The sequence below is a fragment of the Marinobacter sp. MBR-99 genome (assembly GCF_040547575.1).
Classification (GTDB): Bacteria; Pseudomonadota; Gammaproteobacteria; order Pseudomonadales; family Oleiphilaceae; genus Marinobacter.
Genome location: NZ_JBEPPY010000025.1, coordinates 1 through 55,466, shown reverse-complemented (window position 1 = coordinate 55,466; position 55,466 = coordinate 1). Strand labels below are relative to the sequence as shown.

The window sequence follows — 55,466 nt, the reverse complement described above, 5'->3', positions numbered from 1 at the left end:
CACTCCCGGAGAACACCATGAATTTCGGATTTAATGAAGAACAGAACGCGATCCGCGACGTTGTGGCCCGCTTCAGCGCCGAGGTGCTGGCTCCGGGCTACCGCAAGCGGGATCAGGAAGGCGTCATCGAAAAGGATGTCATCCGCCAGCTCGGCGAGATGGGGCTGCTCGGTGGCGAACTGCCGGAAGAATTCGGCGGCAGTGGCATGGACTGTGTCACCAGCGGCCTGATCATCGAGGAAATCTCCAAAGGGGATTTCAACGTTGGCTACATTCCCCTGCTGACCTCCCTGAACGGCCAGATCATTGCCAGCCACGCCGCCCCGGACCTGGCCCAAGAATGGCTGCACGGCATGACCACCGGCCAGAAAGTTGCCTGCATCGCCCTGACCGAGCCCCACGGCGGTTCCGACGCGGCCAACCTGCGCCTGAAGGCGGAGAAGAAGGGCGCCGTGTACGTGCTTAACGGCGAGAAGACCTCCATCTCCATGGCCGACCAGGCCGACGTGGCGGTGGTCTTCGCTCGTACCGGCACGGTCGAGCAGCGGGCCTCCGGCATCAGCGCCTTCCTGGTGCCCATGAACACCCCGGGCATCACCACCACCCGGTTTGAAGACAACGGCCAGCGCGCCATTGGCCGTGGCTCCATCTTCTTCGACAACGTGGAAGTACCTGCCCACAACATGATGGGCGACGAAGGCAAGGGCTTCAAACAGGTGATGCAGGGCTTCGACTACAGCCGCGCCCTGATCGGCCTGCAGTGCCTGGCGGTGGCCCAGCAATCCCTGGATGAAACCTGGCAGTGGCTGACCGAGCGCAAAGCCTTCGGCCAGAACCTGTCAGCCTTCCAGGGCCTGACCCATCCGCTGGCCGAATACCAGACCTTCGTTCATGCCGCGCGCATGCAGTGTTACCATGCGCTCTGGCTCAAGGACAACAACCTGCCCCACAACGCCGAAGCCGCCATGAACAAATGGTGGGGGCCCAAGCTTTCCTTCGATGTGGTAAAACAGTGCCTGCTGGCCCACGGCCACACCGGCTGGGGTGAAGACCTGCCCTTTGCCCAGCGGTTGCGGGATGTCCTTGGCCTGCAGATAGGTGACGGTACCGCGCAGATCATGAAGAACATCATCGCCCGCGAATACCTGCCGAAGTGATGCACCCCATATCCTCTGCGATTCGGGGTGCCGAAGACAGTCTGCCTTGGCCGGAAAACCATGGCAGAACCAAAGGAGCACAAATGATCGTCAACGAATCCGGAGGCATTCCCAACCGCCTGTTCTTTCGTCTGTTCCAGACTGGAAACATTCTGCAGCGTCAGGTTCAGAATGAGATGGGCATTAGCGCTGTACAGTGGGCAGTGCTTGGAGCTCTATCGCGGGAGGGGTTTGAGGACGGAACTTCGTTCAACCAGCTCAAAGAATATCTATACGTCAGTCGCCAAAACCTGGATGGTGTTCTGAAGCGAATGGAGAGAGATGGCCACGTTGTCCGGATACCGGATCCCCAAGACCGCCGAGCTCGACTGGTGGTACTTACCGAATCTGGTCGGACTTTCTGGAATCGACTGCAGGATACTATTGCCGAGTTTTACAGACAGGCCATGCAGGGGATGAGTTTTGATGACGGCGTCAGCTTGCTTCACCTTCTGAAGAAGCTTCAGCATGGACTTATTGACGTTTCGCTGGAGTCAACCATCCCAGAACACACGGATACTGAGAATCTCGAAGCCGAATAATGCCTCACTCGGCAGCTTGACCAAATGGCCAACTAGCAGAGTTGGCCATAGAAGTGACTGGGGGCTTTACAGAAACGTACGCATTGCAGCCCTGTTTTTGCCAGAACGTTTCGCGAGGTACATGGTTTCGTCAGCTACCATCAGGGGCTTTATCGACCCGACCGGGTGTTTCATTGAAGGTGACCACGCCAAGTGAAAACGTCACCGGCCAGTCATTCTTCTTCATCTTGTTTCTCCAAGGTCTCGACCAGGCGCGGGCTAAACTTCCTGGCCGCGTCGAAATCCGTATCAGGAAGCAACACCGCAAATTCGTCGCCACCGATGCGTGCCGGGAAGTCGCCGCTACGAAGGCCAGACCTGAGGGTATCCCCCACATCTTTGAGCACTTTGCCCCCCCTCTGCGTGGCCGTAGTCATGGTTAATCGGCTTGAAATTATCCAGATCAATACTGATTAGCGTGAAATGTCGACCGTATCGAGAAAGACGCTCGATGGAGCGTTCAAGCTCTGCTCGAAAGCTCCGAATGTTAGCAATCGACGTAAGGGGATCTGTCCGGGCAAGCAGTCGCTCCTGATCCAGTTCGTTCCGTAGCCTGGTCACAAGGTATCGCTGCTCGGACACATCCTGACAAATCGCCAGATTGTAACTGCCGCAGGCCAACGTAATCTGCCTCAGAATAATAACGATGGCGAAGCGTGTCCCGTCCCCTCGCACAGCCTCCAACGCAGAATTTGCAATCCGTGACTCCTTCTCTGGAGATTCGTGGAAATTGCCACCGTCAACAAGAGAGACGGAAAGTTTGTTGAAGAAGGTTATGTAGCCGCATTGATCTCCGAAGCTGAACGAGTTATCTCCATCATTTCTGGCGACTTCGAACCAGAAACAATGATGATAAATGGTGGCGTGTTTGGCTTTAACGATAAGGCACCTGTGAGTGGCGCAACCGTTAACGTCAGTTTCATTGAATCGGGATCGACTTTTACAACATCCACCGATAACGATGGTCTTTTTTCGATTGGGGATCTGACGGAAGCTGGGGTTTAGGTTACGATTCCGTCCGAGTGTCGAGATTGAGCTTGGTCACTGCTCTTTATCACTGCACCTTTCTCCGTTCTCTCTTTCTCCATCCGGCCACATTCTTGATTCAACGATATTTCAGTTTCTTTTCAACGCTGCCGCTCTCAGCGCAAACACGGTCTTTCCTGAAGGCGAGGTAAGCTGTATTGAGTTCCAGTTACCGCCCGCCCCTCCTCCATGCTTTTCAACCGCTATTGCTGTTACTGATGTTGTTCAGGCTGATTCTCGTCAGATATTTGTTACAGCGCGCCTCTACGGAGATCTGGATTTCGAGATTGCGTACGCTGTTGGCAAATTTCAAATTCTTGAGACGCCTTACTCGCAGGATATGTTGGATTCAGACCAAGCCAGTCCAGAAGGCTTTACCTCGGCTTTCGACATCGTTCAACCGTGAAAGCCTCGAAATCTAACTGTGCTAGCAATATTTCCGTAACCAGATTGTCATTCTCTGCCCTCACACTGCCCGCTCTCTCGAAGATCAGAAGTCGATCTTGTTGTCCGGCTCCTGGACTGGGGCCGGTTTTTTTCCTTTCCCGCTAGTACTTTTCACGGTCCCGAAACAAAGGATTGTTTAAATCGTACCGTTGACAGGAAAAACCAGTTAGAACCTTATTTGGGTGATGTGCTCAGGATGAGCCCCCTAAAGCAGATTTATCTGCACGTCGTTTAAACGAGGGCATGTATGTCAGTCATGGAAAACGCGATCGAAGGGGTGGAAGCTCGTGTCCTTTGGTCCTGCAAGCAAAGGTGTGTGGAGCTCCTGGAGCTGGGCATCAGGGAAGTGAGTGGCTTCTTCAGACCCTTCCGTTACGAGGTCTACATCGAGGGCGAAAGCTCATTGTTCCGTAGCACAAGTGAACACGCCGCCAGGCATTATCTGACAATGTTGTTGGGGGAAGGGTTGGGCGAGCTTGAGCATTCCATTAGCTGAGCTACAGTAAAGAGACCGCCATCCCCTTTTATTGGTCGTCAAGGAGAAAGCCCAGCCTTTAATTTAGCCGACACATCGCGTCGGTTTTATTCGGTCGAAAATAAGCCAGCTGTTGCAAAAGTGAAATATTTCTCTGGAATTCTTAAAGTGAGAAGGGACTAAGCCCTGTTCTTGACTCCAAGCGTTGCTCATCTGTTGCCAGGCTTCACACCCCCGGCTTTTTTAGACTTTAGAAAGTTGGGTGCAGGTCAATGGCGGTAAACATCAGCTTAGCCCCCCATCGCGAGCTCTAACACGGAATAAATTGGCGCCTGAAATATACTCCGCCAACCATACTGGGTAAAAGGCCAATGACTAGTTTGGAACCTTCGGGCCCGGGGTAAGCCCTGCCTCGAATATTCGCTTTTGTTTAAGAGCCGACAGCAGAAAAAAGCAGACAGAGGGCGAGCAAGTTCATGAAAAGCCAGATAAATACTCCAAATGAAGTGTTTGATGAACCTGGCATGGATTCTGTAAACCTAACCTTCTGTTTAAGAGCGATTTTATGGATAGCGGCAAATCCATCCACCGTTGCCACATTGATATGCTTCCGGGCTGCCAGGCCTTTGAGCCAATGACTGAGTCCGTCATCTTTGCTATCAACATGACGCAGCACGGCCCGTGCTCCGTGAACGAGCAGCTTGCGCAGGTAACTGTCGCCGCGCTTGCTGATCCCCAGTAAACGATCTCGACCCCCGGTGCTGTGCTGCTTGGGTGTCAACCCCAGGGAGGCGGCAAAGTCGCGCCCTTTGCGGAAGGCCTTCCCGTCGCCCAGAGCACCTGACAAGGCACTGGCTGTGAGCGGTCCTAAGCCGCGTAATGTCATCAAACGCTTCGCCACAGGATCCTGTTTGACACTCTCGGTGATTCGATCGTCAAGCGCTTTAATGCGGTCATCCAGGTGACGGAGGTCCTCAGCCAGCCCATTCAGCAGAACCCGGAAGTTATCGGTAAGCTCGTTTTCGGCGTCTTCAAGCCACCCCGGTAAGGCGCTGCGAAGCTGCTGGATGCCAACCGGGGCAATAATGCCGTACTCGCCTATCAGTCCCCGTATCTGGTTGGCTTTGGCAGTTCGCTGCCCAACAAGCTCTTCCCGGATACGGTGAGCAGCCTGAATGTCCTGCTGGGTCACCGTCTTGGGGGCAACAAATCGCATGTTCGGACGACTCATGGCTTCGCAGATCGCTTCCGCGTCTACCCGATCGTTTTTGTTGCTCTTGACGTAAGGTTTTACGAACTGAGCGGCAATCAACCTGACGTGATAGCCTCGCCTTTGCAGCTCACGCGCCCAGTAATGAGATGAGGCACAGGCCTCCATGCCAATCTCGGCGCCAGCTGGTACTTTGCGGCTGAGTGCATCAAGCCACTTGCTGCGAGAATACTTGCCTTGCCATTGGATTTGGTCGTGGCGATCTACGCCATGCACGTGAAACACTGACTTGGCAATATCAACTCCGACGCGGATAATATTCATGTGGACTTCTCCTCATCTTTACGATGGTTGACTGTTCACTCACCATTTTGGCACGTAGATGCCGGTTAGGTGAGGAGGAGTCCATCCCATTGTTTACTTTTGAGAAGCTCTCGATCTCCGTCTTCGCCAAAGCAGGGCCGGAACCGCATCATGGTGGTTTCATCCATTGGCAACCGGTGCTGAAAGATCACTTCGCCGCAAAAGTGCTGGCAGTAGGGATTCTCCACCCAGCGATCCAGAACATCACGATCCGACAACGCGTAGGTGTGCTTGAGCAGCTGCAAGCCCACGTGTAACCGGATGGGTAGCCCCGGACGCCCGGCCTCTATCGCGTACAACCGGCCGAAGTGTTCGCAGGCTGTCCAGTCAATCCGTTTGCCCATCTGCACCAGTTCGTTCCGGAGTTCAGAATATCTTCGAAGTAGGTCTCCAGCAGATCTCGCTGTGGTGCCTGGCGTTTATCCCGTGGGATCATGGGCATTTCTTCCGGTTTTTGAGCGAAACGGGTAGATTTATGGTGGATTTTATACCCCAGATTCACGGTAAATAATTGCATTTACTCAGGTTTTTATTTTTCAGGGGCGACTACTTACCCTGGATGCAGATCACACGGTACATAACAGTGGCTACAAGGCAGTGGTCGCGACGAAACTAGGGAGATGAACAGCAATAAAAGTGACGTATTGATAGAAACGGCGATTGCCGGAGCCGGCATCGCCCTGCAGCCCACCTTCATTGCTGGGGCGGCGATCAGGGAAGGAAACCTGGAGGTCGTCCTGTCAGAGCATGAACCAGAATCCATGGTACTTTATGCGGTATATGCACACCGGCAGTTGTTCGCGAGCAAGGTTCCTAGCTTTGTCGACTTTATCGAAGGGTTTTTCGGCGAACCTCCGTACTGGGACAGGTTTGAATAGCGAGCGCACGCAAGCCTCCGGTTGCTTAAATGCCCGCCCGTCAATGAATTCCTCCCAAGGTTTCAATCACCTGAGTGCATCAATAATGTGTTGACTGTCTCAGTATAGGGAGCCTCAATCCCCAGACGCTCGCAGCGTCGCAGTACCGCCCCGGCAATGGTATCCAGTTCCAGCGGGCGACCTCTTTCCCTGTCGACAAGCATTGACGTCTTGATAGCATTGAAGCTACTGATCAGATCAAACATCTCGTCCAGGTCCTTCTTTCCGAGATTCACGTCGTCTGCCCTTGAGGCTTCGACGGTTTCAGCCATCATTCCGTACACGATTTTGCTGAATCCGGGGTGATGGGTAAGGCTTCTAGTATCCAAGCCAGTAAGGGCAGAGAGTGGGTTAACCCCGTTATTAATTAGGAGTTTACGCCAAAGCTCATAGTTAATGTTATCGGAATACCTAGTTGGAATACCGGCATCATTAAAAGCGGCAACCAGGATCTTGAGTAGCGGAGTTCGGGAGTCCTGTCTACCGCTGACTTTGGGCCATTCCCCCATCACGATTTGTGCGAGGCCCTCGGCTTCTATAACGCCCGGCCTCGCAATGTGTCCTCCTATACGGACCGCAAGTCCACCGATGACTCTTTCAGCACCAACTGCTTTCGCTAGCAGTGGTTCATTATCGACTCCGTTCTGCAAGGAAAGCACGGGTGCCCGTCCCTGCTTCAGCCAGTCGCCGAGCTCACTCACCACCGAAACTGTTGCCGTGGCTTTGAGTGTGATGATGATAAGGTCAAACTCGTCAGACTTATATCGGGTGACAAGTTCCTGATGGTCATGAGCAGCCGCCATATGGACCAGCTCGCGACCTTCATAGTGGACTGTCAAGCCGCTCCGCTTAAGCGCATGCAAATGAGCCCCGCGGGCTGTAAGTACAACCTGATGCCCTGCTTCCAGAAACCTTGCTGCGTAGTAACCACCAATGCCGCCGGCACCCACCATCAACAGTTTGAGCATTTACGGAATCCTTTGTTTTTTCCGTAGTTTATTGCATCCAACCATAACCTGCGAGGGACTGCCTGTTCTGATTCAGGGAAAACCCGAACAGGCACTGGGGCGCTTTCATTCCGCCCAGGCTGAAGGCGGTATTGAGGATACATAATGTCGGTTCTGCCACGGGGCTGGCATGGGCAGCGGACCGAGGGCTGCCCCTCAGGCTGGAATTCGACATTGCCTTCACCCATCGTTGCTCATCCTCCCACTGACGGATCAGATTCCGGATATAGCTGTCGTGGGGCTGATGATGGCTGGCGTTTTTTCCATTGGCCTCCAGTCGGTCAAGGCAGATCAGTAATACGCCCTAATCCCGTAATGCTTCAAGGCAGTGGCCGATATCCCGATAATGCTCACTGGTCATCCCGGTATTTTGAGGCGCAACTCAATCGCCTCCTCGGGCACCAGCTGCATCATGCTCTCGGCCAGCAGTTTCAGGCCGGGGTCCCGCGAACCGCTGACGGCAACCTCAAAACCTCGCGCCTTCATGTTGGATTGCAGGTGCCTGGCCGGAAAGCCTTCCTCTGAGGTGAAAAAAGCCACGCTGTCCACGACTTGATCCCGCGGTACCAGTCGGCGCAGACTCTCCTGTCCCTTGGGACCGGTCAGGGCTTCCGTTTCGCAGGACAGGTACAGCACTGGCAGTTTGCTCACCTGTCTACCGCCCCAGTTTTTTGGCCGACTGACCACCAATACCGAAGTGTTGCTTCGGCATCTCGGTGATCATTACCCGGATACGGTCCATGGGGGCATCCAGGGAGCGGGCCATGGCCTCGCTCACTTCCTGGATCAGGGTTTCTTTCTGCTCGTCCGTTCTGCCTTCAATAACGTAAAGCTGAGCAATGGGCATAACACCTCCTTGTCCGAGTCAGATGAATCGTCCGGAAACGGTTCCCAGTCCCTGATAACGCACAGTGATGTTGTCACCGGGTTCCACGGCGATGGCGGCGGTGATACCACCGGTCATGATGAAGGTGCCTGCAGGGATGTGTTCGCCCCGCTCGGCCAGCAGGTTCGCTAGCATGGCCACGCTGGAGGCCGGATGGCCCAGCACGGCAGCGCCTGCGCCCACATCGACCACTTCGCCGTTCTTCTCGACCACCACACCCAGGGTTTTCAGGTCCACGTCCGCAACGTCGGCCATTTGCCCGCCCGTGATGAAACGTGTAGAGGAGGCGTTGTCCGCTACCACGCTCACCAGATCGAACTTGAAATTCTCATAACGGGAATCGATCACTTCCACAGCAGGAATCACGAAGTCGGTCGCTGCCAGAACCTGGCCAATATGACAGCCGGGCCCTTTCAGCGGCGCTTTGGTGACAAAGGCAATTTCTGCTTCGATTTTCGGGTGAATCAGTTCTTTGGTGTCGACCACGCCGCCATCTGGCACGCTGAAATAATCGGCGAGGAAACCATAGATCGGGGTCTCGACACCCATCTGTGCCATTTTGGCCCAGGACGTTAGCCCCATTTTCATACCAACGATCTTGTTGCCCCGCTCCTCCTTGCGGCGGCGAATTTCCCACTGCACGTCGTAGGCATCCTCGAAGGTCATGTCCGGGTAGTCGTTGGTGACCTTGGTGATGTCGTGGGCCTGCAGTTCGGCGTTTTCAACGTGTTCGGCCAGCGCCAGCATCTGCTCGCGGCTTAGTGTCTTGCTCATGCATTCTGCTCCTTTTGCGCCGCCAGCAGATCCAGCGCCACATCCACGATCATGTCTTCCTGGCCACCCACCATGCGGCGTTTGCCAAGCTCTACCAGAATGTCCACGGTCTTCAGGCCGTACTTCTGTGCCGCTACTTCGGAGTGGCGCAGGAAGCTGGAGTAGACACCGGCATAGCCCAGCGCCAGGGTTTCGCGATCCACTCTTACGGGACGGTCCTGCAAGGGCCGAACGATATCGTCAGCGGCGTCCATCAGGGCGTACACGTCGGTGCCGTGCTCCCAGCCCATCTTGTCAAAGGCCGCGATGCACACTTCCAGCGGCGCGTTACCGGCGCCGGCGCCCATGCCCGCCAGGGAGGCATCGACACGGTCACAGCCTTCCTCGACCGCCACGATGGAGTTGGCCACACCCAGGGCCAGGTTGTGGTGGGCGTGGATGCCGGTTTCGGTTTCAGGTTTCAGAACGTCTTTCAGCGCCCGGAAGCGGTCGCGGATGTCGTTCATGTTCATGGCACCGCCGGAGTCGACGACATAGAGGCAGGTCGCACCGTAGTCTTCCATCAGCTTGGCCTGTTCCGCGAGACCCTGTGGGGTCTGCATGTGGCTCATCATCAGGAAGCCCACGGTGTCCATGCCCAGTTTGCGGGCGTGCTCGATGTGCTGTCTGGACACATCCGCCTCGGTGCAGTGGGTGGCCACTCTTACGATTCTCGCGCCGGCGTTGTAGGCGTTGTCCAGGTCGTGGACGGTGCCGATACCGGGCAGCAGCAGAGTAGCGATCTTGGCATGGGTCACCACTTCGGCCACGGCTTCAATCCATTCCAGATCGGTGTGGGCACCGAAGCCATAGTTGAAGCTGGAGCCCTGCAGGCCGTCGCCGTGGGCCACTTCGATGGAATCCACCTTGGCCTGGTCCAGGGCACGGGCAATGTCCTGCACGTTCTTTATGGAGTACTGGTGGCGAATGGCGTGGCTGCCGTCGCGCAGGGTCACGTCGGAGATATAGAGTTTCTTGCCAGGGTTAAAAGTCATGAGTCAGTCTCCTCACTTGACCAGCGATTCGGCGATGCGCTCGGCGGTGCCAAGGGCCGCGGAGGTCATGATGTCCAGGTTGCCGGCGTAGGCCGGGAGGTAATGGGCGGCGCCTTCCACTTCCAGGAAGATGGAGGTCTTCAGGCCGCTGAAGCGGCCCAGGCCCGGAACGTTCATGGGCTGGTCTTCCGGGATCACGTCAAACTGCACTTTCTGCTTGAGGCGATAGCCGGGCACGTAGCTGTTCACCGCCTTTACCATTTCCTCGACGGAGGCTTCTACTTCCGCCTGATCGGCGGCATCGGAGAGCACATACACCGTGTCCCGCATCAGCAGGGGTGGTTCGGCCGGATTGAGGATGATGATGGCCTTGCCTTTCTGGGCGCCGCCCACCACTTCGATGGCCTTGGCGGTGGTCTCGGTGAATTCGTCGATGTTGGCACGGGTGCCGGGGCCGGCGGACTTGCTGGAGATTGAAGCCACAATCTCGGCGTAGTGGGCCTTGGCGACACGAGAGACCGCCGCCACCATGGGAATCGTCGCCTGGCCACCGCAGGTGACCATGTTGACGTTGCCTTCCTTCAGATTCTGTTCCAGGTTCACCACCGGCACGCAGTACGGGCCGATGGCCGCCGGGGTCATGTCGATGATCTTGATGCTCTCTTTATGGCCCCGCAGGAACACTTCGTTGTGCATGTGGGCCCGGGCGGAAGTGGCATCAAACACGATGTCGATGTCGGCAAATTCCGGCATTTTCACCAGGCCGTCCACGCCTTCGTGGGTGGTGGCCACACCCATGCGCGCGGCGCGGGCCAGGCCGTCGGATTCCGGATCGATACCCACCATGGCGCCCATTTCTATGTGCTTGCCGTTGCGCAGGATCTTGATCATCAGGTCGGTGCCGATGTTGCCCGAGCCGATGATGGCTGCTTTGATTTTCTTGCTCATAACGTTGTCCTCATTAATCCCGATCAGGCGAAGCGCACCGAGGCACTGCCGATGCCACCAATATCCACGCGCATGTAGTCGCCGGCTTTTACCGGTTCCAGCGGCACCAGCGAGCCGGACAGGATGACTTCACCTGCCTTCAGGGGAATACCAAACTCGCCCAGGGTGTTGGCCAGCCAGGTCACACAGTTCACCGGGGAGCCAAGGGCGGCAGCGCCGGCACCGGCACTGATTACACTGCCGTTCTTCTCCACCACCATGCCGCAGGTGACCAGGTCCACCTTGCGCGGTGAAACCGCCTGGTTGCCCAACACGAACAGACCGCAGGAGGCGTTGTCGGCGATGGTGTCCTGAATGGCGATCTTCCAGTCCTGGATGCGGGAATCGACGATCTCGAAACAGGGCATAACGCACTCCGTGGCGGCCAGCACATCGGCGTTGGTGATGCCCGGGCCGATCAGATCCTTCTTCAGAATGAAGGCGATTTCACCCTCCGCTCTGGGTGCAATCAGGCGATCGCTGATGGGCATGACTTCGCCGCTGTTGAACACCATGTCGTCGGTCAAATAACCGAAGTCTGGCTGGTGAACGTTGAGCATGTTTTGCACGGCCTTACTGGTAACACCGATCTTCTTGCCAATGATGGATGCCCCGTCCGCCAGACGTCGTTCGAGCATGCGCAAGGAAATGTGGTAGGCATCGTCGATGCTGATGTCTTCACCGCGGCTGGTCAGCGGCTCTACCGCCTCCCGACTCAGCATGGCCTGGTAAAGCTCATCACCAAGCGCCTGGATTCGTGACTGTTCCATTATTCAGCTCCTTCCGCCGCTTGATCGGCTTCTCTCAGAAAATCGTTGACCAGCCGGGCAAAACGGTCGGCATGTTCAATCTGGGTCCAGTGGCCGCAGCGGCCAAACACGTGCAGCTGGGCACGATCGATCAGCTCAGCCAGCTTGAGTGAGGCCTCCAGGGGAATGACTTCATCTTCACGGCCATGCAGAATCAGGGTCTCGTGCGGCAGCGCCCGGATGTCATCTTCGTTACTGGCCAGATTGTCGACCCAACGCTGACGGGGGGCCGGGAACATCGCCGAGAAGGACTCCTGGAAGCCCGGTCGAATGCTGGCCTGATAACGCATTTCCGCCAGTTCGTCGGTCAACAGCCCCTTGTTAAAGGCAAACACATCCATCAACCGGCGCATGGTTTCGAGGGACGGCTGATAACCCCAGACTTCCTCCAGACCCTTGGTGATCGGGAAGCTGACCCCCACCGATCCCATGAGCACAAGCCGGCGGACCCGTTCCGGGTACTCGATCGCAAGGGCCAGGGCGAGACCACCCCCGAAGGAGTTGCCCACCAGGTCGACCTGCTCCAGCCCCAGCTCGTCCATCACACCCAGGGCGTGCTTTACCCAACGCTCCCGGTTGTAGGTCTGATCTTCGGGACGTTCGCTGTAGCCGAAGCCCAGCATGTCCGGCGCTACCACCCGGCGATGCCTGGCCAGCTCAGGAATGACCAGACGCCAGTTGGCCCAGGCGGTAACCCCGGGGCCCGAACCGTGAATCATCATCACAGGGAAGCCGCCTTCCCCGTGGTCGTGAACGTTGGTGCGGTACCCGGCGGCGACAATTTCACGCCCGATTTCAGGGCTGTCTACAGGTGCATTCATGACAACCTCACAATTTGACACAGATATTTTTCATTTCGGTGTAGAACTCAAGAGAGTGAACGCCACCCTCACGTCCGATGCCCGACTGTTTGCTACCACCAAAGGGCGTGCGAAGGTCCCGCAGGAACCAGCTGTTCACCCAGATAATCCCGGCTTCAATCTGACCCGCAACCCGGTGCGCACGGGTGATGTTTTCACTCCAGATTGCCGAAGCCAGTCCATAGGGGAGGCTGTTGGCCAGTTCGATGGCCTCTTCCTCACTATCGAACGGGCACAGGTGAACACAGGGGCCGAAGATTTCGTCCGTAACCACCGCCGAGTCATCAGCCAGTCCGGTCCAGATAGTCGGCTGCACCCAGGCACCACCGGCCAGTTCTGCCGGCATATCGGGAACGCCACCACCGGTCACGACAGTTGCCCCGTCATCCACGGCTTTCTGGTAGTAGGAAAGGACTTTTTCACGATGCTTGAGGCTGACCAGCGGTCCCATATTGGCGTCCGCATCGTCTGGCGGGCCGATCTTCAGGCCCTCCGCCGCTTCTTTCAGACGGCGGACAAACTCGTCAAAAATCGACCGCTCAACATAAACCCGCTCAGTACCCAGGCAAACCTGGCCACAGTTGGCGAACGCGGAACGCATGGTGCCTTCGATAGCCTTGTCCATATCGCAGTCCGCAAACACCAGGCCGGCATTCTTGCCACCGAGCTCCAGGGAAATATCCCGGATACCTTTGGCGGCGGCTTTCATAATGACCTCCCCGGTGCCGGTCTCGCCGGTAAAGGTGAAGCCATCGACCAGTGGATGCTCGGTGAGGTAGGCGCCGGCAGAATCTCCGCCGAAACCATGGACCACGTTATAGACACCGTCCGGAACACCGGCCTCTTTCATCACTTCGCCAAGAAGGGCGGTCGTGGTCGGAGTTTCCTCAGAGGGTTTGACCACCACCGTGTTCCCGCAGGCCAGGGCTGGTCCGACCTTCCAGGTCATCAGCAGCAGAGGCAGGTTCCAGGGGCTGATCACGCCAATCACGCCTTTGGGGCGGCGAACGGCATAATTCAGTGCACCGGTGCCATCCGGCGTGGGCATTTCAAAAGATTCGGTCGGAACATTCTTGATCATGTCCGCGAACACTTTGAAGTTGGCTGCGCCCCGGGGAATGTCGATGTGGCTTGCCAGGGATTTGGGCTTGCCGGTATCGAGGCATTCCGCCTCCAGGAACTCATCAAAACGGGCATTAATACCGTCCGCCACCTTATGGAGAATGGCGGTACGCTGTTCCAGGGTCATCTTGCCCCAAGGCCCCCGCAATGCGGCCTTTGCGGCCTGCACTGCGGCGTCAACCTCTTCCCTTCCGGCTTCGTGGACCTTGCTGATCACTTTACCGTTGGCGGGATTGACGTTCTCGAACAGCTTGCCACTGGCTGAGCCAACGTACTGCCCGTTGATGTAGTGCTTGATGTCCTTCATTGCTGCTAAGTCCTGTTGAACCAGTGTCGGGTTAGGTCAATACCGTCAGGAAGCGTTCATTCAGCACGCGATCGTGGTAGAAAATCGCTTTGCCGAGGTCTTCCGCTTTCCAGGTAACCGGCTTGTGGTCCGGGTAGAAGTAGTCACCACCACTGAATACTTCATTGCGGTTGCCGGACGGGTCGAAGAAGTAAATGGTCGTGCCATGGGTCAGGCCGTGACGGGTCGGGCCGATATCGATGGAGGTATCGGTCATGGAGATCAGGTCGGCTGCCCGCAGGACGCCTTCCCAGCTTTCCAGGTAGAAAGAGGCGTGGTGGAACTTGCCCTTTTCCTCATGGTGGATAAACGCCACGTCGTGCTCCTTCATGGACACTGTCAGGAACTGCGCCACCCGAGTGCCTTCCGGATCCAATACTTGCTCAGCCAGGTCAAAGCCGAGGATATTGACAAAAATGTCGTAAGTCGCCGCCAGCTCAGGACCGTAAAACAGGCAGTGGTCAAAGCGAACGGCTTTCATGCCGCGCAGACCACGCGGCCAGGCCTCAGGGTTAACGCTGGCAAGGCCCCACTTGCCGGTATAGAGCTTATCGGCAAACAGCTCGAAGGCGTGACCGGAAGGCACCGTGAAGCGAACACGACGACCGCAATCCTTCAACTCCTCTGCCGGTACCTGCTCAACTTCAACGCCGTAATCCACCAGGTCTTTTTCAAGCTGGACCAAGACCTCTTCGTTAAGCACCTTGAAGGCCATGAAATCACAACCCGGCTCGTCCGCTTCGCGCAGAACCACGGAAAACTTGTCCACTTCGGACCAGGCCTTCAGATACACGCGGCCCTGGTCATCACGATCGGTTTCGATCAGACCAAGAAGGTCTGTGTAGTGTTTGAGGGCCTCATCCATATCAAGTACACGGATCTGGACGTGGCCGGGACGCATTACACCTTTTTTCATGACTGTTACCTCAACGTTTTTGTTGTTTACTAGCTCGCAACGTCCGCCGCCGGTTGCGGCGGACACTCAATGATCAGATCAGTCAGTGGGTAGATCCGGCAGGCCAGAACTTCCCCTTTTTCAACGGCTTCAGGCGGGGCGTGCCGCTTGCTCATCTTGCCGCACTCGAAATGCCCTTCCAGAACCTGGATCTTACAAAATCCGCAACCACCACCCCGACAACCCACGGGGACACACTTCAGGCCCCTCTGCTCCATGGCCTTGAGCACACTCTGGCCCTCCTGGCAGGTAAAGTGACCTCCCGTTGTGCGGTTGAACACTTGGAAACCCATGCCCATGGTTCACCTCCGACTATATCTTCTTGAACAGGGCCGAACGCTGGGTGTCTTCAGCTCCGTCCGCCGCTGTCAGGAATTTCTCCATGAAGATGTCACGCTCGAACAGCCGCCCCTGCATCAATGCCGTGATAGCCGCATCGATCATTGGAGGAGGGCCGCACAGGTAAGCCTTGTTGCCGGCAAAGCGGCCATCGAAATGGGCGTTGGCCGCCTCATGAACATAGCCTCGGAAGCCCTTCCAGTCAGGGTCTTCGTCGGCTTGGCTAAGCGCCGGTACGTAGGTGAAATTGTCGTGGTCGCGATCCAGAGCCTCGAACAGCTCCCGGTTGTAAAGCTCTGCCAGGTTTCGGGCTCCCTGGAACAGAACGATCTTGCGTTCATCGTTCTGCTCAAGCAGATCAAGGATCATCGACTGGGGGCTGGACAATCCGGATCCGCCGGCAATGAAAATCAGATCCCCTGCCTGTGAGCCGCGCACGAAGAACTGGCCATAGGGGCCTGAAAGGTTCAGCGTATCACCCGTTTTCAGTTGTTCGTGGATGTAGGTGGTGGCAGCACCGCCCTCAACGAGGCGCACATGCAGCTCCACTTCGTCTGCTTTGCTGGGCGGGTTGGCCAGGGAGAAGGCCCTCGCGCCTTCAACACCCGGCAGCTCGATATTGATGTACTGGCCGGCCTGGAATGTCATCGGCCGGTCCAGTTTCAGGTGGATGCCCTTGATGGTCGGAGAGAGTTCGACGATATCGGTCACGATGGCGGCATAGTCCTCAACCGGGTAGCCCTCAAAATCCGGATCCACATCGATGTCCGCCTCAATGGTGACGTCGCTCTCAACCGTGGCGCAGCAGGCCAGAACCTTGCCCTCGTCACGTTCGATATCCATCAGCGCAAAGGGCGAGGCGTCTCCGATCTCGACATCACCTTCAAGCACCTGAACCTTACAGGTAGCACAGGTGCCGTGGCCGCAGGCAAAGGGCAGCCAGACACCCTGGCGCAGGGCGGCAGCGAGGATAGTCTGGCCATCCTCTACCTCAATCTGCTCGCCGATCGGCTCGATAGTAACGGTGTGACTCATAGTGCTACCCTCAGTAACCGGCGTTCGCCATGCCCTTCAGGCCCGGTGTGGTCACCGTCAGCATGCTCTTGTGATCAATACCCTGCTCTTTCAGGCTGGCGCCAGCCTTGGGTGTGAACGGTTCATCGTTCAGCAACCACTCGGCATTCAGGAAGTCCGCCTTGGCAGAGTCCGGGTGCGCGGCGGTAGCCGGCTTGAGAATCTCGTCCACCAGGGCACGGAAGGTCATATCAGGCCGCACCAGCAGCGCGAAAGGCGCGCAGAACAGCAGGTGGTCGGGCCAGTAGACATACAGCAGCTGCATGCCGTGGAAGTTCTCGACCTTGTCTTTCGGTTCAAACTTGTAGTCGTAAAGTGCGTTTACACTCATGATGGTCACCTTGTTGTGTTGTGGGGGGTATTACCCGGAGCTGGTGGCCACCGGGCAACTCCCGAGTCAATATCAGGCGGCGTCCTGGTCCTCGTCCGCAGGCTTCCGGCCTTTGATCGACAGCCAGTGTTTTTGGTCGGGCGATCCAACGTAGTCGAAATTGTCCTCGCCGATGTTGATGTGGTAATACTTCTGCACCACGGTCTCGAGATCCTCGCCTTCACAGTTGCCCTGGTAAATCTGGTGCACCGGCAGCCAGGCCTGTACGTACTTCTCCGGCTCGTGCTTGAAGATGTCGCAGCAGCCGTCAGAGCAGAAGTGATAGCGTTCGCCCTCGTGTTCGATCTGCCGATGGCTGAGCATGGTTGGGTCATCTTTCTCGGTGAAAATGGTCGGGATCTGACACACTTGGCACAGCTGCGGCAGGGTGTTGTTGTAGAAGCGACGGCCAGCGGCAGCCTCTTTCGCCAGGTACTCGTAACGCGGACGATAGTACTTGTCGAAAGTGTCCGGATACTTCTCAGACATCCAGTCCATCTCTTCCTTCTCCGGAATCCAGGTATGGAAGTTGGTGGCCTGGCAGTACTGGTAGAAGGTGGTCCAAAGCTGGTGGCTCAGGTGATGTTTGGCATCGTTCGCCACGTCCTGGTACTTGGGCGGGCGAATGCCGTATCGCTCTAGGTCCTTGAACAGTGCACCGCCGTTCTGCTCGTAGTACACCTCCCAGGCCTCTGCCCAGCTCATTACCTTGTTTGGCAGCATGTAGTCCATCATCATGCTGACCAGGCTGAGCAGGCGAAATCCGCGCCAGAACCACTTGTCGATCCAGCGCTGAACGATGGGCACGTTATCTTCGTGCTGCTCGAGGATGAACTTGATCACCTCAAGGCCCAGGGTCATATGACGCGCTTCGTCTGACTGGGCCGAGAAGCCGAAGGTCACAGTCGCCATGTCGCCGTTGTACGCAGCGCCAGACATGAACGGTACGAACAAGAGATTGGTGAGCACATACTCGAACGAGAATGAGATGGCCGTCAGGAACTCGAACGGTCCGGCGGAGCGGGCATCGTCAAAGAACGACTTCGGCACCGACAGGAACCACACCCGGTCGTGCATGTGCGCGCCATCGTGCAGACCGTTGAAGTGCTTGTTGTAGTGACTCATCGCGTGTTGCTGGGTCTGGGAATGACGCAGCTCGTCGATTGCCTGCATCTGGCAGGCAACGCGCGCCCCGGCGCCACTAAACTGGCGACCGACCTTGGAATAACCCTGGAACGCCGCATGTTCAAGCGGAGATATACCACTGATGAACAGTTTTAGCGCGTTCACGTAACGGGCGTCTGAAATGTTCTGGTGGCCGTTGTTCTGGGCAAAAGCATCGAAAATGGCGTACAGCTTCTTCTCTTTTTCCGCCTGGTATTTCCAGTAGGCGTCCATGGTCAGGCGGAACGGGTCTTCCCACTGGGACCAGTCGGTAATCTTGATGCCCTCAAAATCTTCCTCCGGAAAAATATCTTTCTTGTCCTGGTAAGTGGGTTCCCAGGCCATATCCCGGGTCAGGTATTGATACTTGTCTTTAAGGTTAAGCTTCTTGTTTTTACTAACCATGATGTTTCTCCCGATTACTTCCATTCAAGAATGAAGTGATCATCGTCTTCATCGACGTTGCCGGCGATGCTGATGACATTTATGAGCATTTCCTGAACATCCCAGTCTCGCCCCAGCTTTTCTTCCATGGTTTCGCGGTTGATCACCAAGCGTTTTTCCGCCTGGATCCGGATCATTGCCGGCTGGTGCTGCATTTCGGCGTCGGGGTTGTCTTCCATAACAGCTTCCGCGAGGTAGCGGGAGTCGTCGTTGTCCTGGAATACAATAAATACAAGCTGGCTCATGCTGAGACTCCCCGGCTCTGCAGTTCGAATTTCTTCAGGCGGGTAGAGAGTTCCGCCCGGGCTTCATTCAGCGCGTCGAGGCCAACGGAGGCTTCGGCCAGAGGTTTCAGGGCTTCGTAGGCCTGCGGCTCCCAGTGATCGATCCATTTTTGAAGCAATTCACGGTTAGTCTCACTTTCACCGGCCACGGCTTTCATCATGGCGTTGGTCCAGCGTAGGGATTCCTTGTACCAGTCACGCATGAACTCCGTGAGCATGGACACATCTTCAGCACCCTGGCTTTCGAACCACTGGTCCATCTTGTCGTAGACCAGCGGATACATCATTCCGTCGATAAGAATGTTCTGAACCAGAGTCAGCTCATACCAATCATCGACCACAAGCGTGTCTTCCACCAGCTTACGCATGGGTTGCCACATTTCGTCATCCATCCAGTAGGCCTTGGACTCATCCAGAGCGGCACCAGTGCTGCCATCAATCATCAATGCAATACGGGACAGGTACTGACCAATGCCCAAGTGATCCATCCCGGTGTAGATGTGCATCTGAGAGACGGTCGTGGCGGTGGCATCACCGGCGATCTTGGCGTTGTTCATGTTGGCGCCAAGCTCGACATGACGCAGGGGCACCAGCAGCCGCAACAATTGCTTCTGGGTTTCTTCGGGAAGGCGAGTCAGCAGATTACGCTTTTCGCAGAAGCCAAAGCTGGTCTCGGCCGACTCCTGCATCTTGGCCCGGTTGCCGACATAGGCGCCGTAGTAAAACTGGCGGGGATCGGAAACGACGCACCAGTCTTCCATGCGGATGGCGGTACGCGTGGGATCGTTCAGGGTGTGCTCGGAATCCCACTGGGGCCGGTAATGGAAATTGGTCTTTGCTTCAATGTCGTAGCTGGCCTCCTGGTAACGGGTAGCCGGCTTATCACCGAAGCGACGGGCGATGTGGCCATAAGTATGGCGGATGGGCTCCACCGAATTGGTCTTGATTTCAATACTCATATCAACCTTACCGTTTTGTTGTTGTGAAACTGTATGCCGATGCGTCTTGCTCAGTAGCGCTTGCCATGCTCTCCGAACCGCCACTTGACCATGTCTTCGTCAATTTTGCGGATCATCTTGGAGTCCATGTGGACGACTTTGTTGTGTTTGCAGAAAATCTCGAAGGCTTCGTGAGGCAGCACGAGCTCAACGAAGAGCTCGGGGTAAGCAATGGCGAAGTCGAATTCCACGAACTTGTCGCCCGGCTCACTGCGCACCCGGATGTATCGGGTCAGCTCGTCAAAGGATTTGGTTTCCCGTTGAGTTGTCATTTTGCCCCCTTTTATGTTTGTGATCGGCTTCTTGAAGTCTACTTAGGCAAAGCAACAGCTGTGCCACTTCGAAAACGACGACCAGAAGAAGGGATATAGAACTCTGTTTTAAAGGTATTTTTTCGTGGAAAATTGACTGCAATAGGAACGAAATACAGCTTAAAAATAACGCCAAACCTCGAAGTGTTTTTTACCACATGATCAAAATAAAAACCGATCTAACCAAATGCTCAAACCACATTTTTATCCACTGGCAACGGCCAATTTTACTATTTGGTTAATTTTTTGCTTTGATTATAGGCACTGCTTTTTCACGAGTGTTGTTGCCAGGGGAAACCGGGGAGGGGTAGGCAAAGAGAAGTAATCGCCGCAACCAACGAAAGCCTAAAACAGGCGGTGGAACAGGGACGTTTCCACTTTGCTTTATGAAATAAGTACATCTCTGATGAATTTTATTATTTCGTGAGATCACGTCTTCTGAAATGGGTTAATCGCCCCAGGCTCCTGTTAATGATCAACTACCTTTTACCTATAAATTAGATAGTTAAAAATATAAAAGTATGCCGGCACAGTTCCTGCTTGGGTTACCCAAGTCGCTTATTCAAACAACAAACACGGTCACCCGACATGAAGATTTCTCTTGCCTGCGCCTCGCGCACCGCTGAAACGCCGGACTGGATAGACAACACGCCACCGAAGAACAGGCAGCCCCCGAATCATTGACCCGCGCATCGTCACGGATCTCTTTGGGCCCGCTTTTCGGGCCCCTTTTTCTTATTCCAGGCAGGTTAGTGTTATGCCAAAATATAAGCCCTTTCCAGATACCACACAGACCAGCGACCAACTCCTGATACTGACCGGTCGCGAAGGGAACATTACTTACGCGAGTTCCGGTTTTTGTCAGCTTTGCGGTTTCACCGAAGCGCAGTTGAAGGATCAGTCCTTCAACAAACTGAAACATCCGAATATGCCCAAGGCGCCATTGAATGATTTATGGAAAACCCTAGGGCGAAACGAATCCTGGATGGGGATGATCCGCAATCAAACCGCCAACGGTCAGGATTTGTGGCTGGATGCGTTTGTCACTCCCATTACCGACAATACCGGGCAAGTGGTGGAATACCAGGCACTCTATAGAATTCCCGATACCCTCACCATTAAACGCACCAATGAGGTGTATCAAGCGAGGAGCCGGAACAAGCAGCCCAGTCGGCTTCGCGTTCCGCAATTGCCTCCGGCCACAATACAAGCTCTGGCAGCCATGGTCGCGTTTCTACCGATGCTTTTAGCCGGGATTTTCCTGTCACCAGCGGCTGTCATAGTGTCGTTTATTACCGGCAGCGCTATTCTTTTTGCAGCGCTTTTCTTTATTAACCGGCCTTTGGTGAAGCTTGCGGCCTACAGCCGAAAACTGGTTCACCACCCGATCAAACAGCTTGTTTATACCGGCAACCCGGGCCTGACGGGGCAGATCGAGCTGGCACTGCGTCTGGCCCAGATTCGTCTCGAGGTAATGATCGCCAGAGTCTCGGATAGTGGCCAGCAAACCGAACACTCCGTCATGCAAGCCAATACCTTGCTACAAAGGGGTACTCAGGCCTCCGAAGAACAACAGATCGCGTTATCCGCGGTTGCCGCATCCGTGGAAGAATTCAGCGCCACCATCAAGGAAGTCTCAGAAAACACCCAACAAGCTGCCACGCTCAGCAATCAGAACCGTGAGGCCGGTGATGAAGCAACCCGTTACGCCAATGCCGCACAACAAAGCATCGAAAAACTGGCACAGGAGCTGGAGCATTCCACCGAGGTCGTTCAGAGCCTGGATCAAAGCAGCCAGTCTATTGGCCGGATTCTCGATGTCATCATTGGCATTGCCGAACAGACCAACCTGCTGGCTCTTAACGCCGCCATAGAAGCGGCCAGAGCCGGGGAAAGCGGCCGGGGATTCGCCGTGGTGGCTGATGAAGTGCGTTCTCTGGCCAGGCGGACACAGAAATCCACAGACGAAATTCGGGAAATGATCACCACGCTTCAGGACGGTTCTCGTGCCGTGGTGCAGTCCATAGAAACCGGAAAGACACAATCGAATGAAAGCGTTGAACAGGTCTTGTCGAGTGTCGAGGCCTTACGCTCCGTGGTGGCCGGTTTGAACGATAACGATGGACTGAACCAGCAGATTGCCGCAGCCACAGAACAACAAAGCCAGACCGTGCAGCAAATCAGTGAAGAAATCAGCGATATTCACCGGCTTGCTACCGACACCTCGCAAACGCTCAGCGCCACGATGAGTGCCGGCGAGTCAGTCGGCTATCACGCCACCCGCCAGAAATACCTGATCAAACATTTGGCTCCGGGCAATCGGATCTGACATTAACCAGCTGTAACTGATTCCTACGCTATCGCTTTCCTTACTCTTGACACCAGCAGTCGAATGGTTTGAAGGCAAGCGACTGTTGTCGGCCCTGCTGATCATTTCAGGCCTCGCACTTTATTCGCACTGTTCCGGCTCCGGGGCTGCGATGCTTTCAACTTTAGTCTGGACTACACAGTTTAAATCACGGATCCGAACATTTAATCATCTGGTGCAACTTAAAACCAAGTTAACCAATTCATAACATTCAGATCGTTACCAACCTTGGGGTTGAAAGCCTGTAAAAAGGTAACTTGATAATTAAAACGTATTTTTTTGGTATTGGAACACGCATTGCTTCAGATATCATAACAACAACAAACAGAGGTAAACCATGAAATATCCAATTGTGACTGGATTGCTTGTTCTGCTTATGTTTTCCAACGGGGCTGGAGCAACTAACGTCTTCAACCTCGAAGGCTTTGGACCTGTGTCACGGGCGCTAGGTGGGGCCGGTGCAGCTCATGACATTGGCGCGGCTGGCATGATGTACAACCCAGCAACGCTTGGCTTAATGGAAGAGGGGCCTGGGCTTTATATCGGGTTGGATCTTATCGGAACCGATATCGATACGGTCAACCAGGCGACAGGAGAGAAGGCCAAGTCCAACAAAAATAGTGAAAGCAACAACCGAGGCCCAATTTATTACGCTCCGCAATTGGCGTACACCAACAATGTTGGCAACCTGACACTCGGAGTAGGCGCCTTCGCCCAAGGTGGCTTGGGTACGGAATTCGGTAAGACCAGCTTTCTGTCCAGGACCTCCACAAACAATGTGGATACAGGCCTTGACAACTCATCTCGTTTATTGAACCTGCGCATTCCCTTTGCAGCCGCCTACGAGGTGAATGATCGCCTGATCGTCGGAGGGTCTGTCGATGCTGTTTGGACTCAACTGAATCTGGAACTCTTACTGGACGTCAACCAGGTTGGTGCACTTGCCGGGGATGGTCGAGTGTCCGGCAGTTTAGTGCCGACCCTGCTGGCAATACCCAATCTGAGTGGCGCCCACTTCAGTCTTACCAAAAACGACATCGTTGGTGGGGGGACCGAGGGCTGGGGTTTGGGTGGCAAATTAGGGTTCACCTATCAAATCACCGATACGACTCGGATTGGGATGGCCTACAATCTGGAAACACATGTTGAAGATCTTTCCGGCAGGGCCGTACTAACAGCCGTGGATAATAACAATAACCAGATTCCTTTAAGTGGAAAAATCAAGATTCGGGATTTCCAGAACCCTGCTCAACTCTCGCTTGGCATGAGTCATAAAATAAATGAACAGTTGACAGTTGTGGCTGACTACAACCGTATTTTCTGGAAAGATGTGATGAAGGATATCGATATTGGTTTTATTCAGGATGGTACGGGCGATAATATCGACATCCTTTTGCCGCAGAATTATAGAGATATTAATCTGTATAGTATTGGTGCGGAATACCAATATACCCAAGACTGGACTTTTCGGGCGGGCTTTAGTCATTCCGATCAGGCGTTACGCAGTAATTTCCTCTTTGCAGTTATTCCGATTCAATTACAGAATCATCTAACCGGCGGATTTAGTTATTTTTGGAGCGAGAACAACACGTTTGATTTCGCACTATCTTATGCCTTTGAGAAATCCGTTAGCAATGAATCATTACCCAATACGGACTCTGCCGTACCGATCAAGTCATCCCATCGGCAGATCAATGCAGTATTCGGTTACAGCTATCGTTTCTAAAGGAGATAATAAATGAGAGCTTCTATTTACTACGGACCTGAAGATATTCGGGCAACAAATATCCAAGATCCCAGATTAAACGATGATCATGCAATGCTGGTTGAGGTCTCAGCCACATCTATCTGTGGATCTGATTTACACGTGTATCGGGGAGCTCTCGATGCAATGATGGAAAAAGGGCGCTCTCAGACTGGCCATGAACTAATCGGGCGAGTCAAAGAAATTGGTAAGGATGTAGGACGCTTCAAGCCGGGCGACCGAGTCTCCATGGCTTATTCGTGCTCCTGTGGTGATTGTTACATGTGTAATGTCGGCCAAACCGCACACTGCGAGACGACGAACAAGGCAGTATACGGCTTTGGTGTCCCTTTTGGTGATCTAAACGGTACGCATGCCGAGGCCTTGATTCTTCCCCATGCCGACGCGCACACCATCAAGGTGCCCGACGCAATTTCAGATCCGGCCGCTTTAATGCTGTCCTGCAACCTACCGTCAGCGATCATTGCCAACAAACTGGCCGATATCGCGCCTGGAGAGAATGTTGCGCTGATTGGTTGTGGACCGACCGGATTAATGTGCCTCGATATTGCGTTACAAAAGTCGGCGGGCACGATTGTGGCAATGGATAAGGTGGCACACCGCTTAAGTGTGGCTGAAAAAAAGGGAGCTGTACCGATCAACCCTTCCGATAGCGACTGGATGGAAAAAGCACTCGCGGAAACGGGCGCGCGGGGTTTTGACAAAGTCATTGAAGTGGTTGGGTATCCCGAAACGCTACAGATGGCATTAGATATCGTTCGGCCCGGTGGTACGATTGCTGCTATTGGAGTTTTCTGCGACCAGGAGTTTAATTTGGTGTTAGCGGATGTATTCCTGCGCGATATTACACTGCATATGAATGGCTTCGCGAACGTACAGCCGTTTATGTGGGAAGGGCTACGTCTGATGGAGCGCGGGGTGCTTTCACCCGAAGAGTATTTCTCTCATGACTTTAAACTTGATGAGATCCACAAAGCCTATTCGACTTTTCACACCAAGGATGATAATGCAATGAAAATGCTAATAAGACCCTGAACATTTAGTTTTAGAAATGGCAATGTGGAAAGCAAAATCCCGCATTGTCAGGATGTTGGATCAATAGATCCTTAAAATAACAGGTGCTGTAGCACCAATTAGGAAAAGCCTAACAGGAGGCCATTATGTCACTGCTAAAACGTGAAGATTGGTACGATCTTACGCGTACTACCAACTGGACGCCTAAATATGTCACTGAAGACGAACTGTTTCCGGATGAAATGAGCGGAGCACGTGGCATTCCTATGGAAGCGTGGGAAAAATACGATGAACCGTACAAGATAACCTATCCGGAATACGTCAGTATTCAGCGAGAAAAAGACTCCGGCGCATATTCAATCAAAGCGGCACTGGAACGTGATGGTTTCGTTGATCGGGCCGATCCAGGCTGGGTTAGTACCATGCAACTTCACTTTGGAGCGATCGCACTTGAAGAATACGCCGCAAGTACTGCTGAAGCCCGCATGGCGCGATTCGCCAAGGCACCGGGAAACCGGAATATGGCGACTTTCGGAATGATGGATGAGAACCGCCATGGGCAAATCCAACTCTACTTTCCGTATGCCAATGTCAAGCGGAGCAGGAAATGGGATTGGGCACACAAAGCCATTCATACGAACGAATGGGCGGCAATCGCTGCGCGGTCTTTCTTTGACGACATGATGATGACCCGCGATTCCGTGGCCGTCTCTATCATGCTGACCTTCGCATTCGAAACAGGCTTCACCAATATGCAGTTTCTCGGTTTGGCCGCTGACGCTGCTGAGGCCGGTGACCATACCTTTGCCAGCCTGATTTCAAGCATACAGACGGACGAATCACGTCACGCACAGCAAGGTGGACCGTCGCTCAAGATCCTGGTGGAGAATGGTAAAAAAGACGAAGCACAACAAATGGTCGATGTCGCAATCTGGCGATCTTGGAAGCTTTTCTCGGTACTCACCGGCCCCATCATGGATTATTACACGCCACTGGAATCGCGTAATCAGTCCTTTAAGGAGTTTATGCTTGAGTGGATTGTGGCTCAATTTGAACGTCAGTTGCTTGATCTAGGGCTCGACAAACCTTGGTATTGGGATCAGTTCATGCAAGACCTCGATGAAACACACCATGGCATGCACCTGGGCGTGTGGTATTGGCGCCCCACAGTCTGGTGGGATCCGGCAGCTGGTGTGTCTCCTGAAGAGCGGGAATGGCTGGAAGAGAAATATCCCGGTTGGAATGATACCTGGGGCCAGTGTTGGGATGTCATTACCGATAACCTAGTGAATGGTAAACCAGAGTTGACTGTTCCGGAAACCCTACCCACGATCTGTAACATGTGCAATCTCCCGATTGCCCATACTCCAGGTAATAAATGGAATGTAAAGGACTACCAGCTCGAATATGAGGGACGCCTTTACCACTTTGGCTCTGAGGCCGACCGCTGGTGTTTCCAGATCGACCCGGAACGTTACAAAAACCATACGAACCTTGTCGACCGATTCCTGAAAGGTGAAATTCAGCCTGCGGATTTAGCGGGTGCCCTAATGTACATGAGTCTTGAGCCGGGCGTTATGGGTGACGACGCTCATGATTATGAGTGGGTCAAGGCCTACCAGAAAAAAACCAATGCGGCTTGATTTGATTTAACAAACAATTTAACAGGAGGTGGGACATGGCGACGTTCCCGATTATGTCTAATTTTGAGCGTGATTTTGTTATCCAGTTGGTGCCCGTTGACACGGAGGATACGATGGATCAGGTAGCAGAAAAATGTGCCTACCACTCCATTAATCGCAGGGTACATCCGCAACCGGAAAAGATTTTACGTGTTCGCCGGCACGAGGATGGGACGCTGTTTCCTCGAGGCATGATCGTATCGGATGCGGGGCTTCGGCCTACCGAAACACTCGATATTATTTTTATGGATAACTGAGGGTCTCTCGCTTTATGGCATTCGAAAAAATTTGCACATTGGATGATGTTTGGGAGTGTGAAATGGAGACCTTCACTACATCGACCGGCGTTGACATATTACTCGTAGGCGTTGAAGGCGGCGATATGAAGGCTTTTCAGGCCATGTGCCCACATCAGGAAATCGAATTGGTTGAAGGTGAATTCGATGGCAAGGTGCTGACTTGCAAGGCACACCTTTGGCAGTTTGATTGCCATAATGGTGAAGGGATTAACCCTTCCGACTGCCGGATCGCTGAATACCCGGTCAAGATCGAGGGTGAAGACGTGTTCGTGGATGTGGAAGGGGTTGAACCGTTCAAGTCCCACAGCTGACATGGACGTCATAAAGCTAGGCTCTCCGAAAAAGGGGGGAACCCTGAATGGAGAGCCTAAGCTTTGGTTCTTATGATGAGTCGTGGGAAGGAGAAACATTTACATAACGGTAATAAGTGACCATATGTTTTCGGTACAAGCAACGCAACAAAGGTTATTCAATCAAACAATATAGAGAAACCAAAATGACAACCAACACAGCTCAAACATTATCCGCATCGGATACTGCGCTTAACAATAACATGGTAGGGCCAGTCCTCAGGTCGGGGGATGTGGCGATTGCGGTAGGGGAGGCCGCGGAAATCGACAATCCTGGCAAAGAAATCAAGGTCGATGACAAACTTGCCTATGTACGTATTGGCGCCGAAGATGAATTAATTCTCAGAAAAGAAACCATTGAAGAATGCCTGGGCCGACCATTTCGCATGCAGGAGTTAGAGATCAATCTAAGCTCTTTCGCTGGAATTATAGACATGGACTCCGATCGGGTCCGTTTCTACTTCAATAAGCACCTTTGAAGCGGCCACACTATAAAGGAGAACTGAACAATGTCAGAACAACAACCTGAAGCATTAAAACCACTGAAAACCTGGTCGCACCTTGCTGGCAATCGGCGACGTCCGAGTGAATATGAGGTTGTATCGACCAATCTTCACTACTTCACGGATAACCCGGAAAGGCCATGGGAGTTAGACTCAAACCTCCCAATGCAAACATGGTATAAAAAATATTGCTTTGGTAGCCCACTCAAACACGATGACTGGAATGCTTTTCGCGATCCGGACCAGCTCGTCTACAGAACTTATAACCTACTTCAAGACGGGCAAGAGTCGTACGTTCAGGGATTATTTGATCAACTCAATGACCGCGGCCACGACCAGATGCTGACTCGTGAATGGGTAGAAACATTAGCCCGTGTTTATACACCAGCAAGGTATCTTTTTCACGCCTTACAAATGGGCTCAGTATATATCCATCAAATTGCACCGGCCAGTACCATCACAAACTGTGCAACTTACGAGACAGCAGACCATTTGCGCTGGTTAACTCACACCGCATACCGTACCAGGGAGCTCGCAAATTGTTATCCTGATGTGGGTTTCGGGGAAACAGAACGAGATGTTTGGGAAAATGATCCTGCTTGGCAGGGCTTCCGGGAATTGATAGAGAAAGCCCTCACCGCCTGGGATTGGGGTGAAGCTTTTACGGTCATTAACCTCGTTACCAAACCGGCTGTAGAAGAAGCTCTATTGCAACAACTGGGTAGTCTTGCCCAATCCGAAGGCGATACTCTGCTCGGTCTCTTGACTCAGGCACAAAAACGCGACGCTGAGCGGCATCGGAGATGGTCTTCTGCATTAGTTAAAATGGCTCTGGAGAAAGAAGGCAACCGTGAAGTGTTGCAAAAATGGGTTGCCAAATGGGAACCATTAGCCGACAAAGCCATAGAGGCATATTGCAGCGCATTACCTGACGGTGAAAACGCCGTCGTCGAAGCGAAAAGCGCGTCGCGCTATGTTCGCCAAATGATGGGGCTGTAATCTTTGTAAGCACTAAAGGAACCGGTGATGGTCGTCGCGCTATGACCGGTTCCTTCATGAGTAGACACAGGCATAAACAATATGAGCAATAAGATAAAAATTGCGGATACAGATGTCGAATTTACCATCGCCGACAGGGATACGATTCTGAGGGCGGCTTTACGTGATGGAATACCAATCTCCTACGAATGCAACTCCGGCGGGTGTGGGTCTTGTAAAATAGACGTTGTTGAAGGACAGGTTGAAACCCTATGGGGGGAAGCGCCCGGTCTAAGCCCAAGGGACAAAAGAAAAAGCAGAAAACTTGCCTGCCAGTGTCTCGCCAGTGGACCTGTCACCATCAAGGCTCAATTGACAGATAATAAACTACCCGAAATACGCCCCTCACGTCGTCAGGTTCAGTATGTAGGCCGACGTGATCTAACGTCCGACATGGCCGAATTTTCTTTTCAGGCCGAGGAGCCCGCGCTTTTTCTTCCGGGACAATATGCCATGCTGACTGTCCCGGGTATTGAAGGAGATAGGGCTTATTCCATGTCCAATGTTTCTAACGATTCCGGACGCTGGCAGTTTATTATAAAGCGAATGCCAGGAGGTAAGGCATCCAACTGGCTTTTCGACGAACTGAAACCGGGGGGCATGATCGAGATTGACGGACCTTTCGGTCTCGCCTACCTTCATCCGGAAATTCAACGTGATGTGGTTTGCATTGCTGGCGGGTCAGGGCTCTCTCCGGTAATGTCCATTGTGCGAGCGATTACAGGGGATCCACGCTTCTCCGAACGCAAGGTCCACCTTTTTTATGGGGGCCGCACTCCACAAGACCTTTGCACGTCGGAATTGCTGTCAGAGATCGAACCTTTAAACACGAAAGCGAAAGTAATATGTAAGACGGCGGTTTCAGATCATCAGTCTGCAGAGAAGGAAAAATGGGAGGGCCCTTGTTGCTACATACATGAACTGGCCGAGCAGACACTGGGCGATCATATGATGGAATTTGAGTACTATTTCTGCGGCCCGCCGCCGCTGACGGAAGCGGTTCAACGCATGCTGATGATCGATCACAAAGTGCCGTTTGATCGGATTCATTTCGATCGTTTTTTCTGAAGAAGAGGTACATTGGCCGCGGTAAGTTACATAGTCAGCCTTGCAAAATAAAAATCTGAACATCAACAGAAAACTTTAATTATCGGGTATTAACAAGTTTTATTTTGTTCTCCGGGGATGGTGGAACGGGGAAATTCGAAGAAAAAACTAACACAGCACAGAGCAATTTTACTATTTGATTAATCTCAGAAGAGTATCTCAGCAAATACTCAGGTGTCCCCCGAACCATCAGTCCATGGATCAATTTTTTACCATTTGATTGATTTTTGACTTCCAGTCAGGTGTTATATAAATCGGCAACATTTGTTGTCGGCACCCTGAGATTTCGCTCCGGGCGGCGCCCCACCCCACACAACAACAAACGGGGTTCTTGACATGGCAATCAGCTATAAGCCACAGCTGCAATACGTGGATTTTCAGGATCTTACGGAGCAGATCCAGTTCCAAAGCACGGAAGGCAAAATCTGGTTAGGCGAGAAACGCATGCTACTGATGCAGCTCTCCGCCCTGGCGGCATTTCGCCGGGAAATGGTCAACACCATCGGTATCGAGCGGGCAAAAGGTTTCTTTCTTCGCCTCGGTTATCAGTCCGGCCTTCGGGACGCTGAACTCGCCCGCAAGCTGCGCCCGCACTGCAGTGAGCTCGATATATTCCTGGCCGGACCACAACTCCACTCCCTGACGGGTATGGTGAAAGTGGTTCCTATCGAGATCGATATCGATCAGGAAACAGGGGGCTTTTACGGTGAGCTGGACTGGATTGATTCGTTCGAGGTGGAGATCTGCCAAACCGAGCTCGGCCAGATGGACGAACCCGTCTGCTGGTCCCTGCTCGGGTATGCCTGCGCCTATACCTCCTCATTCATGGGCCGTCAGATCATCTTCAGAGAAGTCAGCTGTCGCGGCTGCGGCGATGAAAAGTGCCATATCGTCGGCAAACCAGCAGAAGAGTGGGACGACGCCGAAGAATTCACCCAGTACTTCAAAGCAGACCCGATGATCGAAGAGCTCTACGACCTGCAGTCACAGGTGAGTTCGCTGCGCAGCAGTCTTGAGAAACAGCAGGGCCAGTATTACGGGATTGGCCAGTCCGCATCGTATAACAAGGTCTGCAGAATGATCGACAAGGCCGCTCTGGGCAAGGTCTCGGTGCTTCTTCTGGGTGAGACCGGTGTGGGCAAAGAGGTTATTGCCAGAAGCGTTCATTTACGCAGTGAGCGGGCGGAACAACCTTTTATTGCCGTGAATTGCGCGGCTATACCGCCCGATCTCATTGAAGCGGAATTGTTTGGCGTCGAGAAGGGAGCCTACACTGGCGCAAACCAGTCCCGGCCGGGGCGGTTTGAACGCGCCCATGGCGGCACCATATTCCTGGACGAGGTAGTAGAGCTTACGCCCCGAGCCCAGGCAACCTTGCTGAGGGTCCTGCAGGAAGGCGAACTGGAACGGGTGGGTGACAATCGCACGCGCTCAGTCAACGTCCGTGTAATCGCCGCCACCAATGAGAGCCTTGCCGAGGCGGTTGAGAGCGGCAAGTTCCGGGCAGATCTTTACTACCGTCTGAATGTTTTCCCGGTAAAGATTCCACCCCTGCGGGAGCGCCTGGAAGACCTGCCATTATTGGCGGAACATTTCCTCAAGAAGTTTCACGCGGGATACAACAAGCGGACTCTCGGTCTTTCAGACAAGGCGCTCGCTCTGTGCATGAACTACCAGTGGCCGGGCAATATCCGCGAGCTTGAAAACGTGATTGAACGGGGCGTGATCCTGACTGACAACAACGAATCCATTAGTCAGGACTCCCTCTTTGCTGTCTTTCCGACCAATTGCTCCCAAAAGGCCCATGAGTCCGTGGATGTTGAGGGACATCTGGTGCAGGAGTATGCCTCCTCCAGCGCCAGCGGCTGGGCGGATCAAATTCTTGAAAGTGCGATCAGCCTTGATGAAGTAGAAGAGACGCTCATGCGCAGAGCCATGGAGCAGGCCAATCAGAACGTATCCAGAGCAGCCCGCATTCTTGGACTGACACGCCCGGCTCTGGCCTACAGACTGAAGAAAAAAACGGGCATTTTTTTCTGAAGCCTGAAAACCAAAACGGCATTACAGCAACAGGGATGTTTCGCCTTCACCCTCCTGCCTCACGAAATAAGCAAACAGAGTCCAAGTTTGATCATTTGATTAAAACTTAACTGTTGGCCTCATACATCCAGACTCTGACTGCACGAAAAACCTTTTAATCACCTAATTTCAGTAACTTGGATGAAGACACAACCTAGAGACGCCAGCCGGTGAATACCACCGCAAGCTTTCATGGCTCTGGATATCTGCCCCGACAACTCCTTCATTGCACTGACCTTCAACAACCAGATCTGGCACGGCGATGCCCAAGCGAGCCACTGGACACCACATGCGTTGCCCAGCCAGGAACAAATGATGACCGCGGCCTGCCACCAATCGTTTTCATACGAATGCAAACCCTTAATGGGAATAGCCGTATCAGAGCACCGATACGGCTATTTGAAGCCAGTATCATCCTCAAGATGGAGGATCAATCAGCTGACCAATTGTGCCCATAGGTAAGTAGAGAGACTGTAGCTCTCCGAATTGCCTTCCCATTGGCAGGAAACCGTAACGCTTAAAAAAGCGGTCACTTTCCTGGGTAAGCGGATCCGTTACTACCGCTATTCCCATGCCACTGTACTGAACAATCCGGTATGCCTCTTCCAGAGCTTCAAGAAGAATCGTTTCACCGAGTCGGCGCTCTGAGCTGTGTAGCCTGCTATCAACACCTAACCACGCCAGCTTGATCACTGGAATGGGATAGGCAGGATACCGACTACGGGTCTCCTGATCTGGTAGCTCGTCACGCACCACGGTGGCGCTGGTCAGGGTGAAATAACCCACAATCGGAGCCGGCAACACATTGGCGGGCTCATCGTCCACCAACACCCAGGTACGATTAATTTTCTTGTCCATCTGATTGCGTGCTTCGCGCCAAAGGAACTCATTTACCCGTTCCAGTCCACAATCAAACGATTTCCTGTCATGGGACTTCTTATCTAATGGTTCCAACCTCAAGGTCACCGTTTTCTATCCTTTTGTTACGGCGACGTTTCGCGCTCAGCAAAGCCTCGTTCGGCGCTGGAGCTGCCTCGCAGGCTGCTACAAAAGCATCAAACGACTGACTATTCAGCCGATACACTTCGGCTTCCTCGATCACGCGAGCCGACTTCTCTCGGATGGCTTGAATGACAAACTCCGACAGACTGTGACTCCCGGTCAGAGCTGAAGCGCGCGCCGCCAATTCTTTGATCGCTGGATCAATTCTTAAATCCAGCCGCGCGCTTGTCTTTGACATGCGGTATCCCTCTTTCAACGGGCTGGCCAATCGACCAAACCCTCTGTTTTAGTGTTTTCCGTTTTTACTGTTTTACTGGCTGGCAACTTAAAATGTCATACCGTACGGAAAATCACCGTACCTACACTATCGGCTAATCAAAACCGGATGTCAATTGGAAGCTCGACCAAGCTTCACTCAAACCTTATTGCTCAATGACGTTGCAAAAACAGTTGTTTTCGCAACACTCTGAAAAAGCCGGTGAAGTTGCCGGAAATTCACTATCAGATGTTGCGAAACCCTATTGCACAACATATGAAGCAAAAACCATGTGGCTAAAGGTGGAGCAGCCCCAGAGGCTATGCCCGAGTCAGTACAACTGACCAAAATCCAGAACTTCAGGTTGAGGGTCTTGGGTATAGAGCGTTAACAAAAACGGCTTCGCCACTGGGTTACTCCAGAACTTGTTTTGCCCATTTGAGCTTTCCGCTGAACGTCGCCAGTAATTTCGCTTGCCCCTTGGGCGTCAGTTCACTGAAAGCTCTCACAAACGCTTGCTTTTCACGAGCCGCATGGCTCGCTCCCGCGTGCTCAAGCGCAACTCATAATTTTGCGGCGAGCGTTTTTTCATCAATGGACCGCCCCGTACAACTTGGCCGGGTCCTGAATCTTGTTTTGAGCCTTGGTGAAGATCTGCCCAAGCATTCCGGTCTGCCTGCCCAATTCACGCAATAGCTCAACATACAACACTTCGAGCTCAGCCCCCTTCTTACGGGTGAGCGACTGCCAGCTGTACTACTCCGGGACCGCCACATCGCGACTGTAGGGCGGCTTGCTGTACTTATCCGCCATTTTCAGGAAAATCAGGTAGGTAAGTGGCTCCAGGTAGTCCCCCTAGCCCACGCCATCGTCTCGGAGAGTTGTACAGAAGCTCCCTAAAGCTGCCGGTCAAACCAAAACGAAAGTAGCCATCAGGGCTGTAGGTACTCAGGCCAGACCGGGCACTTTCGCTCGGGGAAATGCCAAACATGTCTTCGGTCCAGTCTTCACTGCTGTATGTCAGGCTTGGTCCGAAGGAAGCGGACCATTTCTCACTGAGTTGATCGCGCCATTGCGCCTTGAACGCCAATTGATAACCATTTACGTCGCCGGTAAAGGGTGTCTGTGCGGTGGCGCTGTAGGACCAGGCATTATCAGCGCAGGCAATGCGTAGACCGGCAATGGCGCCGCCATCAACCTTTTCCAGTAATTGAAGATCATTATCATTGTCACGCCCTGCTGTATAGCCAATGAAGGGTGAGACCCGCCAATTGCTTTGGCGAATAGCATTCCAGCCCAGCCCATCGCGAACGTTAAATTAAAATAGAAACGATCGCCATAGCTCAGCCTCAGTATCGGCAAGGCCCGGGTTTCGTAGTCATCACTGCCCAGGTAATCAGGAGCATAGAGCGCACCGGCCCCGAGACTGGTTTCCCATTCTTCGCCTGCCACGCTTGGCGCTGCAACAGCCAGCAAATACAATGCAGCGATCAGTGGGCATGCGCTTCTGCGTTTTACAATATATTCATGCTCTCCTCCCCCGGTAGCCGCACCAGAGCGGCGCGGCTACCCGTGATATCAATTGGCGACATCATTCTCCCGGCTTTACCGGATCCCGGTACCCCGCCATCATCTTCATCATCCAGCCAGGGTACTCCTCGGGCAGGCGGCTGACTCCATCCAGGGCTGCCAGTTCATCGTCGGACAAGCGGATTTGGGCCGCGCGGATATTGTCCCTGAGCTGCTCGGGCCGCTTGGCGCCAACGATGATGCTGGTCACAGGCTTCTGGTGTAGCAGCCATGACAGGGCAATCTGTGCCACATTGACCGGTTCGCCGTCGATCTGCTTGCCATCGGCAATCTCCCGCATAACCTTGATGACTTCGCTGCCCCGCTCGCGGTTGACGGGCGGAAAGTCAAACTTGGCGCGCCGGTTTTCTTCGGAAACGTCCGGCCCCTCGTATTTACCGGACAGGTAACCCCCGGCCAGTGGGCTCCACACCATCAGACCGACGTTCTCAGATTCCAGCATCGGAATAATATCCCGCTCCAGGTCGCGACCTACGAGGGTGTAGTAGGCTTGCATGGATATGATCGGGCACAGGTTGCGGGCCCGGGTGATGCCGATGGCTTTCATCACTTGCCAGGCGGCCCAGTTGGACAGGCCCACGTAACGCACATGGCCTTGCTGCACCAGGGTGTTCAGTGCCTCCAGAGTTTCCTCGATCGGCGTGGCCGGGTCAAAACCGTGGATCTGGTACAGGTCGATATAGTCCGTTTGCAGGCGCACCAGGCTCGCCTTGCATTCACTCATGATATGGCCGCGGGAAGCACCACGGGCATTGGGGCCTGCCCCCATAGGGCCAAGCACCTTGGTGGCCAGTACCACATCGTCGCGGTGAACGCCGAGATTCTTCAGGGACTGGCCGACGATGCGCTCACTGGCGCCGAAACCATAGATGTTGGCGGTATCGATAAAGTTGATCCCCGCCTCCAGGGCGATCTTCACGAGTTCGTCGGCCTGTTCCTGCTGCAACTGGCCGATCAGGCCCCAGATGTCCTCATCGCCGCCGAAGGTCATGGTGCCCAGGCACAGTTCGGATACGAACAGCCCCGAGTTGCCCAGCGACTTGTAGCCTGGACGATTGTCTCCATCGAACAGTGGTAAACTCTCAGTTGCCATGTTGCACCTCATCATGCTTTTCGGTTGGTGTTCCAGAATTCACTGTAAATACTGCCGGTTTCGGTTTTTTTTGCACCCGCTTGTGTTACTGGGCGAAGATTGCCTTGTAGAAACGCATGGTGCCATCCCAGGATCGGCGGGCAGCCTCTTCGTCATAACCAACCGGCATGCCGAACTCCTCGGCGATCTTATCGGCGCCTGGGTTGGTGAATGAGTGCAGTACTCCGGGGAAGCTCACCAGTGTAAGGTCGACTTCGGCATCCTGCATCTCCTTGACCAGGCCCGCGACCTGATCCGAGGGGACCAGCTTGTCGGCACCGCCGGTGTACACCTGGATCCTGGCTTTCACGGACCCGGGTTCAGCCGTGAGGGGGCTGCCGAGCGCGCCGTGGAAGCTGACAACGCCGTCCAGATCGACGCCCATGCGCGCCATGTTGAGAACCACGGCGCCGCCAAAACAGTAACCCTGTGCCGCAATTTGGGACGCATCAACACTTTCGTGGTTCTTCAGGATGTCCATCGCCTTCATGAAGCGCGCCTTGACCTGACTCATGTCCCGGGTGGCTTCCTGCATGAACTTCTGGGCGGTATCGGGATGGTCGGCTTGTTTGCCAGAGCCATACATATCCAGCGCAAACGCCGTATAGCCGGCTGAAGCAAGCCGTTCTGCCTGATTCCGGGCAAATTCATTGTGCCCCCACCATTCATGGACCACCAGAACGCCCGGACGCTTTTGCCCGAATTCATCATCCCAGGCCATGTAGCCGGTGAAGGTCTCGTCGCCGACTTGATACTCGATGGTTCTGGTTTGCGTTTCTGCCAGTACCTGCGTACTTGCAACAGTGAGTGACAGCGTGGCTGCTGCCAGTGCTGTTTTCAGGGTGCTCATCATCTGTTTGCTCCTTTTCGCTCGTTATGAGTCAATTTGCGTAGCGATTATGTACGGGTAGACATCGACCAAAGCTCACAGGAAATGTCGCCGGGTGAGCGAACACGAATTTAATCGCTCGCTCAAAGCGCGATTCCTGTCCCGTCGTTACTGGCAGCGGGCGCGCAGCAGTCGCGTTGCGGCATCAAACACGGCGAGGTCTTCTTCGGTGCGCGCGGCAAGGTGGGCCCCTTCCAGCATCGCCAGGGTCGCCTGCGCTTCATCGGCGGGACCCAGGATGGCCGAGACGGATCCATCCCTTTGTCCCAGTTCAAACGTTGCCGTAATCCACTGCAGAACCATTGCGCGAACGGCGCCGACTCTGGCAATGACGGTGTCGGACAAGCTTTCGCGACAGGTCGAAAAGGCAACGCACAGACACACGGTCTGGCCATCATGCAACGCCCCGCGGTACAGGGCAATGAGTGCCTTGAGGCGCGCGCAGGCGCTGGCATGGGCTGCGTCTATCTCGGTCAGACCCTGCTGCAGACTGGTCTGATAGCGCTCGATCAAGGCTTCGGAGAGCTTCGCCTTGGTGGGGAAATGATAATGGATCGAGGCCTTTCGAATGCCGATGGCCTCGGCCAGATCCGCGTAGCTGAACCCGTCAAAGCCCCGTGACCGGACGGTGTGCTCGGCAAGATCCATCAGGGCTGTTCTGGTATCACGGTTCATGGTTATTCACCTGTCTGCCTGTTCAATCCCGCTATTGCCGGGCTTATACCGTCGGCGCCCCGGCAAATCGCAGGTGCCCCGTTTTCATCCAGATCTTGGCGCCGTCGTCCCCGGCCGTCACGGACAACCTGTGTCCTTCAGGGAGGCGCAGCCAGTCATGCCTGGCCAGCACCTCGCCATCCCTGGTAGCCGAACCTTCGACCACCAGCAGTTCGATTCCGCCGGGCGCCTCAGAGGTCAGTGTCGCCCCCGCATCGAGCTGGCTGTAGGTCACGATCTCACGATCGTCCTCATGCAGCTTTGCGGTGGCAACGCCGCCCACTGGGGCGCCCAGCTCGGCCTCCATATTCTTGCTGAACTGGGTGCGGTCGGCCAGGTCGAACTGCCACAGTTTCACAAATATCGTGCAGCCCGTGTCAGAGCCCGGAATATGTGACGTGGTTGGAGGGTTGCGCACATAACTGCCGGCAGGGAAATCACCGTGCTCATCCTGGAACACACCGTCGAGTACAATGAATTCTTCTCCACCGGTATGGGTATGCGCCGAGAAATGACTGCCCGGCGCATAACGCACGATGGTGGTGGCGCGGGCAACTTCGTCCCCGATCCGGTCCAGAATGCGCCGCTCCACCCCTTTCATGGGCGAGGGCTGCCATTCAATCTGGTCGGAATGCATAACCACCGGTTTGGAGAAATCTGCATTAATCTCCATGATATTCCTCCCCTTTTTGGCCTTCCTGTTTTCAGCGCTTGCATTAAACCCGAGGGTATCGAATCACCCGGCAATTGAAGGACGGGCTGCGACTTTTGCGCGCCAGGCCTGGAGATTGGTCAGGGACTCGGGAATGTCAACCTTCGCGAAATCCGCAAACCCCAGGCCGGCAAAGGCGGTGATGTCTGCGACCGAGAAGCTGTCGCCTGCGAGAAACTCATTGTCCGCCAGAACGCTGTCAAGATAGGCCATGGTTGCGCTGGCAATTTCTTTCTGTTTATTACCCCATTCAGCACACTGCCAAGTTTCCAGATCCGGGCCAAGCCCCGGGGTCGCGTGATGGAAATAGGCACCCACGGCGTTCATCAGACCGTTTTCTGCCCGCAGATTCATCATTGCGATACGGGCACGCTCCGCTGGGGTTGAACCCATGAGGGACGGACCATCAAAGACGCCGTCGATATATTCGGTGATGGCATTGCACTGGGCGATGCAGGTGCCGTCGTCAAGTTCCAGCATGGGCACGGTGGCATCCGGGTTTTTCGTCTTGAACGCCTCGGAACGGTGCTCGCCGCCCATGACATCGACCGGGACGAATTCCACCTGGTTTGTTGCGCCTTTTTCTGCCAGAGCGATGCGAACGCGCAGCGGGTTGGGAAAGCCTTCAGTGTCGTAAATTTTCATTGGTTACCTCTGTTGGTCATTAAGCATACGACGTTTAATTTACCTATCAGTAGATAGGTGCGCAAGAGGCAATTTAATTAGTCTGCTTTGCTTTGAGCCGCTGACCAGACATTCCAGATGGCAAAAACCATTCAGGCCTCCTCGCAGTAACACCAGCCAGGGTTGCTCTGACATAGCCCGCGTTTCCTTCAGGCCCGGATTAAATCCAAGGTTAAACCTTTGATGTTATTATTTTTTATGTCCATGGATTTGAGATTTCAGCTGCTTTAGAAGGTCTTTGGAGCTCTCATAATACAGGGTGTAGAACTGATCCAGATCAGCCAGCTTGGCAAGCGTTTGTTCATTGGTAATGGTTGCCTTGGCTTCGGCGATCACCTCCTTTCTGGCCTCGAGCCGTTTTATCTGCCCTTCCACCAAGGCAGCGTAGGGATGGGGACGAATCGCGAAGAAGTCCTGGCGCTCACCCGGCATTGTTCGACGCTCAACAATGCCGAGTCTTTCAAGAAAGCACGTATTCGTACTGACGCTCGCCTTACTGACACGCAACGTATCCACAAGCTGCGATGAGCTGACGGGACCATCCGACACGATCAGTGTCGCCCAAAGTTGCCCAGCGATGCGGGAAAAGCCTTCAGATTGAGCCTGAAGACCGAGGCGCTCAATAAAACGCCTGTCTGATTCAGTCAGTGTTTTCATAATCAGAAGATTGCAATGAATTCTGCCAACCCCCGCCCAGCGCGCGATACAAATTAACCGTCGACTGCAAGTGATCGCGCCGCGTTTCCACGAGATCAAGTTCGGTTGTAAACAGGCTTCGTTCAGCGTCCAGCACCTCCAGGTAACTGGACGCGCCACCCTCAAAGCGCAATCGCGCAAGTTTAGCCGTGCTTCGCAGTGCTGCTACCTGCCGGGCCTGCGCTTCCAGGCGATCTTCGGTACCACGCACCCCGGCCATCGCGTCGAGCACCTCCCGAAACGCCACCTGAATGGCCTGACGATACGCAATCAGGGCCTGGCGTTGACGCGCCTCCGCCTGATTGACTAGTGCCTCGGAACGCCCGAAGTCCAGCAACGGGCCGACTAACGAGCCGCCCAACTGCCACGTGGATGCCGAACCCTGGAACAAGTCGCCACCGGACGCACTTCGCAGGCCCAGCAGCCCCTCGAATGAAATCCTGGGCAGAAACGCCGCCCGGGCAACACCGATTTCGGCGTTGGCCGCGATCAATTCCTGTTCGGCTGCGGCAATGTCGGGTCGCCGAACCATCAGATCTGCTGGTCGGCCTGCAGGGATACTGGCCGGAACATCCATCTCACCAATGGTATTCGCTACGGAAATATCACTACGTACAATCCGTTGTGGATCTCGCCCCAGAAGCACTGCCAAGGCGTTTCGCTGAAGGGAGCGCTGTTGGCGAAGCCTCGGAAGTTCGGATTCAGCGGCCGCAAGCTCGGATTCTGCCTGCCGCAGGGCCAATTCATTAATCTCGCCTCCTTCAAACCGGGCCCGTTGCAGGGCGACCGATTCGCGGCGGGACGACACGGTGCGTTCCGCGATGTCGATCTGACGATCAAGCGCACGCAAATTGAAGTAACCATTGGCCACCTCACCAATCACGGCCAGTCGCACGGCCTCGCGATTCGCTGCACTGGCCAGAAGCCGTGCCCGGGCTGCTTCGCTGGCATTGGCAAGCCGCCCCCAGAGATCCAGCTCGTACGATAGAACACCGCCAACCTGGATATCATTGAAGGGTTGACCACCAGTACTGTTGACGGACTCCTCACTCGGGCCCTGGCGCACCGCGGAGCCCTCCACCTCCAGAAGTGGGTATCGTTCTGCCTGCTGTCCGGTAAGGAGCGCCCTTGCTTCGGCAACCCGGGCAGCGGCGAGCTGCAGATCGTTGTTGGCATCAAGTGCCTCCTCAACAAGCGTGACAAGTGCCGGATCGCCATAGCCACGCCACCAGTCCAGAGGGAGTTTCTCGTCCGCCGAAAGTCGTGCGGACGTCCAGTTTTCCGGCATCGACGGCTCGGGCTTCTTAACAGTCGGCGCGAGTGAGCAGCCACCAAGTGACAACACCATCAAAGTGGTCAGCAATACCTTAACGGTCATCAGCCACACCTCCATTTGCCCGTCCGGGAGCGGCCGCAGCCGAGTCATCCTGGTCTCTGGAGCCACTCAGAAAATCCGTGATACGGCGGACGACCACATAGAACAGTGGAATAAAGAACGTCGCCAGTATCGTTGCCGAAATCATGCCGCCAAGAACCGCCGTTCCTATCGCAATACGGGTGGTTGCACCGGCACCACTGGCGAAAGCAAGCGGCAACACACCCATGCCGAAAGCAACCGATGTCATCAGAATCGGCCTCAAGCGCACTCGCGCCGCTTCCTTGGTTGCCTCGATCAATTTCATTCCCTGATCCTCTAACGAGCGGGCGAACTCCACCAGAAGTATAGCGTTGCGCGCAGTCACACCAACGGTGGTCAGAATGCCAACCTGGAAGAAGACGTCGTTAGGAAGCCCGCGAACCATCGCTGCAAGTACCGCCCCGAGTACGCCCAAGGGCACCGCCAGCATCACGGAAATGGGTATGGTCCAACTTTCGTAGAGCGCGGCGAGCGCCAGAAACACCACCAGTGCCGACAGCGCGTAAAGCAGGGATGCCTGGGCACCGGCCTGGCGCTCCTGATAGGACAGGCCGCTCCAGGCGCCGGCCACACCGTCCGGGAGTTGAGCGATCAAACGTTCGACCTCCGCCATGGCCTCACCGGTACTGTAGCCCGGTGCCGGCTCACCCTGAATCTGACGGGACGGAACACCGTTGAAACGCTCAAGGCGCGGTGAGCCATACTCCCAGCGTCCGTTCGTCACTTCGCTCAACGGGGTCATCTCTCCGTTAGCGGCTCGCAGATACCACGCCTCAAAATCCTCAGGCAGCATCCGGAAAGGGGCATCACCCTGAACATAGACTCGCTTGACCCGCCCCTCATGGAGAAAATCGTTAACGTATTGCGAGCCCCAGGTCACCGACAGAAGTCGACTGATCTCGGACGGCTCTATGCCAAGGGCCTGCGCCTTTTCGTAATCAATGTCCACTTTGTAGCGGGGATTGTCCGCCAAACCGTTGGGGCGCACACTCGTCAGCACGGGGCTTTCGGCCGCCAACTGCAGCAATTGACCTTGCGCTGCCATGAGCGCTTCATGCCCGATGGCACCCCGATCCTGTAAACGCAATTCAAAGCCCAGGGCCTGCCCCAATTCCGGTATCGGTGGCAAATTGAAAGCAAAAGCCCGCCCATCACGCACCAGCCCGGCAAGCGCCCGGTTCGCCCGCTGAATGATCGCGTCGGCGCTTTGCGTCTCGGGATCGCGCTCACTCCATGGCTTGAGATTGACGAACGCCAGTCCCGCGTTCTGCGCCCGGCCAGCGAAGCTGAAACCAGCGATTGTGAAGAGGCCCTGCACCTCATCCTGGTCCATGAAGTAATCTTCGATAACCTGAATCGTATCGATTGTGCGCTGCTGGGTCGCACCGGCGGGCAACTGATACTGCACCACGGCGAACCCCTGGTCTTCCGCGGGCAGGAACCCGCCGGGCAACCGCACAAAGAGAACGGCCACCAGGCCGACGATGCCCAGGAACGCCAGTGTGTAGAGCCAGGCGTGGCGCGCCGTATGGCCAACCAGGCGGACATAGCCCCGGGTCAGTCGCCCCAGGCCTGCCTCAAACCAGCCGAACAGTTTTTGCAGCAAGGTTCTTTCATGCGTGGGCTTGAGGATCCGACCACACAGCATGGGGCTCAGAATCAGAGCCACCAGCACCGAAAGCACCATGGCACCAGCAATACTCAGGGAAAACTGCCGATAGATTGCCCCGGTGGAGCCCGGAAAGAAGGCCATCGGGATAAACACCGCAGACAACACCACGCCGATGCCAATCAGCGCGCTGGCTATCTGCCCCATGGACTTGCGCGTCGCCTCCATCGGGCTCAGGCCGTCCTCATGCATCACACGCTCGACGTTCTCAACCACCACGATGGCGTCATCCACCAGAAGGCCGATCGCCAATACGAGACCGAAGAGAGTGAGCATGTTGATGGAAAAGCCGAAGGCCGCCATGATCGCAAAGGTGCCCAGCAGCACCACCGGGATTGCGATCGCTGGTATCAGGGTAGCCCGCCAACTCTGGAGAAATACCAGCATGACCAGGACCACCAGGGCGATTGCCTCGATGATGGTTGTGACCACCGCGTCGATGGAGGCCTCCACGAAGGGGGCCGTCTGGTAGGGATACCGAATCTCCACCCCTTCCGGAAAATACGGCTCGAGCTCCTGGAGCCGCGCTTTAACAGCCTCTGTGACCGCAAGCGAGTTGGCACCCGGCGCCAGATTGATGCCAAGGCCGGCTGCCGGCTCGCCATCGTAGAAAGTGTCAATCTGGACTGCACCGCCGCCCAGCTCAACGCGGGCAACATCCCCCAGGCGCACCCGGGACCCGTCGGGCATACTCTTGAGCAGGATGTTGCGGAACTCTTCGGTTGAGGTGAGCAAGGTCTGGGCGGTGACCGTGGCATTGAGCTGCTGACCCTCGACCGCGGGCAGCCCGCCGAGCTGGCCGGCGGTGACCTGGGCGTTTTGCGCCTCGATGGCGGCGCTCACGTCGGCGACGGTCAGGCCGTAATTGGTCAACGCCGAAGGGTCCAGCCAAATCCGCATCGCATATTCAGAGCCGAAAACCTGCACGCTGCCGATACCAGTTACCCGTCCAATGGGTTCGGCTAACTCGGAGCTGATAAAATCGGCGATATCCAGCTTGCTGAGGCGACCGTCGGTAGAGACGAATGCCATTACCATCAGAAAACTGGTGCTGGATTTCTCGACGCTGATCCCCTGCTGGCGCACCACCTCCGGGAGCCGCGGTTCCGCCAGTTTGAGCTTGTTCTGCACCTGGACCTGGGCAATGTCCGGATCGGTGCCCGCCGCAAAGGTGAGAGTAACCGTAGCGTGGCCTGAGGAATCCGCTGTTGACCCCATATAGAGCAAATTGTCGAGGCCGGTCATCTCTTGTTCAATGACCTGAACCACCGTATTGGACACGGTGTCCGCCGAGGCGCCAGGATAATCGGCCTGAATCTCCACCGCCGGCGGCGCCACCGACGGGTATCGCTGGACCGGCAAAACGAAGATCGCCATGATGCCCGCCAACATGGCGACAATGGCCAGAACCCAGGAAAAAACGGGCCTGGAAATGAAGAAATTAATCATTGTGCGGGGCCCTCGTCGTCGGAGGCGCTTTTCTGTGAACTATCCTTGCCACTGGCTTGCTGGTTTTGGGTGGGATGTAATGGAACATCTGCCTCAACCGGCTTCACCTTGGCCCCTGGCCGAACCTTTTGCAGACCGGAGACGATAAGGCGATCCCCCGGCTCTAACCCGTTCTCCACCAGCCAGAAAGCGCCAATGGCCCGCTCTGCCTCTAACTGGCGGGCAACAACTTCTCCCTGCGGGTTGACCAGCAACGCCGTGGCCTCGCCTTGCGGATTACGGCTCACGCCCTGCTGCGGCGCCAGAAGGGCGTTCTCCCGCACCCCCTCGCTCAGGCGAACGCGCACGTACATTCCAGGCAGAAGGTCTTCGTCAGGATTGGGGAAAACCGCCCGCACAGTGACCGAACTGGTGCTTTGGTTGACGGTAACATCCGCAACGTCAACGCGTCCCTTATGCGGATAGAGAGTACCGTCATCGCGCAACAAAACAGTCTCGGCTTCATTTAGGCCGGGCTTAGAAGCCGCGCCCTCATTCAGAGACGACCGAATTCGAGCCAGTTTTTCGACCGGTAGCTGAATATCGACATACATGGGATCAAGCTGAACCACGCGCGCCAGGACCTGGGGCTGATTGGCGGTTACCAGTGCACCCTCCGTGTACAGTGTCGGGCCAATGCGCCCGGCGATGGGAGCCTTGACCTCGGTATACGCCAGCTCGATACCCGCCGTTTCGACCATCGCCTCGGATCGGGAGACATCCGCCCGGGCTGCCTCCAAGGCCGATAGCGCTTCATCACGCTGACGCTTGCTGACCGCATTCTTCTCAAACAAGTCTGACGTACGTGCCCACTCCCGCTGAGCCTGTCGCAATTCGGCCTGTGCGCGCTCCAGTTCTGCCTGGGCCCGTTGATGGGCAGCACGGTATCGGTTGGGGTCGATCTGGTAGAGGACCTCACCTGCTTTGACCTGGGCGCCTTGTTCAAACAAGCGCTCCTGCAAAATGCCCGTGACTTGCGGCCTCACTTCCGAGATACGGTAAGCGGCGGTCCTGCCCGGCAGTTCCATTGAAAGGTTCACACGCTGCGGCTGCATTTCAACAACCCCGACTTCCGGAGGCGGCGGCGCTGACCGTTCAGCCTTTGCCTGACCGGAGGAATTGTCACAACCAGCCAGCAAAAGAACCGCCAACCACATTGGCAACATGCGGACCCCAAATAGCCGCACCATCAAACTCTTCTCTGTCTGCATATAACTAACCTCTGAATGGGCAAAAGACTCAAAAACCGTTCAATTCATGCCTTCACTTATAACCAGGTAGACAGAACGATCGATCCAAACTGATCGACGCCGTCCTTTTCCTCGAATTCTTCGCTGCGCCACAGGTAGGTGTAGGCGATCTGCCAGCGATCCCAGGTCAATGCCGCACCCACCTGAGCATCGCCAACCCACTCACGACTGTCAACGGAGTGGCTGTCCTCGAAACTGTTGCCGTCGAGCAGCAGGTTGTGTGCTGTATAGCGCCCTTCTACGGCAGCGAAGACGTACCAGCTAAAGCCCCGATCCCGCCGAAAAGAAGATTGCCCGCCTTGTGCGGGGGCGACTGACGGAATGCCGAAACTACGATCAAGCCCCTCTCCCAAACGAAACCCAAGGCCGCTGGAAGCGTAGGTATACAGGTTGCCGAGCGCAAACCCGGCAGACGGTCCATATTCCAGGCTTAGCTCAGCGACATCCTGTTGTTTAAGCCAGGCCCGTTCATAACCAAAATTAATCACTGGCTCGTTCTCAAGCTGGTTGTCCCAACCCCTCGGCTTGTCTGCCGCAATAAGATCGTGGAAATTTCGTTGGACTACCTCAGCACCGGAAGCCGGTCCTACGATGCCCACGTCGATATGCAGGCTGTCTGCCAAACGCAAGCCACCGTGCTCCCTTTCGCTCAGTAGCGAAATTCCACCAAACAAAAGGCCGGCATAGGGGCGGTCATCTTTAATAAGCGTTTCGACCTCTATATCTTCGGGCGTATAGATCTGTTGCCCGAGCCGGTACGTTACGCCCGCAAGAGTACTGCCAGACCAGCCCGGAATGACGTCCGCAAGACGGCGGGCCCAATGTCGATCCGGGGGCTCAAAGGCCCAGATCACCTCTACGCCGTTGGTGTATTGACCATCGCCACCGGCGGAAAAGGCATCGTTTTCCACTTTCAGGGACAGCAGGCCGTCGGCGGAAGCTGACGTCACAAGGAAGCCCAGCAACAAACCTGAGCACCAACTCCAATAACACTTTTTGCCACGTCGAGATTTCAATAAAGCGCCCTCTGTCAAGGCGGGTTGAACCGGTTGCAAAAGACCATACTCCCGGATGCTGCCCCACTTTCCCGTGCCAGTTGATTCGGTGTTCCGCCAACAATGATAGGAAGGCTGCTGCAAAACTTGTTCATTTCGTTCAGCATGGACTGAACGTAACACACATAACGACGGACCGCCAGCCGTGATGGAACCGTCCTGTGCCGGCGAAATTTGCGGAACGCTCCAATCCTAATCTTGTCGCTCGCGTCTGAAAAATGTCTCGGGTTCAGTAATATTTGGGGTTGGCGGAATTTTCCATAACCCGTTCAAACACACGCAGAGCGACTTCCAGATCCTGGTCTTCAATGCCTTTCAGCATCTCCTCTCGCAAGAGATTCGCCCGCTCATTCAGTTCGCTCGAAAAGCGCTCACCGGTATTGGTAAGGTACAGCAACCTGACGCGCCGATCATGCTTACAGGGCCGTCGTTCAATCAGCCCCTGCTCTTCAAGGCTGTCAAGCAGACGGACCAATGTCGGATTCTCGATCGTCATCAAATGGGCTAACTCCCGCTGGGTCAATCCTTCACCACCACGCTGCAGGCAGACCATGGTGAACCAACGAGCTTGGGTAACCCCCAGGTCTTTCAGGCGCTCATCCAGTAACTTGCGCCAGCGCCTTGCCACTCGGGCATTGGCGAAGGGAAACTGATCTCGAGGGATTTGCGGGTCCATATCACTGTCCTGATATTGCTGACTCAGTAACAGTAAATCGTAAGCTAATCATTGAGGCAAGTCTGCGTTACGCACTAACCAGGTTTGCGCCAATTCGACCTGCAATTCAAGCAGGTTCTCAGGCCAGCTACTAAGGAACTTCTCCGAAGGGCTCCGTCAATAGCCCGCCAGCGCGTTCGTTTATAGTCAACGAGACACCAGCACAGGGATTGACGCTTGACAGAGTACAGTTCGAGTAGCGCTACCCAGCACCAGTCGGGTGAGCCGCGTATGGCCATAGGCGCCCATCACCAGCATGTCGGCATGGAACGCCCGCGCCTGCTCGAGTAGCACCGGGCCGACCTTACCACCGTCGACTTGTTCCAGTGTTACCTGTACGCCATAACGCGCGAGGTGGCGACACAGGTCCGCGCCGAAATCTTCTCTACACTCCAGCTCGCCATCCGGTTCATCGCAGACACAAACCACCTTCACTGCTTCTGCCTGGGCCAGGAAGGGTAACGCATCGCCGACAGCTCGTGTTGCCTCCCTGCTAGCGTTCCAGCCAACAACGATACGTCGTCCAATCCGTCCGGCCGGCCACTCGTCAGGAATGAGTATAGTCGGGCGTCCAGACCCGAAGATAACATGCTCGGCCATCCTGACCGTCATGGAAGGTTCAGGGGAGCTTTCGAAGGGAGGGACCAACGCCAGCCCTGCATAGCGCGCGTGTAGCATTAATTCCTCCGCCACCTCGCTCTCGGACAAGCGCCACTCTGCGCTAATACCTCTTGCGCGAGCCATTGCCTCAAACCGCTCCCTGACCTGAGTCTCTGCGTCCCGAACACGCACGCGATGCTGTTCGAGCAAGGCGCGCATGGCGGGGCCGGCCACAGCGTACGCATGAGGCATCGCTCTCAGTGGCGTTGCCACAAACACCGCTATCAGGCAGGCATCCCAGCACGCAGCGATGTCAGCGGCGATCGCCAGTCGCCGGTCATAGGGCCGAGCCTCTTCAAGAAAGACAACGATATCCTTAGGTAGCATGCTTCACCTCCTGGTCACGCGCTTTCCATAACCTACTCAAAAACACGCAGGCGGACCAATGTCGGATTCTCGATGACCATCAGGTGGGCTATCTCCCGCTATGTCAGCCCTCCACCATCACGCTGCAGGCAGACCATGGTGAACCAGCGAGCCTGGGTAGCCCCCAGGTCTTTCAGGCGCTCATCCAGCAACTTGCGCCAGCGCCTTGCTAACCGGACACTGGTGAAAGGAAACTGATCCCGAGGGATTTGCGGGTCCATGTCACTGTCCTGATACTTATTAAGCCCTCTCCCCAGTCTAGCGGTTGACCGCTAAGCTGGAAGGCGACCAAACACCACAAGGGAGAAGACTCAATAAACTTTATCGTAGCACCTACCATCATTATTGTGGAATCAATCTGCTGCATGCCTGTACGTCTGTATCATCAACCAGCAGGGGGAGGTGTTGCTACACAAGGAAATCAAAGGACGGCAACTTCCCGCTGGCCTACACCTATCCCAACGAGATGCGGGCCACCCGCGACCTACTGCGACGACGCTTCCGCATCGTCCAGCACGGGGCCATGCTCAAAACCCACGTGGTGAACACCACCAGCCAATACAATCCGCCACCCAATAAGGTAAACCTTAAGAATGTGGGAGTCCGGGAACAGGTTCAGGCGGCCTTTGCCGGACAGAATGTCCAGCACAACATCAATCTCGACCTGGCCATCATCGAGTGCTATCACCGTGAGCTGAGCAAGCTTGAAGAACACCTGGAGCGGCAAGCCAAACAACATAATCCCACTTCTCTGAGTGTGCTGAGGACCATTCCCGGTGTAGGGCGCATCCTAGCGCTGACCATTCTCTACGAAATCGGTGATATCCAGCGCTTTGAGTCAGTTCAGAAGTTCGCTTCCTATGCCAGACTCATCAACTGCAAAGCCGAGTCTGCCGGCAAGGTGGATCCTGGCCACCGCAAGCGACGGGGCCTCGGGCTGTTTGTTCTGTCGGTCAGGATGACACCACTTCGCCAGCATCGCCAGACAGCCGCCAGAACCAGCCGGATCTCATCTTGCCTTTTTGGGGGCCTGACCGGCCCTGGTGGCCGGCCTTGATGAGCGTTTCGTCGATGGCCAGTACCGGCTGCGCGGCACGTTGTCGGTCTGCGCATCCACAATGGGGCGCAGCAGGTCGATGGCTCGCTTGACCAGCTTGGTCAGGGTACTGCGGCTGATGGTGATGCCGGATTGCTGGATGCGCTGGTGCTGACGATACAACGGCAGGGGGACTGAAACTTGTCCACCAGCAGGCTGACATCGGCCAGGCTGTTGTGCAGCACGTTAAATAGAGCCGGTGTTGTCGCAGGCTTCTCGGTGCCCTTTGCGCCGGAACACCGGGCGTTCCACCTTCAGCACCACGTAACTGGAGGCCCGCTGGGCCAGCCGGTAGGAGGTTTTGGTGCCGAGGATGTCGTACTGGTCGGCGTCCGGCCCGATCTGCTCCGATGGCATGTGTTCAATGACTTCCACCGGCACATCGGCACTAAAGCGCAGACCAGTATCGTTCAGGCAGTCGTCATCCCGCTGTTTCTTGCATGAATAGAAACTTTTTCTCTATTGGCCCGGTCGGTTACTACCCATGCTTATAAACTGGGATAAGTGGGAAACTGGGAATTTCTGATCCTTTTCCGATTTACCAACACCTCGCCTCAACCGAAAAAAACCTACTGGCAAGTCTAGCAAGAGCGGCACTCCCGATGCACCACTGCGGATACACCGAAGTTTGTACTGACAGCGCAACACATTGATTTTATTAAATATTATTTTGATTTTCCTCTTGCATATTTGAAACTTCGTGCGAATATTTTAGAAAACGCAGGAGTTCAAAATGACCAAGTTGAAGACCATTTGTTTTGCTGTAACTACAGCCGCGCTCGCGGGTTGCGCTGTCATGCCTCGACACTATGACGACGAATCATCCCGCGCACTGAATCTGGCCCGTGCCGGCGGCGTCTACGATCAGGACCTGCGGGATTCACCAGACGGGACGCGCTCGCATCGAAAGGGTTTGCTGGTAAGCGCCCTCGACCTGGCCAGATTGGCCACCTCATTAGATGCGCCGCTTCGTCATCTTACCGGCACCCAGACGCTGTTCTTCAACGCCACTGACATCATGATGACGCCGGACAACCCTTCGGCGCGACCCAGCCTGATGGGCTGGATGCCGGAATCACTGGCGGCGAACGAGGATGACGCCTATGACCACTATGTTGCCGTTGTAGATGAGGCCATCACCCAGGCCGCCGAGTCGATGGCGATAAATGTAACGAAGCTCACAGACGTGAAGACGCCGGAGATTGATGGGAACCCGCTCATGCTGTGGTCGGTAACAGTCGAGCGATATGGCTGTGCCGATAGCAACTGCATCATCGCCTATAACATCCAACAACCGAATCACTGGAAGACACCAAGCTATGTCATCGGCCGTGAAGCAGCCAGTTACAACATCGCTGCCAACCATCCCGAGAAATATTCCCGACTGGTATTTCGGCAGTCCGGCCATGAACGTACCTTTCCTGTAGATGAATTCTATGGCGCTGTCAGCGCCGGCATGCCTCCCTGGATAGTGATGTACTTTCCACCGAACACCGTGATCCAGGACGGCGAGCCGCTCCCCTATCCGGTGTTGTATGAACAGGGCCAACAGCTGATGTTCAGGGAGCCCGACCATGAGTGACTGGCACGATGAACTTGAGTTGGCACTGCTGCCGCTGGAGGACCTGAGAGTCGATAGCGTCTACATGACTTTTGTGATCAGCAATGCCCTGAGCGAGCGAGGCATTTTCCATCAATGCCGGATCGGATACGCGGAGGACCGACTGAGCCGAATGACCACCGCTCCCCATTGCTGGGTCGAGCTCGAGCAGGACTTGAGGGCGATGACGAACGATGCCTACAGCAAGGTGAAACCGCCGTGGCTGGCCGGGCAAGCCGCAGCGGCCTGACGCCGGGAAAAACTTGCATTTTCTCAGGTTCTGGTAGCTTCGAAGTAAAGAACTATCGGGGACTGAGGCCATGGTAAGAGTGGCAAAAATCGTAACAGTGGGGCTCGCCGGGATCGGCGTTGTGGAGCTCGCCTTTAGGGGTACCGATGCAGCGCTTTACGCATGGTATTTATTGTTCGTGCTCTGGGTGGTCGCACTGTTCATTCGCTTCGCACTGGCCGTAGTCGATGCCTACAAGACGGTTTTCGCCAAGGGACCCGATGGGGAAATGACGTTTCCTGAATTCGAACAAAAGATGGCGTCGTTCAGTCGAGGCAGTGATGAGGAGGCAACCGGCGCGGGCAACAAGGCAACTTCCGGCAATGGGAGCAATGGCGGTACAGAGGGTTTCTTCGATGACGACAGAATCAACCAGATTTATCGAGCGGACGATCCGTTCGGGGAGTTTCTCGACTCTTGAGGTGGTTCCTTATGGGTACAGATCAGGAGAACCAGAGGTTCGAACCCGGTAACGGCCACCAGAACCACCTAAACCAGACCGGCCAGAGAGAACCACTTATAACAGACTGAGGAACCGACGATGTTTATTCGAGCCTACCTTCGGGCATCCACGCAGGAACAGAATGCGGAGCGAGCCCGGGAGTCACTGGTACAGTTCGCAGCCAACCACGGTCAGCGTATTGCCGCTTTCTACGTGGAGAACGTGTCCGGCGCTACTTTGCACCGACCCGAGCTGATGAAGCTGATCACAGATTCCGGTGAGGGTGACATTGTGCTGGTCGAACAGATCGACCGGCTGGCTCGCCTCAAACAGAGTGACTGGGACTCCCTCAAGCAAAAGCTGGCCGCCAAGCGGTTAGCCATCGTCTCCCCGGAATTACCGACCAGTTGGCTCGCCCTGGAAAAGAAGGACGACACCGGTTTCACCGACTCCATTCTACGAGCGGTCAACGCCATGATGCTCGACATGCTGGCTGCCGTGGCCCGCAAAGATTACGAAGACCGTCGGCGCCGGCAGTTCCAGGGCATTCATAAAGCAAAAACGGAGGGCAAGTACCAGGGGCGGCAACCAGACCTGAAGCGCAGACAGCACATCGCCAGCCTACTACGCAGTGGTCACAGCTACAGCGAGATCCAGGAGATGCTGAGTTGCTCGCGGCACTTGATTGCGTCTGTCGCCAAAGAACAAAGACAGGCCGATGCTGTGGCCTGAAACCAACAAAGTGCCCTCAAAGGGCCATCAACCATTGGAGACCTGAATATGCTGAACCTATCTGCCACCCTGATTGCATTCTTGAGCTTTGTCGCAGTCGTACTCTTTATCTGCGTTGTGGCCTACCGAAACGCGGACAGTCTGGAAGCGTTCGTAGAGCGCAAGTTCCGGAGGAAGGCGCACCGTCATAATAGCGATCTGAAATAAATTCGGGGCAAACCGGTGTTCTTGCCCAAAACGGGCAGTTTGAGAGCCGTGCCTACTGCGTCGTCCATGGCAGCATAATCGTGAAGTCGATATGAGGTTATGCACATGACTGTCTGGCGTCAACTATCTTGTCCGGTCCGCGACAACTATGATGGCCGGTTGAGTGGTCTTATTTTTTACTCTTTCCAGCCTGCTTAAGCTGTTGCTGTCGTCGGTAGCTTTCCCCCTCTAATTCGATAATGGTGGCGTGGTGTATCAGCCGGTCTACGGCCGCTACGGTCATCATGCTGTCCGGGAAGATCTGATCCCATTCGCTGAATGGCTGGTTGGCGGTGACGATCAAGCTGCCACTCTCATAGCGGTGGGCGATGAACTCGAACAGCACCTGGGTTTCTGCATCTGTCTTTTTTACATAACCGATGTCATCGATGATGATGACTCGATATTTATCCAGCCGTGTCATGGCGGTCATCAAGTCTAGGTCGCGCTTGGCCTGCTGTAGGTGCTGAACCAGCGCTATGGCCGGGAACAGTTTGCAGCGCACGCCCTGCTCGGTGAGTTGATGGCCCAGGGCATTGGCGATGTGGGTTTTGCCCGTGCCGCTGGGGCCGATCAAGAGCACATTGTCGGCATGGTGTGCCCAGTCACTGTCTTGTTGCAGCTTGGCCAGTGCGGCGTTGCAGGGGCGGCTGAACCCGCTTTGATCCAGCGCCGAGAAGGTTTTATTGGCCGCAAGCTTTGCCTCCCGTAGCCACTTCTGGGTACGGCGCTGGTAGCGGTCAGAGAGTTCGTATTCACACAGTGCCGCCAGATAATCGGTGTGCGACCAGTTCTTTTCAACGGCCGTCTCCCAGAGCGATTGATAGTGACGATGGAAGGCTGGCAGGCGCAGCTCTTTGAGCAGTAAGGCGACAGAGCCTGTCATGCCTGAACCTCCTGACGATTAATGGAGGACAGCAGCTCGTTATAGCTGGCTAAGCTGTGTTGGCTTGAGGCTGCGGCTTTGAGATCTGGGTTGCCGCGAAGGTAGCGTGACTGGATCTCAGTAATTGACGCGAACCGGCCGGCCCGGGCTTCTATCAACAAGTCTTCCCCCAGCGATTGCTCGTCATCGTATTCGAAGGCCAGCCGCAGTGTTGTCACGATCCACTTGCAGGCTTCACGGGGTTCAAGATGCGTATCGGCGAGTTGCCAGAGTTCGCGGTAGTTGTCGTCCGGCAGCAGATCGTCACGCAACTGGGAGTAACGGAAGGCCTGCGGCTTGGAGGCCAGCGAGCAGATCACGTGCCGGTAATTGACGCTGCGGGCGCGATTCTCACCGGGCTTCGGATACACGCGCGGTAAGGTCAGTGCCGGCTGCTGACCGACGAACAATACGAGCTTGTCGTGGTACAGCCGGACTTGTATCGATTCGCCAATCAGGCGCGATGGCACGGTGTAGACAACGCGGCGGACTTCGATGGTCGAACTGCGCGTCACCTTGAGGTGGAGGGTCTGATACTCCGCCACCGTAAACTCCGGCAGAGGCTGCAAGGCGGCCTGCTCTTCAAGCACACGCGACCGGTTGCGTTGGTTGAGTTTGCTGACCACGCGATCGATAAAAGCCTGATAGGCGGCAATACTCTCGAAGTCATTGTGGCCGCGCAGTAACAGCTGTTGTGCCAGGCGTTTCTTGAGCGAGCCATTGGCACACTCCACCACGCCGTTCTCATGGGACTGTCCCAGATTATTCCGGGTGGGGGTCATGCGGTAATGCTGGCACAGCTCGCTGTAAGCGTCAGTCCACACGTTCTGCCGGTTATTGCGTGCCGCACTTAAGCTATCTGTTCGGTGCTCAACGGGGCTCCCTCCAGCCTGCTGTAAGGCCCGCTGCAACCCCGTCGCCAGAGCCGCATAACTCTCACCGCCCTGAACCACAGTGACCGAACGCCAGCCACTGTAGGCCAGGCGAAACTGGTAGAGCAGGTGTGGAAAGGCCTTGGACTGAATCGTAATCGGGTTATCGGGATGGGTAAAATCAGAGAACCCCTGCTGTGCCACCACGGCCTGTTGGCGAAAAATGACCTCTCGCTCCGGCCCATGAAGTGCTCGCCATTGTTTCACCCGGCGTTGCAGTGTGCGCAGGATGGCCTGGTCGTAGTGCTCAGGGTAACGCTCTTGCAGGTAGTCAAGCAGGGTTGTGCCTGTCAGCTTGGGCTCATTTTCAAGCAAAGGGAGCAGCTCTGTATCCCAAACGGCTTCCAGTCCCTGTGGATCTTCTCGGGTGCGCCACTGGCGCTCGGTGTGAACACGGGGGTTTTGGGTTGACGTCTCGATGCGTCGCCCGGATCGAACGGAAATGCCCGCCTTGGCGGCAGCCACTTCCTGGCTTGCGCCATGTTGTCGGTGCTGCATGTACAGCTCCTCTTGTCGGTTGGTTATGTGTTGGCCTGGCACCCTTTGCTCCACCATGGAAAACAAGGGGCCAATTGTTACACCCAACCGGCCAAGATAGTTGTCGCTAACCGGTCATCCTAATTGTCGCCGGTAAGCGCCGCTAAATCGACCCTCTTGCCCTAATCGTATTGAGCCACTTTTTTCAAAGCCGGCAACTCAACGTTCCAGGGCAGCAGTGTTTCCAG

Annotated in this window: 57 protein-coding genes and 5 pseudogenes; 20 read left to right on the top strand and 42 right to left on the bottom strand. The window is 55.1% G+C overall.

What is annotated here, in order from left to right:
• The first annotated feature begins 17 nt into the window (after positions 1-17).
• Together aliB and ABIE59_RS17950 are read left to right on the top strand one after the other, a co-directional pair.
• A complete protein-coding gene (aliB, locus tag ABIE59_RS17955) occupies positions 18-1,157 on the top strand; it encodes a cyclohexanecarboxyl-CoA dehydrogenase (protein WP_041336260.1) in 1,140 nt (379 codons plus the stop codon).
• 83 nt (positions 1,158-1,240) lie between these two features.
• Positions 1,241-1,738: a MarR family winged helix-turn-helix transcriptional regulator gene (locus ABIE59_RS17950; RefSeq protein ID WP_354448990.1), complete on the top strand. Its 498-nt coding sequence runs from the start codon at positions 1,241-1,243 to the stop codon at positions 1,736-1,738.
• A gap of 212 nt (positions 1,739-1,950) precedes the next feature.
• Here the strand turns inward: ABIE59_RS17950 and ABIE59_RS17945 are convergent, their stop codons facing one another.
• Positions 1,951-2,154: a diguanylate cyclase domain-containing protein gene (locus ABIE59_RS17945; protein WP_354448988.1), complete on the bottom strand. Its 204-nt coding sequence runs from the start codon at positions 2,152-2,154 to the stop codon at positions 1,951-1,953.
• On the bottom strand, positions 2,081-2,338 hold the full coding sequence (locus ABIE59_RS17940; protein ID WP_354448986.1) for a GGDEF domain-containing protein: 258 nt from the start codon (positions 2,336-2,338) through the stop codon (positions 2,081-2,083). Before ABIE59_RS17940 ends, ABIE59_RS17945 begins: the two co-directional genes overlap by 74 nt.
• A 162-nt stretch (positions 2,339-2,500) precedes the next feature.
• On the opposite strand from ABIE59_RS17940, the gene ABIE59_RS17935 reads away from it, so the two are divergent.
• Positions 2,501-2,782, top strand: coding sequence for a carboxypeptidase-like regulatory domain-containing protein (locus ABIE59_RS17935; protein ID WP_354448984.1), 282 nt, complete (start codon positions 2,501-2,503; stop codon positions 2,780-2,782).
• A 1,373-nt stretch (positions 2,783-4,155) separates the two neighbouring features.
• Here the strand turns inward: ABIE59_RS17935 and ABIE59_RS17930 are convergent.
• On the bottom strand, positions 4,156-5,259 hold the full coding sequence (locus tag ABIE59_RS17930; protein WP_354448982.1) for an IS110 family RNA-guided transposase: 1,104 nt from the start codon (positions 5,257-5,259) through the stop codon (positions 4,156-4,158).
• Positions 5,260-5,357: 98 nt separating this feature from the next.
• Positions 5,358-5,734 (bottom strand): annotated as a pseudogene (locus tag ABIE59_RS17925) (transposase); the annotation flags it as partial.
• Positions 5,735-5,891: 157 nt separating this feature from the next.
• Here ABIE59_RS17925 and ABIE59_RS17920 point away from each other — a divergent pair.
• A pseudogene (locus ABIE59_RS17920) lies at positions 5,892-6,176 on the top strand (LysR substrate-binding domain-containing protein); the annotation flags it as partial.
• A gap of 62 nt (positions 6,177-6,238) precedes the next feature.
• Here the strand turns inward: ABIE59_RS17920 and ABIE59_RS17915 are convergent.
• The 17 genes from ABIE59_RS17915 to ABIE59_RS17835 all read right to left on the bottom strand — a co-directional run bounded on the left by ABIE59_RS17915 (position 6,239) and on the right by ABIE59_RS17835 (position 19,940).
• A complete protein-coding gene (locus ABIE59_RS17915; protein ID WP_354448980.1) occupies positions 6,239-7,183 on the bottom strand; it encodes a ketopantoate reductase family protein in 945 nt (314 codons plus the stop codon).
• Between the two features lie 396 nt (positions 7,184-7,579).
• Positions 7,580-7,873, bottom strand: a complete 294-nt coding sequence (locus tag ABIE59_RS17910; protein WP_052479612.1) for a hypothetical protein — start codon at positions 7,871-7,873, stop codon at positions 7,580-7,582.
• A 4-nt stretch (positions 7,874-7,877) separates the two neighbouring features.
• Complete coding sequence (gene thmT, locus ABIE59_RS17905; RefSeq protein WP_126813289.1) at positions 7,878-8,069, bottom strand: 2-hydroxymuconate tautomerase; 192 nt, start codon at positions 8,067-8,069, stop codon at positions 7,878-7,880.
• 18 nt (positions 8,070-8,087) lie between these two features.
• Positions 8,088-8,882, bottom strand: a complete 795-nt coding sequence (gene dmpH / locus ABIE59_RS17900) for a 2-oxo-3-hexenedioate decarboxylase (RefSeq protein ID WP_041336112.1) — start codon at positions 8,880-8,882, stop codon at positions 8,088-8,090.
• Entirely contained in the window at positions 8,879-9,916 is a 1,038-nt protein-coding gene (dmpG, locus tag ABIE59_RS17895) for a 4-hydroxy-2-oxovalerate aldolase (protein ID WP_041336114.1), read from the bottom strand. Before dmpG ends, dmpH begins: the two co-directional genes overlap by 4 nt.
• A gap of 12 nt (positions 9,917-9,928) precedes the next feature.
• Positions 9,929-10,864 (bottom strand): acetaldehyde dehydrogenase (acetylating), encoded by a 936-nt coding sequence (locus tag ABIE59_RS17890; protein ID WP_126813287.1) that lies wholly within the window; start codon positions 10,862-10,864, stop codon positions 9,929-9,931.
• Between the two features lie 23 nt (positions 10,865-10,887).
• A complete protein-coding gene (gene dmpE / locus ABIE59_RS17885) occupies positions 10,888-11,673 on the bottom strand; it encodes a 2-oxopent-4-enoate hydratase (RefSeq protein WP_354448976.1) in 786 nt (261 codons plus the stop codon).
• Positions 11,673-12,533 carry an alpha/beta fold hydrolase gene (locus ABIE59_RS17880; protein ID WP_041336118.1) on the bottom strand — a complete coding sequence of 287 codons (861 nt, stop codon included), beginning with the start codon at positions 12,531-12,533 and terminating at the stop codon, positions 11,673-11,675. The genes dmpE and ABIE59_RS17880 overlap by 1 nt, the downstream gene beginning before the upstream one ends.
• A 7-nt stretch (positions 12,534-12,540) precedes the next feature.
• On the bottom strand, positions 12,541-14,001 hold the full coding sequence (locus ABIE59_RS17875) for a 2-hydroxymuconic semialdehyde dehydrogenase (RefSeq protein WP_126813285.1): 1,461 nt from the start codon (positions 13,999-14,001) through the stop codon (positions 12,541-12,543).
• A 31-nt stretch (positions 14,002-14,032) separates the two neighbouring features.
• Positions 14,033-14,956, bottom strand: a complete 924-nt coding sequence (locus ABIE59_RS17870) for a catechol 2,3-dioxygenase (protein WP_126813283.1) — start codon at positions 14,954-14,956, stop codon at positions 14,033-14,035.
• Between the two features lie 29 nt (positions 14,957-14,985).
• Positions 14,986-15,294 (bottom strand): 2Fe-2S iron-sulfur cluster-binding protein, encoded by a 309-nt coding sequence (locus tag ABIE59_RS17865; protein WP_041336010.1) that lies wholly within the window; start codon positions 15,292-15,294, stop codon positions 14,986-14,988.
• Positions 15,295-15,307: 13 nt separating this feature from the next.
• Entirely contained in the window at positions 15,308-16,369 is a 1,062-nt protein-coding gene (locus ABIE59_RS17860; protein ID WP_041336013.1) for an NADH:ubiquinone reductase (Na(+)-transporting) subunit F, read from the bottom strand.
• Between the two features lie 10 nt (positions 16,370-16,379).
• The gene (locus ABIE59_RS17855) at positions 16,380-16,739 is read right to left on the bottom strand and encodes a phenol hydroxylase subunit P4 (protein WP_041336015.1); all 360 of its coding nucleotides are present in this window, start codon (positions 16,737-16,739) and stop codon (positions 16,380-16,382) included.
• A 72-nt stretch (positions 16,740-16,811) separates the two neighbouring features.
• Positions 16,812-18,347: an aromatic/alkene/methane monooxygenase hydroxylase/oxygenase subunit alpha gene (locus ABIE59_RS17850; protein WP_126813281.1), complete on the bottom strand. Its 1,536-nt coding sequence runs from the start codon at positions 18,345-18,347 to the stop codon at positions 16,812-16,814.
• A 14-nt stretch (positions 18,348-18,361) separates the two neighbouring features.
• Entirely contained in the window at positions 18,362-18,631 is a 270-nt protein-coding gene (locus tag ABIE59_RS17845; protein ID WP_041336017.1) for an MmoB/DmpM family protein, read from the bottom strand.
• Positions 18,628-19,629: an aromatic/alkene monooxygenase hydroxylase subunit beta gene (locus ABIE59_RS17840; protein WP_041336019.1), complete on the bottom strand. Its 1,002-nt coding sequence runs from the start codon at positions 19,627-19,629 to the stop codon at positions 18,628-18,630. Before ABIE59_RS17840 ends, ABIE59_RS17845 begins: the two co-directional genes overlap by 4 nt.
• Before the next feature lie 50 nt (positions 19,630-19,679).
• Entirely contained in the window at positions 19,680-19,940 is a 261-nt protein-coding gene (locus tag ABIE59_RS17835; RefSeq protein WP_041336023.1) for a phenol hydroxylase subunit, read from the bottom strand.
• Between the two features lie 796 nt (positions 19,941-20,736).
• Here ABIE59_RS17835 and ABIE59_RS17830 point away from each other — a divergent pair.
• The 10 genes from ABIE59_RS17830 (at position 20,737) to ABIE59_RS17785 (ending at position 32,145) form a co-directional block, all read left to right on the top strand.
• The gene (locus ABIE59_RS17830) at positions 20,737-22,308 is read left to right on the top strand and encodes a methyl-accepting chemotaxis protein (RefSeq protein ID WP_354448971.1); all 1,572 of its coding nucleotides are present in this window, start codon (positions 20,737-20,739) and stop codon (positions 22,306-22,308) included.
• A gap of 376 nt (positions 22,309-22,684) precedes the next feature.
• Positions 22,685-24,073 (top strand): OmpP1/FadL family transporter, encoded by a 1,389-nt coding sequence (locus ABIE59_RS17825; protein WP_354448969.1) that lies wholly within the window; start codon positions 22,685-22,687, stop codon positions 24,071-24,073.
• A gap of 12 nt (positions 24,074-24,085) precedes the next feature.
• Entirely contained in the window at positions 24,086-25,147 is a 1,062-nt protein-coding gene (locus tag ABIE59_RS17820; RefSeq protein ID WP_354448967.1) for an alcohol dehydrogenase, read from the top strand.
• A 125-nt stretch (positions 25,148-25,272) separates the two neighbouring features.
• Positions 25,273-26,769 carry an aromatic/alkene/methane monooxygenase hydroxylase/oxygenase subunit alpha gene (locus ABIE59_RS17815; protein WP_354448965.1) on the top strand — a complete coding sequence of 499 codons (1,497 nt, stop codon included), beginning with the start codon at positions 25,273-25,275 and terminating at the stop codon, positions 26,767-26,769.
• 35 nt (positions 26,770-26,804) lie between these two features.
• Positions 26,805-27,065 (top strand): toluene-4-monooxygenase system B family protein, encoded by a 261-nt coding sequence (locus tag ABIE59_RS17810; RefSeq protein WP_128709962.1) that lies wholly within the window; start codon positions 26,805-26,807, stop codon positions 27,063-27,065.
• Between the two features lie 14 nt (positions 27,066-27,079).
• Positions 27,080-27,418, top strand: a complete 339-nt coding sequence (locus ABIE59_RS17805; RefSeq protein WP_128709963.1) for a monooxygenase system ferredoxin subunit — start codon at positions 27,080-27,082, stop codon at positions 27,416-27,418.
• Between the two features lie 185 nt (positions 27,419-27,603).
• Positions 27,604-27,936 carry an MmoB/DmpM family protein gene (locus ABIE59_RS17800; protein WP_354448962.1) on the top strand — a complete coding sequence of 111 codons (333 nt, stop codon included), beginning with the start codon at positions 27,604-27,606 and terminating at the stop codon, positions 27,934-27,936.
• Between the two features lie 30 nt (positions 27,937-27,966).
• On the top strand, positions 27,967-28,959 hold the full coding sequence (locus ABIE59_RS17795) for an aromatic/alkene monooxygenase hydroxylase subunit beta (protein WP_354448960.1): 993 nt from the start codon (positions 27,967-27,969) through the stop codon (positions 28,957-28,959).
• 81 nt (positions 28,960-29,040) lie between these two features.
• Positions 29,041-30,066, top strand: coding sequence for a 2Fe-2S iron-sulfur cluster-binding protein (locus ABIE59_RS17790; RefSeq protein ID WP_041336041.1), 1,026 nt, complete (start codon positions 29,041-29,043; stop codon positions 30,064-30,066).
• 375 nt (positions 30,067-30,441) lie between these two features.
• Complete coding sequence (locus ABIE59_RS17785) at positions 30,442-32,145, top strand: sigma-54-dependent Fis family transcriptional regulator (protein ID WP_126813266.1); 1,704 nt, start codon at positions 30,442-30,444, stop codon at positions 32,143-32,145.
• A gap of 456 nt (positions 32,146-32,601) precedes the next feature.
• Here ABIE59_RS17785 and ABIE59_RS17780 read toward each other — a convergent pair whose 3' ends face one another.
• The 17 genes and pseudogenes from ABIE59_RS17780 to ABIE59_RS17700 form a co-directional block, all read right to left on the bottom strand.
• Positions 32,602-33,042, bottom strand: a complete 441-nt coding sequence (locus tag ABIE59_RS17780) for a hypothetical protein (protein WP_227544378.1) — start codon at positions 33,040-33,042, stop codon at positions 32,602-32,604.
• A gap of 79 nt (positions 33,043-33,121) precedes the next feature.
• Entirely contained in the window at positions 33,122-33,424 is a 303-nt protein-coding gene (locus ABIE59_RS17775; RefSeq protein ID WP_041336904.1) for a type II toxin-antitoxin system TacA family antitoxin, read from the bottom strand.
• An 820-nt stretch (positions 33,425-34,244) separates the two neighbouring features.
• Positions 34,245-34,694 (bottom strand): MipA/OmpV family protein, encoded by a 450-nt coding sequence (locus ABIE59_RS17770; protein ID WP_354449010.1) that lies wholly within the window; start codon positions 34,692-34,694, stop codon positions 34,245-34,247.
• Positions 34,695-34,807: 113 nt separating this feature from the next.
• Positions 34,808-34,894, bottom strand: a pseudogene (locus tag ABIE59_RS17765) (MipA/OmpV family protein); the annotation flags it as partial.
• A 139-nt stretch (positions 34,895-35,033) separates the two neighbouring features.
• A complete protein-coding gene (locus tag ABIE59_RS17760; RefSeq protein WP_354448957.1) occupies positions 35,034-36,125 on the bottom strand; it encodes an aldo/keto reductase in 1,092 nt (363 codons plus the stop codon).
• Between the two features lie 85 nt (positions 36,126-36,210).
• A complete protein-coding gene (locus ABIE59_RS17755) occupies positions 36,211-37,017 on the bottom strand; it encodes a dienelactone hydrolase family protein (protein ID WP_354448955.1) in 807 nt (268 codons plus the stop codon).
• A gap of 144 nt (positions 37,018-37,161) precedes the next feature.
• Complete coding sequence (locus tag ABIE59_RS17750) at positions 37,162-37,728, bottom strand: TetR/AcrR family transcriptional regulator (protein ID WP_041336046.1); 567 nt, start codon at positions 37,726-37,728, stop codon at positions 37,162-37,164.
• Positions 37,729-37,771: 43 nt separating this feature from the next.
• The gene (locus tag ABIE59_RS17745) at positions 37,772-38,440 is read right to left on the bottom strand and encodes a cupin domain-containing protein (RefSeq protein WP_354448953.1); all 669 of its coding nucleotides are present in this window, start codon (positions 38,438-38,440) and stop codon (positions 37,772-37,774) included.
• Positions 38,441-38,503: 63 nt separating this feature from the next.
• Positions 38,504-39,124: a glutathione S-transferase family protein gene (locus tag ABIE59_RS17740; RefSeq protein WP_354448951.1), complete on the bottom strand. Its 621-nt coding sequence runs from the start codon at positions 39,122-39,124 to the stop codon at positions 38,504-38,506.
• Positions 39,125-39,352: 228 nt separating this feature from the next.
• Positions 39,353-39,820 (bottom strand): GbsR/MarR family transcriptional regulator, encoded by a 468-nt coding sequence (locus tag ABIE59_RS17735; protein ID WP_011784128.1) that lies wholly within the window; start codon positions 39,818-39,820, stop codon positions 39,353-39,355.
• Positions 39,804-41,237 carry an efflux transporter outer membrane subunit gene (locus ABIE59_RS17730; RefSeq protein ID WP_011784127.1) on the bottom strand — a complete coding sequence of 478 codons (1,434 nt, stop codon included), beginning with the start codon at positions 41,235-41,237 and terminating at the stop codon, positions 39,804-39,806. Before ABIE59_RS17730 ends, ABIE59_RS17735 begins: the two co-directional genes overlap by 17 nt.
• Entirely contained in the window at positions 41,227-44,394 is a 3,168-nt protein-coding gene (locus tag ABIE59_RS17725; protein WP_011784126.1) for an efflux RND transporter permease subunit, read from the bottom strand. The genes ABIE59_RS17730 and ABIE59_RS17725 overlap by 11 nt, the downstream gene beginning before the upstream one ends.
• Positions 44,391-45,644: an efflux RND transporter periplasmic adaptor subunit gene (locus ABIE59_RS17720; RefSeq protein WP_011784125.1), complete on the bottom strand. Its 1,254-nt coding sequence runs from the start codon at positions 45,642-45,644 to the stop codon at positions 44,391-44,393. The genes ABIE59_RS17725 and ABIE59_RS17720 overlap by 4 nt, the downstream gene beginning before the upstream one ends.
• 56 nt (positions 45,645-45,700) lie before the next feature.
• A complete protein-coding gene (locus ABIE59_RS17715) occupies positions 45,701-46,633 on the bottom strand; it encodes a lipid A deacylase LpxR family protein (RefSeq protein ID WP_220150708.1) in 933 nt (310 codons plus the stop codon).
• Between the two features lie 334 nt (positions 46,634-46,967).
• Positions 46,968-47,414 carry a MarR family transcriptional regulator gene (locus tag ABIE59_RS17710; protein ID WP_011784123.1) on the bottom strand — a complete coding sequence of 149 codons (447 nt, stop codon included), beginning with the start codon at positions 47,412-47,414 and terminating at the stop codon, positions 46,968-46,970.
• Positions 47,415-47,600: 186 nt separating this feature from the next.
• Positions 47,601-48,440 (bottom strand): universal stress protein, encoded by an 840-nt coding sequence (locus ABIE59_RS17705; protein ID WP_011784122.1) that lies wholly within the window; start codon positions 48,438-48,440, stop codon positions 47,601-47,603.
• A 101-nt stretch (positions 48,441-48,541) separates the two neighbouring features.
• A pseudogene (locus ABIE59_RS17700) lies at positions 48,542-48,700 on the bottom strand (MarR family transcriptional regulator); the annotation flags it as partial.
• Positions 48,701-48,903: 203 nt separating this feature from the next.
• Between ABIE59_RS17700 and ABIE59_RS17695 the strand changes: the two are divergent.
• A pseudogene (locus ABIE59_RS17695) lies at positions 48,904-49,536 on the top strand (transposase); the annotation flags it as partial.
• On the opposite strand, the gene ABIE59_RS17690 reads toward ABIE59_RS17695, so the two are convergent.
• The gene (locus ABIE59_RS17690; RefSeq protein ID WP_022988836.1) at positions 49,489-49,698 is read right to left on the bottom strand and encodes an IS66 family transposase; all 210 of its coding nucleotides are present in this window, start codon (positions 49,696-49,698) and stop codon (positions 49,489-49,491) included. The pseudogene ABIE59_RS17695 and the gene ABIE59_RS17690 sit on opposite strands and share 48 nt — an antisense overlap.
• Positions 49,699-49,761: 63 nt before the next feature.
• Positions 49,762-49,932, bottom strand: a complete 171-nt coding sequence (locus ABIE59_RS17685; RefSeq protein WP_220150157.1) for a hypothetical protein — start codon at positions 49,930-49,932, stop codon at positions 49,762-49,764.
• A 376-nt stretch (positions 49,933-50,308) separates the two neighbouring features.
• Here ABIE59_RS17685 and ABIE59_RS17680 point away from each other — a divergent pair, with 376 nt between their 5' ends.
• The 5 genes from ABIE59_RS17680 (at position 50,309) to ABIE59_RS17660 (ending at position 52,845) form a co-directional block, all read left to right on the top strand.
• Positions 50,309-51,157 (top strand): hypothetical protein, encoded by an 849-nt coding sequence (locus ABIE59_RS17680; protein WP_011784118.1) that lies wholly within the window; start codon positions 50,309-50,311, stop codon positions 51,155-51,157.
• Complete coding sequence (locus ABIE59_RS17675; protein ID WP_011784117.1) at positions 51,150-51,425, top strand: hypothetical protein; 276 nt, start codon at positions 51,150-51,152, stop codon at positions 51,423-51,425. Before ABIE59_RS17680 ends, ABIE59_RS17675 begins: the two co-directional genes overlap by 8 nt.
• A 70-nt stretch (positions 51,426-51,495) precedes the next feature.
• Positions 51,496-51,885 (top strand): hypothetical protein, encoded by a 390-nt coding sequence (locus ABIE59_RS17670; RefSeq protein ID WP_011784116.1) that lies wholly within the window; start codon positions 51,496-51,498, stop codon positions 51,883-51,885.
• A 120-nt stretch (positions 51,886-52,005) separates the two neighbouring features.
• A complete protein-coding gene (locus ABIE59_RS17665; protein WP_354448945.1) occupies positions 52,006-52,638 on the top strand; it encodes a recombinase family protein in 633 nt (210 codons plus the stop codon).
• Between the two features lie 48 nt (positions 52,639-52,686).
• Entirely contained in the window at positions 52,687-52,845 is a 159-nt protein-coding gene (locus tag ABIE59_RS17660; protein WP_354448943.1) for a hypothetical protein, read from the top strand.
• 169 nt (positions 52,846-53,014) lie between these two features.
• Here ABIE59_RS17660 and istB read toward each other — a convergent pair whose 3' ends face one another.
• A complete protein-coding gene (gene istB, locus ABIE59_RS17655) occupies positions 53,015-53,770 on the bottom strand; it encodes an IS21-like element helper ATPase IstB (protein ID WP_354448941.1) in 756 nt (251 codons plus the stop codon).
• On the bottom strand, positions 53,767-55,239 hold the full coding sequence (gene istA, locus ABIE59_RS17650) for an IS21 family transposase (protein WP_354448939.1): 1,473 nt from the start codon (positions 55,237-55,239) through the stop codon (positions 53,767-53,769). Before istA ends, istB begins: the two co-directional genes overlap by 4 nt.
• Positions 55,240-55,466: the final 227 nt, after the last annotated feature.

Excerpts from the sequence above, each read along its gene's own strand:
- aliB (WP_041336260.1), top strand. The coding sequence starts at position 18 with ATGAATTTCGGATTTAATGAAGAACAGAACGCGATCCGCGACGTTGTG.
- ABIE59_RS17950 (WP_354448990.1), top strand. The coding sequence starts at position 1,241 with ATGATCGTCAACGAATCCGGAGGCATTCCCAACCGCCTGTTCTTTCGT.
- ABIE59_RS17945 (WP_354448988.1), bottom strand. The coding sequence starts at position 2,154 with ATGACTACGGCCACGCAGAGGGGGGGCAAAGTGCTCAAAGATGTGGGG.
- ABIE59_RS17930 (WP_354448982.1), bottom strand. The coding sequence starts at position 5,259 with ATGAATATTATCCGCGTCGGAGTTGATATTGCCAAGTCAGTGTTTCAC.
- ABIE59_RS17915 (WP_354448980.1), bottom strand. The coding sequence starts at position 7,183 with ATGCTCAAACTGTTGATGGTGGGTGCCGGCGGCATTGGTGGTTACTAC.
- thmT (WP_126813289.1), bottom strand. The coding sequence starts at position 8,069 with ATGCCCATTGCTCAGCTTTACGTTATTGAAGGCAGAACGGACGAGCAG.
- dmpH (WP_041336112.1), bottom strand. The coding sequence starts at position 8,882 with ATGAGCAAGACACTAAGCCGCGAGCAGATGCTGGCGCTGGCCGAACAC.
- dmpG (WP_041336114.1), bottom strand. The coding sequence starts at position 9,916 with ATGACTTTTAACCCTGGCAAGAAACTCTATATCTCCGACGTGACCCTG.
- ABIE59_RS17890 (WP_126813287.1), bottom strand. The coding sequence starts at position 10,864 with ATGAGCAAGAAAATCAAAGCAGCCATCATCGGCTCGGGCAACATCGGC.
- dmpE (WP_354448976.1), bottom strand. The coding sequence starts at position 11,673 with ATGGAACAGTCACGAATCCAGGCGCTTGGTGATGAGCTTTACCAGGCC.
- ABIE59_RS17880 (WP_041336118.1), bottom strand. The coding sequence starts at position 12,533 with ATGAATGCACCTGTAGACAGCCCTGAAATCGGGCGTGAAATTGTCGCC.
- ABIE59_RS17875 (WP_126813285.1), bottom strand. The coding sequence starts at position 14,001 with ATGAAGGACATCAAGCACTACATCAACGGGCAGTACGTTGGCTCAGCC.
- ABIE59_RS17870 (WP_126813283.1), bottom strand. The coding sequence starts at position 14,956 with ATGAAAAAAGGTGTAATGCGTCCCGGCCACGTCCAGATCCGTGTACTT.
- ABIE59_RS17865 (WP_041336010.1), bottom strand. The coding sequence starts at position 15,294 with ATGGGCATGGGTTTCCAAGTGTTCAACCGCACAACGGGAGGTCACTTT.
- ABIE59_RS17860 (WP_041336013.1), bottom strand. The coding sequence starts at position 16,369 with ATGAGTCACACCGTTACTATCGAGCCGATCGGCGAGCAGATTGAGGTA.
- ABIE59_RS17855 (WP_041336015.1), bottom strand. The coding sequence starts at position 16,739 with ATGAGTGTAAACGCACTTTACGACTACAAGTTTGAACCGAAAGACAAG.
- ABIE59_RS17850 (WP_126813281.1), bottom strand. The coding sequence starts at position 18,347 with ATGGTTAGTAAAAACAAGAAGCTTAACCTTAAAGACAAGTATCAATAC.
- ABIE59_RS17845 (WP_041336017.1), bottom strand. The coding sequence starts at position 18,631 with ATGAGCCAGCTTGTATTTATTGTATTCCAGGACAACGACGACTCCCGC.
- ABIE59_RS17840 (WP_041336019.1), bottom strand. The coding sequence starts at position 19,629 with ATGAGTATTGAAATCAAGACCAATTCGGTGGAGCCCATCCGCCATACT.
- ABIE59_RS17835 (WP_041336023.1), bottom strand. The coding sequence starts at position 19,940 with ATGACAACTCAACGGGAAACCAAATCCTTTGACGAGCTGACCCGATAC.
- ABIE59_RS17830 (WP_354448971.1), top strand. The coding sequence starts at position 20,737 with ATGCCAAAATATAAGCCCTTTCCAGATACCACACAGACCAGCGACCAA.
- ABIE59_RS17825 (WP_354448969.1), top strand. The coding sequence starts at position 22,685 with ATGAAATATCCAATTGTGACTGGATTGCTTGTTCTGCTTATGTTTTCC.
- ABIE59_RS17820 (WP_354448967.1), top strand. The coding sequence starts at position 24,086 with ATGAGAGCTTCTATTTACTACGGACCTGAAGATATTCGGGCAACAAAT.
- ABIE59_RS17815 (WP_354448965.1), top strand. The coding sequence starts at position 25,273 with ATGTCACTGCTAAAACGTGAAGATTGGTACGATCTTACGCGTACTACC.
- ABIE59_RS17810 (WP_128709962.1), top strand. The coding sequence starts at position 26,805 with ATGGCGACGTTCCCGATTATGTCTAATTTTGAGCGTGATTTTGTTATC.
- ABIE59_RS17805 (WP_128709963.1), top strand. The coding sequence starts at position 27,080 with ATGGCATTCGAAAAAATTTGCACATTGGATGATGTTTGGGAGTGTGAA.
- ABIE59_RS17800 (WP_354448962.1), top strand. The coding sequence starts at position 27,604 with ATGACAACCAACACAGCTCAAACATTATCCGCATCGGATACTGCGCTT.
- ABIE59_RS17795 (WP_354448960.1), top strand. The coding sequence starts at position 27,967 with ATGTCAGAACAACAACCTGAAGCATTAAAACCACTGAAAACCTGGTCG.
- ABIE59_RS17790 (WP_041336041.1), top strand. The coding sequence starts at position 29,041 with ATGAGCAATAAGATAAAAATTGCGGATACAGATGTCGAATTTACCATC.
- ABIE59_RS17785 (WP_126813266.1), top strand. The coding sequence starts at position 30,442 with ATGGCAATCAGCTATAAGCCACAGCTGCAATACGTGGATTTTCAGGAT.
- ABIE59_RS17780 (WP_227544378.1), bottom strand. The coding sequence starts at position 33,042 with ATGGACAAGAAAATTAATCGTACCTGGGTGTTGGTGGACGATGAGCCC.
- ABIE59_RS17775 (WP_041336904.1), bottom strand. The coding sequence starts at position 33,424 with ATGTCAAAGACAAGCGCGCGGCTGGATTTAAGAATTGATCCAGCGATC.
- ABIE59_RS17760 (WP_354448957.1), bottom strand. The coding sequence starts at position 36,125 with ATGGCAACTGAGAGTTTACCACTGTTCGATGGAGACAATCGTCCAGGC.
- ABIE59_RS17755 (WP_354448955.1), bottom strand. The coding sequence starts at position 37,017 with ATGATGAGCACCCTGAAAACAGCACTGGCAGCAGCCACGCTGTCACTC.
- ABIE59_RS17750 (WP_041336046.1), bottom strand. The coding sequence starts at position 37,728 with ATGAACCGTGATACCAGAACAGCCCTGATGGATCTTGCCGAGCACACC.
- ABIE59_RS17745 (WP_354448953.1), bottom strand. The coding sequence starts at position 38,440 with ATGGAGATTAATGCAGATTTCTCCAAACCGGTGGTTATGCATTCCGAC.
- ABIE59_RS17740 (WP_354448951.1), bottom strand. The coding sequence starts at position 39,124 with ATGAAAATTTACGACACTGAAGGCTTTCCCAACCCGCTGCGCGTTCGC.
- ABIE59_RS17735 (WP_011784128.1), bottom strand. The coding sequence starts at position 39,820 with ATGAAAACACTGACTGAATCAGACAGGCGTTTTATTGAGCGCCTCGGT.
- ABIE59_RS17730 (WP_011784127.1), bottom strand. The coding sequence starts at position 41,237 with ATGACCGTTAAGGTATTGCTGACCACTTTGATGGTGTTGTCACTTGGT.
- ABIE59_RS17725 (WP_011784126.1), bottom strand. The coding sequence starts at position 44,394 with ATGATTAATTTCTTCATTTCCAGGCCCGTTTTTTCCTGGGTTCTGGCC.
- ABIE59_RS17720 (WP_011784125.1), bottom strand. The coding sequence starts at position 45,644 with ATGCAGACAGAGAAGAGTTTGATGGTGCGGCTATTTGGGGTCCGCATG.
- ABIE59_RS17710 (WP_011784123.1), bottom strand. The coding sequence starts at position 47,414 with ATGGACCCGCAAATCCCTCGAGATCAGTTTCCCTTCGCCAATGCCCGA.
- ABIE59_RS17705 (WP_011784122.1), bottom strand. The coding sequence starts at position 48,440 with ATGCTACCTAAGGATATCGTTGTCTTTCTTGAAGAGGCTCGGCCCTAT.
- ABIE59_RS17685 (WP_220150157.1), bottom strand. The coding sequence starts at position 49,932 with ATGCCATCGGAGCAGATCGGGCCGGACGCCGACCAGTACGACATCCTC.
- ABIE59_RS17680 (WP_011784118.1), top strand. The coding sequence starts at position 50,309 with ATGACCAAGTTGAAGACCATTTGTTTTGCTGTAACTACAGCCGCGCTC.
- ABIE59_RS17675 (WP_011784117.1), top strand. The coding sequence starts at position 51,150 with ATGAGTGACTGGCACGATGAACTTGAGTTGGCACTGCTGCCGCTGGAG.
- ABIE59_RS17670 (WP_011784116.1), top strand. The coding sequence starts at position 51,496 with ATGGTAAGAGTGGCAAAAATCGTAACAGTGGGGCTCGCCGGGATCGGC.
- ABIE59_RS17665 (WP_354448945.1), top strand. The coding sequence starts at position 52,006 with ATGTTTATTCGAGCCTACCTTCGGGCATCCACGCAGGAACAGAATGCG.
- ABIE59_RS17660 (WP_354448943.1), top strand. The coding sequence starts at position 52,687 with ATGCTGAACCTATCTGCCACCCTGATTGCATTCTTGAGCTTTGTCGCA.
- istB (WP_354448941.1), bottom strand. The coding sequence starts at position 53,770 with ATGACAGGCTCTGTCGCCTTACTGCTCAAAGAGCTGCGCCTGCCAGCC.
- istA (WP_354448939.1), bottom strand. The coding sequence starts at position 55,239 with ATGCAGCACCGACAACATGGCGCAAGCCAGGAAGTGGCTGCCGCCAAG.